Genomic DNA, 55,276 nt, shown 5'->3' with positions numbered 1-55,276 from the left:
GCGCTCCCTCGATCAGGGACTTGACCAGTCGGCCGCCGTCGCGGGTGTCGTGGAAGCGGCGTTTCCCGATGCCGTCCAGATAGACCAGGTAGGCGTCCGGCGGGCGGTCCGGGTCCGCGCCCCGGGCATAGGGCATGCCCGGGGGGAGCGCGGTGGTGGGGTTCCGCCAACCCGCGGCGTACGCCAGCACCTCGTAGCGGGCGAGCAGAGCTTCGGCGAGCAGGACCGGTCCGATCCCGGCGAGCAGCAGCAGGAGCGCGAACTCGATCACGTGAGTGGCTCCGGTGCTCTTGTCCTGTTGAGCCTCACGACCAGGCGGCGGACGCCCTCGACGGCAACGGCGAGCCCGATTCCCGCGATGGCTACGCAGCCGGCGGCATTCCACCAGCCGATTCCGGCCACCGTGGCGAGGGCACCGGCGAGGCCGGCCCCCACTCCCACCATGAGCAGCAGGTGCAGCAGCGGCCCGAGCAGCGGGAACGCGAGTACTGCGGCAAGCAGCAGCGGGGCGGCCAGGCCTGGCGTCCAGACCAGCGCGGCCTCGGCGGACGGTGCGGTGGGCAGCACCAGCTCGGCAAGGGTCCACGCGGACAGCGGCCAGAGCGCGAATACCGCGCCGTCGACCACGGCGCCGGTCAGCAGCAATCCGACCACCCTGGTGCGCGACACGCCGGACAGACGTGCCACCACGGGCAGGAGACGCCCGGCGGCCTCGGACAGCCCGGCGAACAGCAGCAGGATGGCGACGACGGGGGACACCGGTCAGCCCTGCGGTGGTAGATCGGCAGAGACCGGCTGCGTGACCGGGCCGGTTTGCTGCACGTACCGCTCGAGTTCGTCGGCGGCACGCGAATAGCCGCCTGCCTGACGCTGCGCGCCCTGCAGGGTGCTCGCGGCGGCGCGGAATCGGGGCTCGTCGAGCAGGCGCTGGGCGAGGGTGCGCACGACCTCCACGTTGACGTCCTCGGTGCGGATCGAGAGGCCGGCATCGAGCTCGACGACGCGGGAAGCCACCAACAGCTGGTCAGCGCCCTGCGGGACCACCAGCATGGGGACGCCGGCGTACAGGGCCTCGTTGACGCTGTTCACCCCGCCATGGGTGACGAACAGCGCTGCGCGGGCCAGCACCTCCGGCTGCGGCACGGAGCGGTGGGCGATCACGTTGGCCGGCAGCGGACCGAGCGCGGCGGGATCGGTGTGTCCGGTGGAGACGATCACGGTGCCGCCCAGCGGGGCGAGCGCGTCGGCGAAGCCGCGCAGCAGCCGCGGGTCGGCCTTGAACACCGTGCCCAGCGAGGCGTACAGCACCGGGTCGCGCAGCCGATCGACCGGGAACGACGAGTCGGCCGGGCGGGCACCGACGCTCGGTCCGACGAACCGGTAGGACTGGTCGAAACTGTCGGCCTCGGGGTGGAACGCCCGCGAGGTGTAGACCAGGTTGAGCGGCTGACGGATGTTCGCCAGGTCGATCAGGGGCACCGCATGCGTGTCGTACCGGCGGCGCAGCTCCCAGCGCGACTTCAGGTACCTCCCGGCATGGCGGGGCAGGGCCGCCGCCGCGGCGAGCAGCTTCCAGGAGCCGCGGGTGGGGCTGGGCACGTGCCGGTTGAACGCGAACGTGGTGAACGACGACGCTGCCGGCACGTCGAGTTCCCGGGCGGCCACCGGCCCCCACAGGCAGAGGGAGTCGTGCACGATCAGATCGGGCCGGGCGCCGCGCAGATCGGTGAGAACGGCGGGCAGCACGCGTACGGCGGTGCGCGCAAGCTGCTCCATCACCGTGACCGGCGTCGGCGGGCCGGAGAGCGGTACGTCATCCCCGGAGTAGGGGAGCACTCGCGCGCCGGTGGCCGCGATCTCCGCGGCGTAGGCGGGCATCGTGTGGTAGGTGACGGAGTGGCCACGACGAACAAGCTCGGCCACGACCGGCAGCGTCGGGTTGATGTGCCCGTGCATGGCGATGTTGAGGAATGCGACTGCGCTCATCGGCCGAGCCCGGACAGGAAAGAAGTCAGTGCCCGGCAACATGTAGCGATCATGACCCGCCTCTCTCGCCCCGACGCAGAATCGCGTTCGTTTGCGCCTCGTACGGCAGCGCTCGTTCGGGATCTTGGCCGGGGCCGATAAGCGCAGCGCAGCCACCGCATGGGCTGTGTGTTTGGACACAGTCGCATGGTGCGGTGGCCGCTGGTCACAGCGTAGACGTTGCCGGATGGCGGCACGCGTGGACCAGTCACTCACCTCGTCGCTGGCATCCTTGTCCGGCGTGTGGCGGCGAGCACAGCGGGAAGGTCCGTTGGATGACTGACCCAGGGGAGCTGGCGCGAAGCGCGCTCCAGCGGATCCACAAGGCTGCCGTGAGACATCGGGACCTTGAGCTGCACCACGCGGCCGACGAGGTCGTCCGAGCGGCCCAGGCGAGGGGCCTCGATCCGGGGCCTGTCGAGTCGTACCGCCCCTGCCCTGTGTGCGGTGCTGAGCCGGGACAGTTGTGCATCAACGTCCCTGGCCGCCCAGTGACCCCGGGCGACATGCACCCTGAGCGCACAAAAGAATGACAAGGGCCATCTTCATCACTGGAAGATGGCCCTTGACCTGGTCGGGGTGGCCGGATTCGAACCGACGACCTCTTCGTCCCGAACGAAGCGCGCTACCAAGCTGCGCCACACCCCGAGGCGTGCCGACAAATAGTAGCCCACCCGGTCCGAGGGTCAAACTCGGTACCCCTCGGCTCCCGGCGCCGGGCCGCGGCGCGGCCCGGCGACGACCTCAGCGCGGGATCAGCGTCAGGATGCTCGCCTCCGGCGGGCAGGCGAACCGGACCGGGGCGGTCGGGTGGGTGCCGAGGCCGGCCGAGACGTGCAGCCAGGAGTCGGAGCCGGGCCAGCGGTGCAGGCCCTTCGCCATCGATCGGGGCAGCCCGCAGTTGGTCACCAACGCCCCGACACCCGGTACGCAGACCTGGCCGCCGTGGGTGTGCCCGGCGAGCAGCAGCCCGAACCCGTCGGCCGCCATCTGGTCGAGCACGGGCGGCTCCGGGGAGTGGCTGAGCGCGATCGACAGGTCGGCCGACGGCGAGACCGGACCGGCGACCGAGGCGTAGTCGTCCCGCTCGATGTGCGGGTCGTCCACGCCGACCACCTCGACGAGCCGGCCGCCGGCCTTGAGCGTGGTCCGGGCGTTGTTCAGGTCCACCCAGCCGGCGCCGGTGAACACGTCGCGCAGCTCGTCGTACGGCAGCTCGACGCCCTCCGTGTACTCCCGGTCGGGCAGGAAGTAGGTGAACGGGTTCTTCCAGACCGGGCCGGTGTAGTCGTTGGAGCCGAAGACGAAGGCGCCCGGGTAGTCGAGCAGCGGCTGGAGGGCGCGCAGCACCCCGGGCACCGCGCCGGGGTGGGCCATGTTGTCGCCGGTCACCACGACCAGGTCGGGGTCCAGACCGGCCAGCGACGCCACCCAGCGCTGCTTGCGCCCCTGGTCGGGCATCATGTGCAGGTCGGAGAGGTGCAGGACGCGCAGCGGCTCCGCGTCGGCCGACAGCACCGGCACGTCGTACCGCCGCAGGGTGAACATGTTGCGCTCGACGAGCGACGCGTACGCGAGGGTGGCCGCGCCGACCGCGGCGGTCCCGGCGGCGAGCCGGAATAGTGTGCGCTTTCGCATGGCGATCAGGGTAGTTTGACCGTCCATGAGCACGTTGAAGGACCGCCTCACCGCGGACATGCGTACCGCGCTGAAGGCGCGCGACGAGCTGACCACCTCCACCCTCCGGATGGCGCTCGCGGCGGTCGGCACCGCCGAGGTCGCCGGCAAGGCCAAGCGCGAGCTGACCGACGACGAGGTGCTCGGGGTGCTGACCAAGGAGGCGAAGAAGCGCCGCGAGGCCGCGGCGGCCTTCGCCGACGCCGGGCGCGCCGAGCAGGCCGCGAAGGAGAGCGCCGAGGGCGAGGTGCTGGAGCGCTACCTGCCGAAGCAGCTCTCCGACGAGGAACTGGCCGAGGTGGTCGCGGGGGCGCTCGCCGCCGGCGGCTTCACCGGCAAGGCGCAGATGGGCCCGGCCATGAAGGCCGCCCAGGCCGCGGTGGCCGGCCGGGCCGAGGGGGGCCGGGTCGCCGGCGAGGTACGCCGGCAGCTCGCCGTCTGACCCTTCTTCCTCGAGTACGCGAAACGGGCGGGCACCCGATGGTGCCCGCCCGTTCGGCATTCCGGGGTCGTCAGCCGCCGGGGCGGCCCGGCGGCCGGCCGGGGTTGGTCGGCGGGGTGCCGGACGAGCCGGGCTTCGGCGTGTTGGCGGGGCCGGAGCTGAGCTGGATGCTGACCACGCCGCCCTTGATGGTGCGGCCGTCCGGGCTGGTGCCGGCGACGCTGCCCGCCGGGCAGGTCGACGGGATCCGGGCGCTGGAGACGACGGCGTCGAAGCCGGCGCCCTCGATCCGGTCGCGGGCGGTGGCCTCCGACTGGCACTTCACGTCCGGGATCCTCCGCTGGTCGCCGTCGCGGATCTTGCTTCCCGGCGGGGCGAAGTTGATGCGCGGCTTGCCCTGCATCGCGTCGCGCAGCGTCTCGAACACCGGTGGGTTGATGCCCGTGGGCTCGTTGTGGCCCATTTTCTGGGTGGTCTGCGGCCAGTCCGGGTCAGCCATGATGCCGGCCACCGAGTACTGCTTGGTCATCGCCACCAGCGAGGAGCTCTTCTCGGAGTCGGTGGTGCCGGACTTGCCGGCCACCGGCGCTCCGACGATGCCCTTCACGTTGCGGGCGGTGGCGCCCTTGCACTTGCCGCTGGCCGACTGGTCGCCGACCGGGCACCGGGCGGCGTCGACCGCCGCGCGCGCGACCTCGGTGCTGACCCGCTGCTCGCACCGCGGGTTGGCGATGTCGAGCTTCTTGCCGTCCGGGTCGCGGATCTCCTGTACCGGGATCGGCTCGCAGTACTTGCCGTCCGCCGCGAGGGTCGCGTACGCGTTGGCCAGCTCCAGCGGCATCGTCTGGGAGACGCCGAGGGTGAAGGCGCCCCACTGGTTGGCGCCCTTCTCCAGGTCCAGGTCTTCCTGGGCGCGGAAGTTGATGCCGAGCTTCTTGGCGACCTTGACCACGTTCTCCGCGCCGACCTGCTGCTGGAGCGGGACGAAGTAGGTGTTCACCGAGCTGCCGAACGCCGTCCACATGTTGTGGACGCCGACCATGCTGTCGCTCGCGTTGGTCGGGCAGTAGAAGTGCGTGCCCTTGCAGGCCGCGGGGCTGCTGCTGTCGATGATGTACTCGGACCGGAACTGCTTCTCGGCGTTGATGGTGTAGCTGAGCGGGATGCCCTTCTCCAGGGCCGCCACGACCGTGAACATCTTGAACGTCGAGCCGGCCTGGTACCCGGTGATGCCGTCACCACCGGTGAGCAGCGGGTTGACCGTGTTCGGGTAGTTGCCCCGCTTGTTCGGGTTCTTCTTGCGCTGCTTCGGGTCGCTGTGCGGCTTGTTCTGCGGCTTGTCGGGGTCGTCGAGCTTGAAGTTCCGGTTGACCGAGAGTGCGCGGACCCGGCCGGTGCCCGGCTCGATCACGGCGACCATCCGGGCCGCCTTGCTGTTGACGCCGAGGTTCTTGCGGACCGCCTTGTCGGCGGCGTTCTGGACCTGCGGCTCCAGGGTGGTGATGACCGTGAAGCCGCCGCTCTTCAGCCGCCGCTCGCGGTCGTACGAGGTCGAACCGAACGTCTCCTGCTGCATCCACCAGCGGTAGAAGTAGTCGCAGAAGAAGCCCCAGTCCTTCTTGTTGGTGTCGACGCAGCCGTTGGGGGCCCGCTTGCCGACGACCTTGAGCTTGACGGCCTTGGCCTGGTCGGCCTGCTCCTTGGAGATCTTGCCGATCTCGTACATGTTGTTGATGACGTAGTCGCGCCGGGCCACCGCCTGCGGGTAGCCGCTGCGGGTGGTGGGGTTGAACGCGGTCGGGGCCTTGACCAGGCCGGCGAGCATCGCCGCTTCCTCGATGGTGAGCTTGCTCGGGTGCTTGGCGAAGTAGACCTGGCTGGCGGCGAAGATGCCGTACGCGCCGTTGCCGAACGCGGCGATGTTCAGGTAGCGCTCCAGGATCTCGTCCTTGGAGAGCTCCTTGTCGATCTGGATGGCGTAGCGCATCTCGCGGAGCTTGCGGGCGCTGGTGTCCTCGGTGGCCGCGACCACGTCGGCCGGGTGGGTCGCCGAGTACGCGATGGCGAGCCGGACGTACTGCATGGTCAGCGTCGAGGCACCCTGCCGGTCGGCCGTGCCGGAGCTGTTGTTGACGAAGGCGCGGGCCACGCCGTTCAGGTCGACGCCGTTGTGCTCGTAGAAGGCGTGGTCCTCGGCGGCGATGATCGCGTCCCGCATGACCGGTGCGACGTGCTCGAGCTTCACGTCCCGGCGGTTCTCGTCGAACATCGTCGCCAGCGGTGTCTTGCCGTCGGCCGCGAGCAGGTAGCTGATCTGCGGCGGACGGGCCACCGTCAGTTCCTTGGGCAGTGCCCCGAACGTCTCGGCGCCGGCCTTCGCGGCCAGGCCGGACATCGCCACTGCGGGGAAGGCCGCCGCGGCCACCACCACGCCGGCCAACAGGCCACAGATGAGTAGCGATGCGGCGTTGGTCAGCACATTGTGGTCACGTTTCCGCATCCAGGTCACCTCGACAGGGTACGCGAACAGGCAACGAGGGGCGCGGGGCGTCTTTTCCCCATTTCCTGCGCGCGCCGACCTCGTTGTGCTAAACGCATGACCCCCGGTTCGAGGTTGCGGGGACCTGGCGCCGAGTCTCCCCCCTCGCGGGAAGGCCGCGCAGCGTTTTCGCGTACCCGAGCCGGGTAACCGGCGGTCGAGAGCCCGGGAAGCCGGGAGTGTCCGGAATGATGGATTTGGCCGACAACGTTGCGTAATCGGGCAACTACAGAGCATGATGAGGGCGGCGACAGCGCCACATGTCGTCCGTGCCGCCTTGGGGAAGGCCGGCCGGGCGACCGGGGGGAATTGCCGGCTGGTCCGCGACGGGGTCGGTAGTACTGCAAGGGGGGACGTGTACAGATGGGCATGATCACTGACTGGCCGTCGCTGGCGGCGTGTCAGAACGGGGACCCGGACGCGTTGTTCGTACAGGGCGCCGAACAGAACGTGGCCAAGCGGATCTGCCGGAGCTGCCCAGTCCGGTACGAGTGCCTGGCCGACGCGCTGGACAACCGGATCGAGTTCGGCGTGTGGGGTGGCATGACCGAACGGGAACGCCGGGCGCTGCTGCGCCGCCACCCGCAGGTCGAGAGCTGGCGCAAGATGTTCGAGGCCGCGATGAAGAAGAACGCCAAGGAGAAGGCCGGCAAGGACAAGGTCCTCGCCGCCACGGCCGGTTGAGCCGGCGCGGTCAGCTGAGGCGGCCCGGCCGGTCGACCGGCCCGGTCACTCGCGGCTGAGCGCCGCACCGATCGTCCGCAGCCCGTCGACGTCGTGCACGTCGGCGGGCTGCGCCGTCACCGACACCGCCGGGACGGTCGGGAACGCCTCGGTGAACCGCGCGGCCACCCGCTGCTCGCGTACCGCCTGCTGGGCCAGCACGGCATGGGCCCGCAGCACCTCGACGGTGCCCTCGTGGCCGCCCCGCTCGGCCAGCCGCTCGGCGGCGGCCAGGCTCTCGGCCGCACCGAGGTCCGGCACGGCCGGGCGGTGGACCCGGTTGAGCACCAGGCCGGCCAGCGGCATCTTCTCCTCCCGAAGCCGGCCCGCGAAGTAGGCGGCCTCCCGGACCGCGTCCGACTCCGGCGCCGCGACCAGCAGGAACGCCGTCTCGCGGGCCTGGAGGATGCGGTACGTCTGCTCCGCCCGCTGCCGGAAGCCGCCGAACATCGAGTCGAGCGCCGCGACGAAGCCGGAGAGATCGGTCAGCAACTGGGCGCCGAGCACCTTCTGCACGACCTTCGAGAACATCCCGAAGCCGGCGGTGACGAAGGAGAACATGCTCCGGCCGCCCGTGCGGGCCGGGGCGAGCAGCAGGCGCAGCATCCGCCCGTCCAGGAAGCGGGAGAGGCGGGCCGGCGCGTCGAGGAAGTCGAGTGCCGAGCGGGACGGCGGGGTGTCCACCACGATCAGGTCCCACTCGCCCCGGGCGTGCAACTGCCCGAGCTTCTCCATCGCCATGTACTCCTGCGTGCCGGCGAAGGTGGAACTCATGGCCGCGTAGAACGGGTTGGCGAAGATCTCCGCCGCCTTCGCCGGATCCGTGTGCTGGAGCACCACGTCGTCGAAGGTGCGTTTCATGTCGAGCATCATGGCGTGCAGCTCGCCGCCGCTGCCCTCCGCGTCGATGCCCTTGACCTGGCGCGGAGTGTTGTCCAGCTCGGTCAGCCCCAGCGACTGGGCCAGCCGGCGGGCCGGGTCGATGGTGAGCACGACCGTGCGCCGGCCGTGCTCCTCCGCGGCCCGCAGCGCGAGCGCGGCGGCGGTGGTCGTCTTACCCACCCCGCCCGCCCCGCAGCAGACGACGATCCGTACGCCCGGATCGGCGAGGATCCGGTCGACGTCCAGCGGCGGCGGCGCCACGTTGTCGGAAGGCACCAATCGAGCGTATCGGGCCCGGTCCCGCCGTGCGCCCGGGCCGCCGGGAGGTGTGAGTCAATCCGCCCGGATCATGGGCGTAGCACCTCGGCGAGGCGGTCCAGCCCGGCCCGGTCCACCCCGTCGGGCAGGAGCGGCAGCTCGACGAGGGGCAGCCCCAGGTCCACCAGATCGGTGCGCAGCGAGTCCTCCAGCTCCCGCCGGACCACCTGGTCGCGCGCCTCCGAGGCCAACCCGGTGACGATCCGCTCGTCGGCGGGCAGCCCGGCGGCGCGCAGCCCGCCGGCCAGCTCGTCCGGGGTGACCGCCCGTCCGACCGGCAGCGGCGGCCGGGTGCCGTTGACGATGACCCGCCCGACCGGGAAGCCGAGCGAGGTCAGGTCGGCGATCGCGTCGATCGTCTCCTGGACCGGCATCTCCTCGAGCAGCGTCACCACGTGCACGGCGGTGATCGGCGAGCGCAGCAGCGCCGCGACGCCCTCGCTCTGGGTCTTGATCGGACCGACCCGGGCCAGTCGCGCCGTCTCGGCGGTGACGTTCAGGAAGCGGCCGATCCGCCCGGTGGGCGGCGCGTCCAGCACCACCGCGTCGTACACCCGCCGCTGGCCGGACGTGCGGGTGGTGGCCTCCTTGACCTTGCCGGTGAGCAGCACGTCGCGCAGGCCGGGGGCGATTGTGGTGGCGAAGTCGATGGCGCCCAGCTTGCGCAGCGCCCGGCCGGCCCCGCCCAGCTTGTAGAACATGTCCAGGTACTCGAGCAGGGCCTCCTCCGCGTCCACCGCGAGGGCGCGCACCTCGCCGCCACCGGGCGCGTCGGCCAGGTGCCGCTCGGCGTACGGGAGCGGCTCGGTGTCGAAGAGCTGGGCGATGCCCTGGCGCCCCTCGACCTCGACCAGCAGCGTGCGTCGACCGCCGGTGGCGAGCGCCAGGGCCAGCGCCGCGGCCACGCTCGTCTTGCCGGTGCCGCCCTTGCCGGTCACCACGTGGAGTCGGGCCGGCCACTCCGTCACCGCCGGCTCATCCGGTCGCTTCGCTGCTCCCACCCGTCGAGCCTATCCAGGTCACGCGACCTCGCAGACCCACCAACCCGTCTTCTTGACCACGGTGAAGCGCAGGGGCAGGTCGGCGAGCTTCTCGTCGGCGGTGGTCATGGTGACCTTGGTGGTGACCGTGGCCCGGTCACCGGTCTGGTTGTCGACCCGGGGGGCACTCCACCGGAAGCGCGGGTTCTGGTAGCCGGCCGCGTACTTCTCCACCTCGGCGACCTTGGCCGCGATCTTCTCGTCGTCCCGCGCGGCGGAGCAGACCAGGGCCGCCGCCTTGCCGGCGTCGCGGTCCTTGTAGACGGCGGTGAGGAACTCCTCGACGGCTGCCTCCGGCTCCTTCGCGCCCTCACCGGCCTCCGCGGTGCGCAGCGTCAGGAACGCGGCGAAACCGCCGCCGGCGCACAGGACCATGACCACCGCCAGCGCGATCGACGCGACCAGCACGCCGCGCTTCCGGCGCGGCGCCTCGGGGCCCTGGTACGCGGGGTAGGCGGCCGGTGGCGGCGGGATCGCCGACGGGTCCTGACGCGGCACGGAGGGCGTGGCCGTGGCGGACTCGGCCGGGGCGGCCGGATCGCCGCTGGGTGGTTCGGTCATCGTTCCCCCGGGGGTGGGACTGACGTCGGCTCGACGAGGCGACGGAACGTCGGGCGTGGCGGTGGACGCCGCGTTCCGTCCGGAAGGGTAACCGTCGAGCCGGCCGTACGGCGCGTACCGGTCCCCGGGTCCGGGTCACCCCAGGCCGGCCGGTCCCGGCCCGCGATCCGCAGTCAGCCCGTCTACCTGCGATGTGTCGTATTTGTGACTTCTGGTGAATCGACACCGCGCGTCCTGTTGGCGGGACTCCAGCTCGGTCCTACGTTTTCCCGGTGCGGATCGAGGCCGGGGCGGGGGGCCGGGGCCGACAGGCGGACTCGACCAGGTACGACGGCCGGAGGCAGGGCATGCGCGACGTGGACAACACCCCTCGAATCCAGTTGCCGGCGGCGGCCCGGCGGCCCGGTGGGCCGGGCGGCGGCGAGGGTGGTGGGCTGCCGATCAACGAGCGGTCGTACCGCCGGATCACCGAGCCCGTCGACGTGGTCCGCGCCGCCGCCCAGTCCGGGGACCGGTCCCGGGACGAGGAGGGACCGGGGTACGTGGTGCACCTGCCGATCCGGGTCGCCGACCTGGCCGCCGCCACCGCCCTGGCGGGCACGATCGCGACCTCGCTGAGCTTCGTCGGCCAAGTCGACGCCGGGGAGACCACCGTCTCCACCGCCGACGACCAGAACAACCGGCACCGCGTGTTCTGCGACCTCCTGCTGCCCGACCGGTCCCGCTGCCCCCAGCCGTACGAGCACACCGGCCCGTGCGGCGACGTGCCGGTGGCTCCGGAGCAGCGTCCGGCACCCCGGCCCGCGAGCGGACCGTAGGCTGTGGCTTGAAAAGAGCCGCAGTCCACGAGAGGGAGCCCCCCAGCGATGCAGAAGTGGGAATACGCCACGGTCCCGCTGCTGGTCCACGCGACCAAGCAGATCCTCGACAACTGGGGCGAGGACGGCTGGGAACTGGTGTCCGTGGTTCCCGGCCCGAACCCGGAGCAGCTCGTCGCCTACCTGAAGCGGCCGAAGGCATGACCGGGCCCCACGCCAAGCTCGCCGAGCTCGGTCACGAGCTGCCCGAGGTCGTGCCCCCGGTGGCCAGCTACGTGCCGGCGGTGCAGTCCGGGCAGCACGTCTACGTCTCCGGCCAGCTGCCGATGGCCGAGGGCAAGCTGCTGGCCACCGGCAAGGTCGGCGCCGGGGTCTCCGCCGACCAGGCCAAGGATCTGGCCCGTCGGTGCGCGCTCAACGCGCTCGCCGCGGTCGACTCGCTGGTCGGCCTGGAGAACGTCGTCAAGGTCGTCAAGCTGACCGGCTTCGTCGCCAGCGCTCCCGGATTCACCGGCCAGCCCGCCGTCGTCAACGGCGCGTCCGACCTGTTCGGCGCGGTGTTCGGCGAGGCCGGCCGCCACGCCCGCAGCGCCGTCGGCGTTGCCGAGCTGCCGCTCGACGCCCCGGTCGAGATCGAGGTCATCGTCGAGGTCTCCTGACCGCCCGCGCCCCGCGATCCGCACGTCCCGTCCCCGCGAAAGCCGTGAACGGGCACGAAGCGGGGTCCGATAGTGCAAGATCGCGGGGCGCGGTGGCGGGGGTCGTACGATCGCAGCCATGGGCGGGCACTTCACGGCACCGGCGGCGGCTCTCGCGGACGAGCTGCCGGGGTGGGTCACGCTGCTGCGGGCCCCCAATCCGGGGCCGATGACGCTCGACGGCACCAACACCTGGGTGCTGCGGGCCGCCCCCGGCGAGCCGGCCGTCGTGGTCGACCCGGGGCCCGCCGACGAGGAGCACCTCGCGGCGATCGCCGCGCAGGGACCGGTCGGGCTGGTGCTGATCACCCACGGCCACCCGGACCACACCGAAGGCTCGGCGCGCCTGCACGACCTGCTCGACGGGGTGCCGGTCCGCGCCGCCGACCCCGCGCACACGATCGCCGCGGAGCCGGTCGGCGCCGGCGCGCCGCCCACCGTCCCCGGCATCGACCTGCGGCTCGTCCCGACGCCCGGGCACACCGGTGACTCCGTCTGCTTCCTGGTCGAGCGCGAGGGCGAGCGTCTCGTCCTCACCGGCGACACCATCCTCGGCCGCGGCACCACCGTCGTCGCCCACCCGGACGGGCACCTCGGGGACTACCTGAGCAGCCTGGAGCTGCTCTCCACGTACGCCGGGATCCCGGCCCTGCCCGGCCACGGCCCGGCGCTGGCCGACTGCGGTGCGGCGGCGGAGTTCTACCTGGCCCACCGGCGGGCCCGGCTCGACCAGGTCCGGGCCGCGCTCGACGCCGGCGCCACCACCGCCGCCGAGGTCGTCGCGATCGTCTACGCGGACGTGGACCGCTCGCTGTGGTGGGCGGCGGAATGGTCGGTCCGGGCGCAGCTCGAGTACCTGGGCCGGGAATCCGGCGACGCCGGCGCGGGGTTGGAGCAGACGTGACCTGCCCGGTGTGTGGAACCGTCGCCGTACCCGGCGCGCGGTTCTGCCACAACTGCGGCGCCGCGCTGCCGGCCGCCGCGACGCTCCCGGCCGCCGAACGCCGGGTGGTCACCGTGCTCTTCGGGGACCTGTCCGACTTCACCTCCTGGTCGGAGGACCTCGACCCGGAGCGGGTCGGCGCGGTCACCGACCGGGTGCTGGCGGCTCTCGCCGGTGCGGTCAAGACCTTCGGCGGGCACGTCGACAAGCTGACCGGCGACGGGATCATGGCGGTCTTCGGCGCGCCGGTCGCCCACGAGGACGACGCCGAGCGGGCCGTGCGGGCCGCGCTGTCCATGCAGCGGGCGGTCCGCCGGGTGCTCGACGACGAGCGCGGCGGCGGCGCGCCGCTGGGCCTGCGGGTCGGCCTGAACACCGGGGACGTGATCGCCGGCATCCAGGCCGCGATCGAGTACACGGTCATCGGCGACACGGTCAACACCGCCGCCCGGCTGGCCGACGCCGCCGCCGTCGGCGCGGTCTACGCGGGCGCCCGGACCGCCGCCGCCACCCGGCACGTCGCGTCCTGGCGGGCGCTGCGCCCGCTGCGGCTCAAGGGCAAGCGCGAGCCGGTCGAGGCGTACGAGCTGCTGGGCCTGCTGGACGCCCCGGGCACCCGGTCCGGCCTCGGCGACGAGGCGCCCTTCGTCGGCCGGGAGACCGAGATCGGCCGGGTGGCCGGCCGGCTCGCCGAGGTGATCGACCGCAGCGAGCCCCGGGTGCTGCTGATGACCGCCGAGGCGGGGATCGGCAAGTCCCGCTTCTCCGCCGAGGTGGAGCGCCTCGCCGCCGGCTACGACGTGGGCGCCGGCCGCTACGCGGCCCACGCCGGCGCACGCGTGCTCTCCGTCCGCTGCGCGGCGTTCGGCGAGCGGCGCCGGCTCGGGCCCCTCGCGGACCTGGTGCGCGCCGCGGTCGGCCTGCCCACCGACGCGGCCACCGCGCTCACCCGCCCCGCCGTCGAGGAGCGGCTGCGCCGGCTCGGCCAGCGGCTCGGCCGGGCCGGGGGCGAGCCCGCCCCGATCGCCACCGAGCAGCTGCTGGCCCTCCTCGGGTACGCGGAGCTGCCCAGCGGCGGCCCCACCGACCAGGGCGAGTGGAGTTCCGCCGCGCAGGCCGCCGACGCCGAGGCCGTCCCGAACGCGGTGGCCGATCTGCTCAGCGCCCTCGCCAAGGAGGCGCCCCTGGCGGTCATCGTCGACGACCTGCACGACGCGACCGCCGAGACCATCAAGGCGCTCGGGCTGACCCTCAACCGGCTCAGCGGGCCGGTGCTGGTGCTGCTGCTCGGCCGGCCCGAGCTGGTGCGTACCGCCGGTGCGCTGACCCGGGTGTCGGACGCCGAGGTGCACGCTCTGCCCCCGCTGCGCGGCGCGGACGCGGCCCGGCTGCTGACCAGTTACCTGGGTGGCGGCAAGCTGCCGCAGGCCGACGCCGACCGGCTGCTCGCCACCGCGCAGGGCAACCCGTTCTACCTCGCCGAGCTGGTCACCCTGCTGATGGAGCGCGGCGCGCTCACCGCGGCCACCGGCAACTCCTGGCGGCTGGCCCCGGGCTCGCTCGGCAGCCGGCTGCTCTCCCGGGACCTGGCCGCCGTGCTCGCCGCGCGTATCGACGCGCTGCCGCCGGACGCCCGGTCGGCGCTGCGGGACGCGGCGGTCGTCGGGGACACGGTGCCGGCCGGCACCCTGGAGGCGCTTCGCGAACAGCGCACCGGCCGGGACGGCCGACCGGCGGCAGTGGTCGCCGTCGAGCTGGAACGTGCCATCGAGGAGCTGCTGCAACGGCGGATGCTGCACCGCACCCGCACCGGGTACGCCTTCGCCACCCCGCTGATGCGGGAGGCCGCGTACGCCGGGGTGAGCAAGGCCGAACTGGCGGAGCGGCACGCCGCGCTCGCCCGCTGGGCCGCGGCCGACCCGCCGGCCGGTGCCCCCGCGCCCGGCGGGTTCTCCGAGGCGGCCCGGGACGACTTCGTGGCGGGGCACGTCGAGCGGGCCACCGCGCTCGCCGACGCGGTCGGCCTGCGCCCGGACGCGCCGGCCCGGACGGTGGTCCCGCTGGGGATCGCCGCGCTGGGCCGCGCCGCCCGCCGGTCGCTGCAGCTCGGGGAGCCGGCGATGGCCGTGGAGTACGCCGACCGCGCCAGCGAACTGGCCCGCGGCGCCGTGCCGGCGGCCGACCGGGTGGTCCACGCGCGGGCGCTGCTCCAGATCGGCCGGCCGGCCGACGCGCTCGCCTCCGCCGAGAAGATCGCCGCCAACGCCGGCGACGAGGCGGCGACCCGGGCCAGCGCCCTGCTCCTCGCCGGCCAGGCGCACCAGACGATGGGCGACCCGGGTCGGGCGGTGGCCTGCTGGCAGGAGGCGTTGCAGGTGGCGACCGCGCACGGGCTGCCGACGCTGCGCGCCTCGGCGATGCGCCGCCTCGGCATGGCGGACTTCATCGCCGGGCGGCTCGGCCAGGCGAGCAGCCGGCTCGCCGCGTCGTACCAGGTCAGCCTGTCGGTGCAGGACCGCCGGGGGCAGGCCTGGTCGTTGCAGAACCTGGCGTGGGTGACCACCACCCGGGGCGACTTCGCCGGCACCGACGCCGTGCTCGGGCGGGCCGCCCGGCTCTTCGCCGAGCTGAAGGACCCGTACGGGCGGGCGTGGCTGCGCGGCACCACCGCGTTCGCCCGGCTGCTCGCCGGCCGGCTGCGGGAGGCCTGCCGGATGGCGCAGGTCTTCCTGCCCTTCGGCGAGCGGGTCGGCGAGGAGTGGGCGGTGGGCACGCTGCGCGGGGTGGAGGCGTTCGCCACCGCCGAGCTGGGCGAGCTGGCCGAGGCGGACCGGTTGGCCCGGCGGGCGTACCGGGACTTCGCCGCCGTCTCCGACGAGTGGGGGCGCGGCTTCGCGCTGGTGGTGCGGGGGGTCGTCGCGCGGGGCCTCGGCGAGCCGGAGCACGCCGCCGACCTGCTCACCGACGCGCTGGCGTTCGCCGGGCGCACCTCGCACCCGCTGCTCACCGGCATGGCCGGCACGCTGCGCGGGTTCGTGGCACTGGACATGGGCGACTGCGACCTCGCCGAGCGGGACGCCCGCGCGGTGCTGACCGCCGTCGAGCCGCACAACCCGCAGGCACCCGCCCAGGTGGCGCCCCGGGTGCTGCTGGCCACCGCGCGGCTGGCCGCCGGCGATTCGGCCACCGCCGTCGGGCTGCTCGCCCCGGTCGCCACCGCCGCGCTCAACGCGCCGTCGCTGCTCTTCTCCCGCCGCCAGACGATGGCCCGGTACGCGTCCGCCCTGCTCGCGCACGGCCAGCGGGAGCAGGCGCTGGACTGGGCGCGGCGGGCCGTCACCGCCCCGGCGGAGGACGTGCGCAGCCAGGTGATCGCGGCCAGCGTTCTGGCGGAGGCGCTCGCCGCCTGCGGCCGTCCCGTCGAGGCGTTGGCCAGCGCGGAGGAGGCGGTACGCCTGGCGTACGCCACCGAGCAGCGCAGCGAACGCCGCAACGCCGAAGCCCTGCGCGCCCGCCTCGCGGCGAGCTGAGCGCCGCCGCCCGCTGGCGCGGGAGTCACAGTGTGGGGAAGGTTTGGCGGTTTCGGTGATGTGGGTGTCGGGGGTGGTCGTTAGCGTGTGGGGGCCGGACGCGGGGTGCGACCGCGCCGGCCGGGGAGGGTCCGATGAAGCTGCCGCGTTCCGCCGCCGGCTGGACGATCGCCGTCTTCGGCGTGCTCGCGCTGGTCATGGGCGCGCTCGGGCTGGTCTGGCCGGAGTCGCTGCTGCGGCTGCTCGGCTTCGAGGTGCCCGCGTCCCGCGCGGCCGGTGACTACACCGGCACCTTCCTGACGGCGTCCTCGATGGCCTCCTTCAACATGGGGGTCTACTACCTGCTCGCCACCGCGACCGAGTGGCGGGCCTTCTACCGCTTCACGGTCTGGTTCCGGCTGGTCACCTTCACCGTGTTCACCATCACGGTGCTGGCCGACGTCGCGCCGGGCCGGTTCTTCGGCGTGGCCGCCTGGGAGGGGCTGGGGGCCCTGGCGACGGCGGTCGGCCTCTGGTGGGACGCCCGCCGGGCCGGCGCCGCATCGACGGATGCCACCGCCGCTGAGCCCGCGGATCGGGTCGGGCCGCCGCCCGCGGCCGACGCGGTTCACTGAGCAGCCGGCCCCATTCGGTATTTTCGAGCTGTGACCGACACCCCGCCCGGCGCCCTGCCGATGCCCATCGTGCCCGGTCTGACTGACTTGCGGGTGTTCGCCCGGGGCGGCTACGCGACGATCTACAAGGCTACGCAGATCTCGGTCGGCCGCGAGGTGGCCCTCAAGGTGGAGAACCGCACGCTGGACAGCGAGCGGGACCAGGCGCGGTTCCTCCGGGAGGCGCGCGCGGCCGGGCGGATGTCCTCGCACCCGCACGTGGTCGACCTCTTCGACGTCGGGGTGACGATCGACCAGCACCCGTACCTGATCATGGAGCTGTGCGACGGGTCGTACGCGGAACGCATGCGGACCTCCCCGCTCGGCCCGCTGGAGGCCCGCGACCTCGGGGTGAAGATCGCCGACGCGATCGCCCACTCGCACGCGGCCGGGGTGCTGCACCGCGACGTCAAGCCGGCCAACATCCTCTACTCGCACTTCAACAGCGCGGTGCTGGCCGACTTCGGGCTCGCCGTCGTCGCCGAGATGCGGGACGCCTCGGTCGCCCTGGAGGTGCTGACCCCGGCGTACGCGCCGCCGGAGATGTTCAACCACAGCCCGCCCTCGCCGGCCGTCGACGTGTACGCGCTCTGCGCCACCCTCTACGCGGTGATGCACGGGCGGCCACCCCGCTGGCGCTCCGAGCGCAATCCGAGCCTGGTCACCGTGCTGGAGATGTTCCACCAGCCGATCCCGGGCCTGCCCGGTGTGCCGGAGGAACTGGTCGACATCCTCCGCGCCGGCATGTCCAACGATCCGGGGGCGCGGCCGTCCGCGGCCGAGCTGAAGACCCTGCTGGCCAGCCTCCCGCTCGGCTATGCGGCACCCGACCACGGCGGTCCGGTCCACGGCGGCGGCGGCACGCCGTCCGGGCCGTACGTCGTCGGCTGGTCCGCCCGACCCGCGCCCCGCCCGCCGGTGGAGGACCCGCACCCCACCGTGCCGGCGTCCGGCCGCCGTCGGCGCCGCTGGTTCCTCGGCGGTGCCGGGGTGGTCGCGCTCGCCGCCGCGGCCGGTGCCGGTGCCTGGCTTGCCGCCGGGGCGGCCGCGCCGCTCCCGTCGCCGACCGTCGACGTCGCGTCCGTGCTGCGGCCGGCCTGTTCGCAGGTGTCGGAGCTGCCCGACGGCGCCCGGTGCGGCAACGAGCTGGAGTGCTTCGGGCCGATGGAGGTGCGCGGTGCACGGGCCCGGGCGGCCCGCGTGCCGTGCGCGGGCGAGCACACGTGGGAGAGCTACGTCGAGGGCGAGCTGCCCGACACGTTGCTCGGCGCCGGCTACGACAAGGTCAGCACCGACCCCGCCGTGCGTCGCGTCTGCAACCCGACGACCTTCCGGTTGACCAGCGGCATCGCGTACACCGACGGGTGGAACCTGGAGGTGCTCCCGCCGGACGCCGCCGACCGCACCTACCGCTGCCTGGCCGGGCGCGGCCTGGACAAGCTGGCGTCACCGACCTTCACCGTCAGCTGACAGCGGCCGGCCCCGGTACCGCTCCCGCATCGCGCGCACCGCCTCCCGGCTGCCGAGGGTCTCCAGCGTGTCGGCGTCGACAGCGTGCAGTGCGTCGGCCGGCGAGGGCGATGCCGGAATGGCGGGTGGCTCACGGCGGTCCCGCGCGGCCGCCCCGGCGACTCCCGAGATCGCCGCCAGCAGGACGCAGAGCAGCGCCAGGACGACCGCGAGGAGGTCCTGGCGGCGCAGCACGAGCAGCGTCACCAGGAGCGCGACCGCCGCCACGCCGGCGACGAGCGCCACCATCCGTGCGTCGAGCCTGCGTACCGTCACCCGTCCAGGATGTCCACGAACGGCCGGCTGTCAACTCGACGGCCGGGGATCGCGGCCGTGGAGACCAAAACAGCGTCTCGCATGAACTTTTCGTTACATCGCCGCGCGGTTTGTCAGGAATGTGGCTCTTGTGGAGGCGACATTCATTGCCTGCGATCTCTAGAGTGGCGGGGGTCGAGCGATGCCTCGACACGTTTCCTGTCGTCCAAGGGAAGGCGTCCACATGCCACGACGAACCCGGTCCCTCGCCGCCGCCGGCATCGCCGGCATCCTCCTCAGCGGACTGGCGGTCGCACCCGCGACCGCCGCACCCGCACAGGCCGGTTGGGGTCGGCCCGTCACGTCCGACCGCACGAGCCCCGCCGAGGCGCGTCGGGTCGACCGCGTCCCCACGCCCAAGCTGGACTGGTACGCGTGCTACGACTACGCCGAGTGCGCCACGGTCGAGCTGCCGCTGGACTACGACCACCCGAAGGGCGCGACGACCGAGATCGCCCTGCTGCGGGTCAAGGCCCGCGACCAGAAGAACCGGATCGGCAGCCTCTTCGTCAACCCGGGCGGTCCGGGCGGCTCCGGCACCGACATCGCGCTCGCGGCCCCGTACTTCCTCGGTGACGAGGTGCTCGACCGCTTCGACGTGGTCGGTGTGGACCCGCGCGGCGTCGGCGCCAGCGAGCAGGTCCGGTGCTTCCCGTCGGTGAAGGAGCAGACCAAGGCGTACGCGGGGCTGAACGTGGCGTTCCCCTGGACGAAGGCCGAGGAGAAGGCGTACGTCAAGTCCTCTAAGGCCGTCGGGAAGGGCTGCTCCACCACCGGGAAGCCGCTCAGCGGCGCCATGTCCACCGCCGAGGTCGCCCGTGACATGGACGTGCTGCGCCGGGCGGTCGGCGACCGGAAGCTGACGTTCCTCGGGTTCAGCTACGGCAGCGTCCTCGGGCAGTACTACGCGAACATGTTCCCGGACCGGGTCCGCGCCCTGGTGATCGACGGCGTGCTCGACCCGAACGCGTGGGTGGGGCAGGGCAAGGCGCGCGACGTCACCCAGGAGGACCGGATGCGCAGCGCCCAGGGCGCGTACAAGGCGCTGCGCGAGATCCTGGACCGGTGCGAGAGGGCCGGTGAGGAGCTGTGCTCCCTGGCCGCCGGTGACCCGGTCGCCTCGTACGACCTGGTGGCCAAGCGCCTGCGCGCCAAGCCGCTCGTCATCGACGACCCCGACCTGGGCCAGTTCACGGTCACCTACGCGGACTTCGTCGGGTCCACTCTGGGCGGTCTCTACGGCCCGTTCGGGTACGAGCAGGTCGTCGGCCTCACCGCCGAACTGCTGGTGCTGACCGACCCGGCATCCTCCCCGGCCGCGAAGACCGAGGCGAAGGCCGGCGTGGTCCGGCTCGCCGCTCAGGCGCGGCAGCAGCGGAAGTTCGACTTCCCGTACAACAACGGGCTGGAGACCTTCCTCGGCGTGGACTGCACCGACGGCAACCACCCGAAGAACGCCGGCTCGTGGCCGGCGCGGGCGGCGAAGGCCGACAAGCGGGACCCGTACTTCGGCCGGCTGTGGACGTGGGGCACCTCGCCCTGCGCCCGCGACACCTGGACCGTGCGGGACGAGGACCGGTTCACCGGGCCGTTCAACCGGAAGACCAGCAAGCCGGTGCTCGTGGTCGGCAACTACTGGGACCCGGCCACCAACTACCAGGGCGCGGTCGCCTCGGCGAAGCTCCTGCCGAACAGCCGCCTGCTCAGCAGCGACAGCTGGGGCCACACCGCGTACGGGACGTCGGCCTGCGTGACCGACGCCGTCGACGCGTACCTGATCCGGGGCACGCTGCCCGCGAAGGGCACCGTGTGCGTGGGTGACATCCAGCCGTTCGTGCCGCTGCCGGACGAGCCTGCGGCGACCGAGCGGGCGAAGCCGTCGAACGCCCGCGCCGCGCAGGACGCACCGCGTCGCGGTGACCGCAAGCAGCTTCCGCCGGTGGTGGCGCCGCTGCCCGCGGTCGGCACGCTGACCGTCCGCTGACGGACCCCGGGGTACGGCGGGCGATCGGGCGCCCGCCGTACCCCGGCTCTTCCTCACGTTCGACGGCGACCGCTACCGTCGGTTTCCCACAGGCTCCGCCGCGTAGCGAGGTTGACTATGTCTCGGTTTCGTTCGGTCGCCACCACCGTCGCCGTGGCCACGACGCTGCTCCTGGCCGCAGCCGCCGGCTGCGACAGCCAGCGGGAGCCGGACCTGCCCTCGGTGCAGGAGAAGCTCCGCGAGTCCCACATCTGGGGCCAGCCCGTCCTGCGGATCGGGGTGGCGGACGACGAGCCGTTGATGGGCGAGGTACGCAACGGCGCTCACGTCGGCTTCGACGTCGAGATCGCCCGCTACATCGCCGCCTCCCTCGGGTACGAGGGGGAGCAGCGGGTCGAGTTCGTGAACGTGTCCACCGAGGACCGGATCCCCGCACTCCAGGGCGGCGTGGTCGATTTCGTGGTCTCCAGCTTCTCCATCACCGACGAGCGCAAGAAGCTGGTCAGCTTCGCCGGGCCGTACTTCGTCACCACGCAGGAGGTGCTGGTCCCCACCCGCCACAAGGACGCCATCCGCACCATCGAGGACCTGCGGAACCCGAAGTACGAAATCTGCACGAGCGGCGGTTCCACCACCGAGGCGGAGCTGGAGAAACACCAGGTCCCCACGGTCGTGGTGAAGGACGTCTGGGACTGCGTCGAGGGCATCCGCGCCGGCCGGTACGACGCCGTCAGCTCCGACGAGACGATCCTCGCCGGCTTCCTGGCCAGCCACCCGACCGAGTTCGAGATCGTCGACATGCCGTTCGGCACCAGCGAACTGCTCGGCGTCGGCGTACCGATCGGCGACCCGGCGCTGCGGGACCTGGTCGCGTACTTCCTCGACAAGAGCTACCAGCAGGGGCGCAACGGGCAGACCAGCCCGTGGCAGACCGCGTACAACCGGACGCTCGGGCCGTGGCTGCGCGCGGAGAAGCGGCAGCCGCAGCCGCTCGACGTACCGAAGCTGGTCGACTTCGACGACAAGGCGCCACAGCGGTGAGTACGGCGGCGACCACTGCCACGGGTGATCCGGACGCCGGTGGGCCCACGCCGCCCGTCCCGCGCTCACCCGCACCACCGTCTGCCTCGCCGTCACCAGTGACGCCACCTGTGCCGCCGTCGCCGTCGCAGGAGTCGCCGCTCGGTTCTCCGTCGGCGCGGGTCGAGCCGGCTCCCGTCGCGACCCGGACGGCGACCGTCGGTGGCTGGGACCAGGTCGAGCGCCGGGCGCGGGCCAGCCAGTCGTTCTGGACGGCCGTGGTCGGCGTGCCGGCGATCTTCTCGGTGCTCCGGCTCGGCGTCGAGGCCGGTGGCGAGTTGCAGACGACGCTGCTGCTGGTGGCCAACGTCGGGCCGATCAACCTACTGGCCGGCTTCCTCACCACGGCGGCCCGCCTGCTCGCCACCACGCTCGTCGCGGTCTTCGCGCTGGGCGCGGTGCTCGCCGCCAGCGTGGATGGTGCGGCGCGCCGGCCCCTCTTTGCCCGCTGGATGGAGGTCACGCCGGCCTGGTTCGTGGCGGCGAGCTTCCTGATGGCCCTGGTCACCTGGCCGCTGCTGTACCTGCCGCTGCTCGTGCCCGCGGCCTTCGCGGCGTTCCAGGTGCGGCCGGAACGGCTGCACGAGCAACCCGTGGCCCGGGTCCTCGTCATCGCAGCGGTGTTCGGCGGTTACCTTTTCCTGCTCGTGCCGACGCTGCGCGACGCCTGGCGGCAGGAAGAGTGGTTGGCGATCGTGCTGCTGGTGGTGCCGCCGCTGTTGGCGATCTTCATCGCCGGGCCGTTGCCCGGGGTGGTGATCCGGCCCCTCGCGTCGCTCACCCAGGTCGCTGTGCTGGCCATGCTGGTCTGGGTGGCGCTGCCGGTGATCAGCACACCGGTGCTGCCGCTCACCGTCACCACCGTCGGGGACTCCGCCGGGGCTTCGGAAGACATCCGAGGGCACGTGGTGACCACCGACGACGTCAACATGGTGATCCTCCAGGAGCGCGGCGGGGTTCGGTACGTGCCGGTGGGCCAGGTACGCGGGCAGGTGCTCTGCCCTTCGGAGGAGGAGCTGCCCCGGCACCGGCTGCGAATCCACGACTTCCACGTCGAGGACTCGCTGCTGGAGGGGCTGGGCCGGCGGGTCCGCCCGGTGCACCGGGTGGACGCTGCCTGCCGCTGAATCTTTGGAGTCCTGCATTCTGCACGTAGATCGTGCGGCGGGCGACGGCGTCGCCCTTGGCGTTGAGCTGGTAGCCGTCCAGCCAGACCCAGCCGTCGTACGTGATCCAGTCGAGGACTCTGATTAGGCGGAACCAGATCGGGTTCAGGAACTGGACGCTGGCCGCTCGGCCGATGTGGAGCAGGGTGCCGGCGCGCAGGTCGGTCATGGCAGCCAGCCGAGGAAACGGCGGTGGAGCAGGCCGGCCGGCGCCCAGGCCATGTCTTGGGTGGCTGCCACCAGGCACGAACCCAGGTAGAGGGCGAGGGAGACGGGGGCGTCCTCGTACTCGGCCTTGAGCTCATTGCAGCGGGTGCGGCAGGGCCAGGGGGCACCGCAGCCGCCGCACGTCCAGATCGGCAAAACCGGGCTGTGCGTGGTCATCGGCCCTCACCCGGCCAGTGCCCTCGTTTGATTGGCACGCGGTGTCTTGCCTGGAAGGGCCGGTTGCTTCCGCCTCGGCAAAACCGCTGCCACTTCTGCCACGACCACACCGGACGGTGTCGGCGGGCCATCGTCAGGGCAACCGCGAACACGTACTGGTCGTAGGTGACGTGCCTGTTCATCCCGCCCTCCTCGTGTGGGGGCATGGCGGCCGGGCCACGCACGGTCATCCGACCACCACACCCAGCAATGACCGTCTCACGCATCACAGCAATCCGCAATATGCGGATCGCCTGAGTGCGGTCTGCGTGTCTGCGAAAGGAAGTCGGGTCTTCCGCATGGCAAGATGACGACGTGCCTCAACGTCAGAGCCCGACCGTCCGGCGTCGACGATTGGCGCTCACGCTTCGGCAGCTTCGCGAGCGAGCCGGCATCACCTCGGCCGACGCGGCCCGACGCGTTGACCATGACGCAAGCTGGCTGAGCCGGATCGAGACCGCAGAGGTCCGTCCACACCCGAACGACGTACGGGCGCTCCTGACCTTGTACGGCGTCGAAGGTGACCAGGCTGAGGCCGTCATCGCGGTCGCTCGGCAGGCGAAGCAGCGCGGATGGTGGCAGCGATACAGCGACGTCCTGCCCGATTGGTTTGCCGCGTACGTGGGGATGGAGTCCGAGGCGTCCGTCATCCGCACGTACGAGTGCCAGATGGTGCCCGGCCTGTTGCAGACCGAGGAGTACGCCCGAGCCGCGTTCCAGGGTGCGCCGGTCCCGATGCGAGACGACGAGGTGGAACGGCAGGTGGCGCTACGGATGGAGCGGCAGGCCATCCTGATTGGTGACGACCCGCCAATGCTGCGTGTGGTCATCGATGAGGGAGCGGCCCGCCGAATGGTCGGCGGTCCCGAGGTGCTGCATCGGCAGCTCAATCACTTGATCGACCAGTCGAGCCGGAGCAATGTCCAGATTCAGTTGCTGCCCTACTCCGCCGGCGTCGGCTTCGACGGCAGCTTCGTGATCCTCGACTTCCCGCCCATGCCGGACCCGTATCCGGAGGCCGCCGAGGAGCGGATGGTGTACGTCGACACGTTGACGGGCGCGCTGTACCTGGACCGACCCTCCGAGATCGCGGCGTATGCCGCGGCGCACGAGCAACTTCAAGCCCTCGCACTGGCACCCAAGCCAACGCGAGATACGCTGCGTGCGATCGCTGCCGACTTGATCACGTAGGAGGGCACGGCATGGACCTGCCTCGCTCTGCCTGGCGCAAGAGCACCAGGTCCGGCTCAAGCGGCAACTGCGTCGAGGTCGCCACGCCATCCCGGGTCGTCCTGGTCCGTGACAGCAAGGACCGGCAGGGATCGTTGCTGTCCTTCACCCCAGGTGAGTGGAACGGCTTCATCGGGGCGCTCAAGGCGGGGAAGTTCGACGCCTGAGCAACGGTGAACCGATTCGGCTACCTCCTCACCGCAAGTCCCGCCTGACCCCTCCAACAGGGCCAGATGCCGCTGTTCGGTCACGCTCATCTCCACCAGCACTCGGCGGAGTGCCACGTATCAAGTGAAGCAACGTGTAACGCATCAACCGGAGTCGGACAGCCGGCTGCCGCTGTCGAGTCCCACCTGATGCTTAACGTTTCCGTCTCACCTGATGCTGGACAGGTGGCCTAGGAGACATTTGGGGGCATCGTATCGTTGATGATCGCTTGGGGCGGTCTGGGATCCTGGCCGCATGGAGGGCATGGATCCGGGCGGGCCGCTGAGTGACGCGGAGATCCGGGAGTTGACGCGGTTGCTGGCACGGTTCGCGTCGCACGATCTGGACCAGTGGGAGAACTGCGTATCGACACCTCGCATGGTCCGGTTTTCATGGCGGTGAGCCGCGAGTTGCTGCCGGGCTGGCCGGAGGATGTATTCACCACGATCTGGCCGATGCCTGCGCAGCTGGCCGAGGACCGCCCCAGGGGTTGGACGGTGTGGCGGCAGGACGACAACGGCAACCGGTACGAGGTCTCCCGACACGACACCCGGGCGGAGGCGGACTCAACGGCCGCCATGATGGAGGCCCGAGGCCACAAGCAGACCTACTGGGTCGCCCGGTCAGCCTGAGCCCCCCACGGCGGACAGTTCGATCTTGCGGGGTCGGTGGGCCTTGATCCGGGTGACGGGCTGGTCGTTGGTGCGCCGGATGGTGCGCGTCCCGTCATCGCAGTGGATGGCCAGGTCGGTGTCGGTGACGTCGATGGTGACGGTCTTGCCGGCGTGCACGCGGCCGAGGGCGATCTTCTGGCCGACGACCATGACGACTCCGCTGTTGGAGGCGCGCCGCTGCACCCGCACGGGTCCGGTGGCGGGTTGGGGTGGTGGACCGGCCGGGCGGGCGCCGCGTAGCCGGATCACCTCGTCCGGGGCGAGCGGGTTGGGGCGGGTACGGGGCCTGCCCGGGGTGTACGCGCCGCAGCCCCACCACGGCCTCGTCGCGCTTGGCGCGATTAGTCGTTGGGGAGGCAGCTGGCACTGGGCGCCGACGTGCGGCGACTGCCTGTGCGCTAGAGCGTCTTCGAAGAGAATGTCAATCCTGAGCCTGGATGTAAGGTGCCCAGAGTGACGCGAGGAAAGCCAAGGCGAGTAGACATCGAACTCATAGCTTCACGGATGTACGGAAACGCCGCAGGAAGTGCCACCTCTTGCGCGAACGCTTTTATTGCCGGCTTTTCTAGGTTTGACAACTGCTCGCGATGGGCTTTATTTACGCCGTATTCGCATACAATCTCACACCCAAGTCGGGCGAGCAGATGATCTTCTTCGGTGCTGTCATCCTGTTCGTCGGGGTCGGTGTCATAGAGAAGGCACTTCGCCGTGAACTTGCATAACAATCCACCGTCCTTTTTTGCCCAGGAGGTGCCAATTTCTAGGGTCAAGGACTCGACGCTTGCCAGTCTCAGGAGGGAAGCAGAGAAAGACTGAACGAGTACGTCCGTCAGCTCCGCAGCGGCGAGTGGCCCTCGATCTGCTTGAATCGGCGGCTCAGTCAACATTCACCTTCAAGTAGGAGAAGGATCTCTCTAGTGGTGCGCGAGGTTGTCTTGCTGGCCACCGTCTTTTCGGCTCGGCTTTCCCGACCGATTTCGTGCCACTGCACGTCCTCTAGACTGCGCCGAGCTGCCGAACCTTGAGGCACTTCGCGCACAAACTTATTTTTAATCCAAGCTTGGCGCATTTCTCTAACTGCGTCTTCTCGCGGTTTGCCGACCGGAACCAGGCGAAGTTCTAGCTCGCAATTCATTGCATGTAGATAATCTGCAAGAGTCGAGATCCTTACGTTGCCGTCGCCCCGAAGGACTTGGCTAACGGCGGATTTGCGGACGCCCAATTTGCCGGCAAGTTCCGATTGACTCATGCCCGACTTCTCGAGAGCGGAGTGCAGCACACGAAGGACCTCGTACCGGAGGCGTGCACCCGAAAGTGCTCGCGCTCCTTCTGGCTTCTTGGATAGCCGGCCGTACAGACTCATAGCTGCTGATCATCTCCCCTCACACGCATGGCTAGGCGGATATATCTAGGCGGACACTCCATCGCAAGCTTGACGTATCCATTGGTGAGTCGAACAGTTTTCAGATTGCGATGCGTGGTGTAGTAAAAAAGGAGTCGAACTTTGACGGCCTTAATCTGGTGGATATCGTTGCGCAGATGCTTGAGTTGGAGAGGTACGCTCAGAGAGCCTGTGCGGGCAAAATTCTCGAATCGCATTGCGATATCAGCGAGCTTCCCGAAATCGCCCTTGCGGTCGAGCTCTTCCATGAAGGCGTCTGCAGGAGCCGCCCCCGATGCCATCTGCGCCGCCTCGATCATGAGCTGTCCTCCGCGCTCGTACAGGATGCGTCCGCAATCCTCGCAAGTCGAGCGGTTGAGTACAGTCAAGACTGTACCTCCCTGTCGAGCGTAATACCAGACCCGCCTCATGTCAGGTGAATCCCGACACGCAGAGGGTAGCGGCGTGTCGGACGGCAAGTGAAAACCCTGTTGATCTCGCTATCGCCCACGAGCAGGCCAGGGCCGGGGTTGGGACGAAGCATTCGGGCTGCTCGATCATGTATTTTGGGGAGATTTTGGGGCAAGACATGAGGCTGCGGATCACCCGAGATGTCGGCAACCCGACAGTTGGGGCGGCGGCTAGGTTCTCATATCTCCACTATCGGAGCCGCAAGAGCGGCATGGTCGGGGAAGCGCGCGTTGATCACCTGCCGCTATCCTCCCGTCATGACGCGTAGGCGCCCGACGAGGCGTGATCAGGCTCGACAGGTCGAGGTGTTCGACCCCCTGGCGCTCGGCAACCTCCAGGAGGTATTGCGCGAGCGACTGGAGCGGGCCGAGCTTGACGACTTCCCTCCCCGTGACTTCCTGGGGGCTGGGGTTTACGCCCTCTACTACGTCGGAGATTTCGATCTCTACGCGCCTCTCAAGAACACCGAGCGCAAGGTCCCGATCTATGTCGGGAAGGCTGAGGCCGGCAACTCCAGCTATGGGGAGCCCGCGAGTCCGGACGGCTTCCAGCTCGTCAATCGAATCAAGAAGCATGCGGACTCCGTCGCCGAGGCAAGCCAAACGCTGAACGTCACCGATTTCAAGGTCCGCTACCTGCCGCTCGACGACGCGTGGATTGTGCTTGCCGAACGGGCCCTCCTCCGCGAGTACCGGCCGGTTCTCTGGAACACCGTGATGCCCGGGTTTGGCGCGAACGCCCCAGGCTCTGATCGCCAGAACGCCCGGTCTATCTGGGACACAGTCCACCCAGGCCGGCCGCGTGCGGGGCGCCTTTGCAACCGCCGGTTCACGCTGGACGAGATGCGCGAGAGAGTCCGCCTGGCAGTCGCTGCGTCGATTCTCGAAGAGGGAGACGAGCGAACTGCGGCTATCGAAGCACTGGAGGCATACCAACAACGACCGCTCTGGCGTCCAAAGAAGAAGCACGAGCGCGGACCCAGGGTGGTGGTCCAGGACCAGCCTCGGTTCCTCTCTGAGATGGCGCGGCTCGGTCTTGAGATCCCTGAGCACCGGGTGGTGGACAACGAGCTCGATCCGACGGGTGATCCGGAGGCCACTGCCGAGCGGAACACCCTGGTTGCCGAACAGTTGAGCATGGAGTTGGAGTTGGAGACCGAAGGCCAGCTCATGTGATGGTGAACGAGACGTGACTGATCTTCCTGTTGGCGTGCCCGTCTAGTGCTCCGGCTTCGCCTGATGCGGGTCGGCGCGCAAGGCCAGCACAGCCCGCGCGATGCGGCTAGCCGCTTGCTGCGTGTCCTCGTGTTCCCATACGCGGATCACCGTCCAACCCGCAGCGGCCAGCTTCTCGTCGGTCTGTGCGTCGCGGTCCCTATTGCCCTCGATCTTGCTTGACCAGAACTCGCTGTTGCGCGTGGACGGCCGGTAGTGCTGCGGGCAGCCGTGCCAGAAGCAGCCATCTACGAAGACGGCGACGCGCGGCCCGGCGAAGACTAGGTCAGCTTTTCGCCGTAGTCCGACCAACGGTTGGCGGTCTACCCGGTAGCGCAGCCCGAGGGCGTGTACGGCTGAACGAAGGGCCATTTCTGGCCGGGTATCGCGGGAGCGGTTGGCGCGCATGACGCTACGTACGGCCGGAGATGAGGCCCACGACTGCGCCGTTTTCTTCGGGCGCTGAAGCGAAGCCAATCCGACGCTCAGGGCGTGGCGCCATGCCTGCGCGAGGTTTTCCTCCCGAGTGTCGCAGTCGACCTGGCAGACGTATCGCTCGCGCGTCTTCCGTCCTTCCGGCCAGCGAAGGTACGCGTACACCCGCCGGGACTTCGGCGGTAGCCGCAAACAGATGGAGGCTAGAACGGTTCGGCCGGACGCCCCCGGCAGGTACCTGTTCCTTCGCCCACCTGCTGCCTTGTCCTGCTCCTCGGCCCGTTCGCTGGCTGACATACCCTTGACCGGCTTCCACGTGGAGTCGGTCGGCGGGGCGTCCCGCCATTGAGTGGCCATAGAAAGATTGTCGCCTATGCACGCTCGTTGGAGGCCTGCTGCAATGCCTTGGCCACCGACTCTGCCATCACCTGCCCAAGCTGCACCGGCACGGCGTTGCCAAGCTGGCGCATCTGCTCCCCGCGTGGGCCGTCAAGCCGCCAGTCGTCCCGGAAGGTCATCACCCGGGCGGTCTCCCGGACCGTCATGTACCGGATCGACCCGTCATCAAGCCGCATCACACTCTCGCCACCCGGAACGCCATGAACGCCCGCCTTAACCGTCTTCGCCGGCCGGTCCAAGTCATTGGGAGTGTGGCCCGGGTACTGGCGGGCGCCCGGCCAGCCGACATGGTGCAGCCAATCTGGGTGCTCGATGTAGTCACCTACAGGCTCCGGAAGGCGCAGGGACCGCGATGACGGCGACGCCGGCCAGATCGCGTCTCGCAAGGTCCGCCAGCGCGGCTTACCGTCAGGTAGCGGCAGCACCTCGGGCAGCAGATCCGCGCGCATGGGGACGCCGTGTTCCTCCCAGTACTCGCCACTGTCCTGGGCGTGTTTCAGCGCGAGCTCCGAGTGAGTCGGCTCAGGAAACTCCCAATCAGCCAGGCCGAGATCCTTGCGGAAGGCGACGACGAACACCCGCCACCGCACTTGCGGTACGCCGTAGTCCGCCGCGTTTACGAGCTTGTACTTGACGTCGTACCGCTCGGTCAGGTCAACGTCATGAGCCCGGAGCGCTTTGATCAAGCGCTTGTCGTGGTCGCGCCAGTCCTCACCCTCGATCCGCTGCTCGAACGGTGCGGATAGCTCGCGGATGATGTAGTCGTAGTACGGCTTGAACGATGGCCGCAACAGACCCTTGACGTTCTCCGCCACGATCGCCCGCGGTCGAGTCTCCCGCACACACCGGAACAGCTCCGGCCACAGATTGCGGGGATCATCGAAGCCCTTGTGAGCGCCCCCGAGGCTCCACGGCTGGCACGGCACACCACCGGCGACCACGTCGACCTCGCCAAGCCACCGGTCAAACTTCACCTGCCGCACATCGCCCTGCCGCAGCGGCCAACGGTCGCCTAGTGACTTTGGAAGGGGGGACCCCTCTTCGTAGTCGACAGCCCCGTTCAGCCGCAGCGTCCCGCACGCCCGCCGCTCCAACTCGACCGCCAGAAGGTGACGGAAGCCAGCCTCATGCATCGCCAAGGCCAAGCCGCCGCCACCCGTGAACAGTTCGATGCTGGTACCCACACCCGGCTCTGCCTTAGCGGAGGGCTTCTTGCGGCTCGTCATGCGGAAACTATACCGCGGACTTTGATCAAGTACTCGATCGTGTGTGCGTGTCATAGAAGAACGCCCCCAGTCATGAGTCGGGCAGTACGGGGGTGGGGGCAGTGTCAGGCAGCCGGCGTGGCAGGCGAGGATCGCGGGGTCCTGGCCGCGGCGAAGCATCTCTATGCTCTCGGCCATGCCTCTCCCGTCCGAACCTCTCGCCGGCCTGGAGCTGCGTAAGTATGAGCACCGCCTACGGCAGCTGCTCCAAGAGGTCTTGAATCTGGCCGGTCGGTACTCACGCGACAGCTCACCTGCCATGCAGGCCAGAGACATGGCGACTAAGGAGATCGCTGACTGCCTGAAGGCCCTGGTCCCCTTGGCTACCGCTTCGCTTGGTCTTGAGCATCTGGACGTGGACGTCGACGGCGGAGGCCGCCGGGGCAGTTACGGTCCCGTCCCGTGGGTGCGGATCTTCTCCAGGCACTACGCTCCAACTGCCCAGGAGGGCTTCTACCTGGTGTACCTGTTCGCCGCTGACGGCTCGCGGGTCTACCTGTCTCTGATGCAGGGAACGAGTGAGTTTCGCGCCGGGAAGCGTCGGCCGGCTAAGGACCGCGATTTGATCGCCTCACGTTCAGTCGAGGCGCGAACCTCACTGCGAAGCATGGCAGGCACGTCGTCCGACGCGGAGAACATCGACACGATTGATCTGGCCGCCGACGTGTTGTCGTCTGTCGGTTCGGAGAGTCGCAGACGAATCCACAACTATGAGGCGGGTACTGTCCTGGCTCGCTGCTACAACAGCCGCCAGTTGCCGGCAGGCGACGGCCTGTTTCAAGACGTCATCGACATGCTTCCGCTGCTTGCCTACCTCTACCGCGAACCGGTCGCCCTAGACCTCTCGCGATTGACGGAAGCGGCTGGGCGTGCTCCGCAGGACGTGGTCAACAGAGCGGGCCAAGGCGTTGCCCGCCTGCGGCAAGGCCGCCTGCTCGATCCCGTCATCCGAAAAGCGATTGAGGTCCGCGCTGAGGACCTGGCCGAAGCCGACCTGCACAAGTGGGGCTGGGAGGTCGACCGGGTCGGAGCCTACAACCGTGGCTACGACCTCGACTGCCGGAATCCAGATGGACGGACGTTGCATGTCGAGGTCAAGGGCACCCAGTCACATGGCGACGAGGTCGTGCTCACTCCTAACGAGGTTCGTCACAACCAAGGTGCAACAGGGTGTGTAGCAGAGCACGCCCTATACATCGCGTCGGAGATTCGGATCAACCATGACAACGGCGTGATGGCCTCGGATGGCGTAGGGCGGTGGCTTCGGCCCTGGGTAATCCAGTCGGACGACCTGATCCCCACCGAGTACGCCTACCGCCCCTCAGAGCCGAGCTAGCCGCAGGAGCAACCACGGCCCGGGTGGCGGACATCGACGTGGCGCTCGCCCAAACTGGGAAGAATTCATCCCGGGCGCCCGTGGGCGATCAAGCAGGAGCGGCCCGGGTCGTGGCCCGATGCAAGCCGTCGTCTCATCAGCGAGCACCTCAGCCGGCTCGGCGATCCTGACCTTACCTCGGTTCCGCAGTTGAGCGAGGACCAGCTGGAGCACCTCACTGAAGGCGACCAGTAGTAGGTGCGGTTCAAGCCTTGAGGTGGCATCCCGTCGACCACTCGGATGGGATGCCCGTCAGAGGTGGCTGCCGGCCGGGAGCACTGCTGGGCTGGCTCAGCCAGCAGCGAGACCAGCCATGTCCAGCTCGACGCTTCGCATCGGGTACTGCGTGTAGAAGCTGATCTCCGATGCGGTAATGTTCTCGGCTCGCATCCGCTCGACCACTGTCCTGCGATGGAGCGTGCGTTCTGAGCGTCGCCGAAAGGCCTCGCGTTCCGTGGCGGTCAGCCCGGCGAGGAAGGTGGTCTTGTCCAAGCTCTCGGCGGCGTAGACCGTACAAGCCTCCAGGCTGGGGCACGAGGCACAGACGGCTCTCGCGGCAGCAAGCAGGGCCGGGTCCTCAACGTCTCCGTCGAACACCGCCTGTTGGGTGCTCCCGTCTGGAAAGGCCGGCGCGGACCGGCCACAGGCGCCGCCCTGTGGGGGCACGCCCACAGCGGCGAGGAGCGGGTAGAGGAGATCCGCGGCGGGGCGCTTCGATGTGGGCATGTCACTCTCCAGAATTTCAGGACGTGGTGGCCACCGCCCACGTCGTTGAGTTCCAGGGAGGACTGCCCGGTCTCAGGTTGGCGGATCGGTCGGCTCGGGCATCGCCTTCACCGCCGCGTGGCTGCGCCTTGCGGCACCCGCTACACCATCGGAGTGGCCCCGGCAGGGCTCCATGCACGTGTTCTTCTAGTCCCGAGGGACACCCCGCGCCACTCGGGTAGTTGGTTCAACTCAGTGTGGGCGGGCCGCCGGTCGGGCGGCCCGCCCACCACGCCTTCTACTGGCCGTCGGTTGCAGGACGCTCGCGCCTCGCCATTCGGCTGGCGAGGCCGTTCCAGAACGACATCCTGCTGCGGAGGTCGTCGAGACGCTGAAGTAGCAACTCGGTCGACCAGCCCTGGAGCTCGATGAGCGGCGTGCCGTCATCGTCGGTGTGCTGCTCGAGACTCTCGACCTGTTCCTCGAGCGCCTCGAGGGACCGCTCGACGTTGCTCTTCAGCCGGGCGAGCTTCATGTCGGGGGTCTCCGACTGCGGCGGCGTCGGCATCGGCCGGCTCAGGCCAGGCCGCGGAAACGCGTCGTCACGGAGCCACCGGTCGGTGATTTCGACCTCGGGGCCGTCCGGGTCGGGCACGAGGACGTCGTTGTCGTCCAGGTGTCCGTGGACCAGTTGCCCGTTCTCGTCCACGATCCGCGGTGCGCGGCCGGCCCGGCCGTCCACGATCGCCTGGTAGAGCAGGTGCAGTCCATGGACGTCCTCGAGCATCGCCTGGAGGATGTCGTGCGGCCCCCGCTTGTCCAGGTTGGTGCCGCCACTTCCGAAAGGCTCACGCCGGAGGGCGCCCGACCGCGTGAGGTGGAACTGGGCCAGCGCCGCCAACTCGGTGCGGGTGGAGTAGTCGCCGGCGCCGGTCGCGATGCCGGCTGAGCCGGTGAGCTCGGTCAGAGCGTCGGTCAGCAGCTCTCGGGGGGAGCGGCCGGTCACCCGCCACTTGCCGGAGGCGTACAGCCGCATCCGGCAGGCTCTGCGGTAGACCGCCTGCATCGCGTCGATGCGGCGGCGGGTGGGGTCCTCGGCCGGCAGGCTGGTGGCCAGGCTCCGGATTGGGCGCAGGGCGAGTTCTGCCGCCGCCTCCGCCTTGCTGGAGGGCGAGGCCTTGGCGGCGGCCGTGACGTCCCGGATCGCTCGGGAGACGATCGGCCGGAACGCCGGGTTCAGCATGGTGGCGATGACGTAGGCGGCCTGAGCGTCGGGCTCTCCGGGGAAGCCCCGGCGGATGGCGACCTCGGGCTCCATCAAACCGCCGATGTAGTCGTGTTCCACGTCGGTGATGGCGCCCTGGTGGCGCAAAGCCCGGACCACGGACTCGGCCATGGCCTCGTTCTTCCCTGTGGTGGGCCAGGGGCGGGGCCCGTCGACGTGCAGCATGCCCAGGTAGCCACCGATGGCCTGCGCGTAGTCGTACGCGGATGCCTCGGTCGGCACGAACCGCAAGATCACACGCGCCCGCACGATCAGGGCGTTCCGACGCCCACGCCGCTTCTCCGCCGCCCGCGCCGTCAGGCCTGGCTCATCCGGATCCTCGCCGAGGATCGCATTGACCGTCCTGCGGAAGTTGTCCCGGTCAGCTGGCAGGTCATACATGACCGTCCGGGCGTCGGTGATGCCGAGTACCTGGTGTGCGTTGGTGACCCGGCTGGAGCCCTCGGCGGTCGCGAGCAGGCAGGCCGGGGGTTGGCCGTCCTCGTGGTGGATCTCGTTGTAGACGACGTCCACCGGCATCATGATGCCGCGCTCGGCGATCGAGGCGGCCAGCTTGTTCTCGCCCAGGATGAAGGTTCGGGCCCGCTCGGCCTCAGCCAGCACGTGCGACACGTCACGGGCCTCGGTGCGCAGCGTTGAGGTCACACCCTCGTCCGACACGGGACCCCGCAGCGGCCCACGCGCTCCGGCCGACCCCGAGGCGGGATACACCCGCTCGGCAAAGGCCCGGTGGTTGGTCACCATCGGCGTCACCGCGGGCGTCCACAGGTCCACCTCGATGAACTCGAACTTCCCCCCGACCACCGGCATCGTGCGCTTGGAGTTGAGCGCGGCCCGAAGGTTGGTGGGATCAGTCACCGCGTCGGCCAACGCCCAGGCGAACTCTTCGGGCAGGCCGTCGTTCACCGCCGCGTCGTAGGCACGCCGCACGGCCGCCATCTTCGGCAGCGCGGGCATCAGCTCGGCGTTCCACCGGCTCCAGGCCACAGCGACGGACTCGGTCTCCTCGGAGCCAAAGTCGTCCTGGGCCTCCAGCGCGTGGTCCGTCAACAGCGCCTCGTCATCGAAGACGGGCGCGGACCGGTCGTTGTCGATCATGTGTTTCTCCATGTGGTCGTGGCGGTAGACCGCCGTCGGTTCGGAGCGGGCGCTCCGAGCTCGGGCGGCGGACCCACGTGCCACGCCACCGACGTAACGGACCCCGCTCGGGCGGGTGTGCGTCACGACGTGCCGGTATGAGAAGACGACCACAAGGGGAATCGGTCACGGAGAAGGTGCTCCATGCCGCGTGCCCGCCGCCCATGGTATGGGCGTTGGTCGACCGTGGTACCGGCCTCGCACAACCATTGGAGCACACCGGTCCCACAAAACCCGCAAGTCTCACCCGTACCGCGAAGCCGGACGCCCTTCACCGCTACACCCCACCGCCCGGTCCCAGTCTCAGTTCCGGTTTCGTTCGTGGGGGTACAGCACCGGTCGCCGCAATTCGTTCGCTATCAGCGCCGCTGGTCAAGGATGTACGCGGCCTCGGGCACACTCGGGTCAGCAGACTTGGAAAGCGCGCCTGGGCGCTGCTCACGCCAGTTGCGGTCTCTTTCATCAACGTACGAGGCCGTCCATCGGAGGCCGGATCAGGTTCCCGCCCTGTTCATGGCCCCAGCCGGTTGAGGCTGAACGTCGTGTCGCAGACCTCGAAAGCGTGTGAGCTTTGGGGTGAGACAGCGCGACGAGGCAGCGAGACGACCACCAGCGGCCGCCAATAGACGACACAAGACAGCAGAGGCGGCCTCGCTATGCCGTGCAGGAGGGCATCGATCGACAACGAACGGTGCCCCGTATCGGCGTCGACGAAGAGATCAAGCTCCGCCCGCTAAATGACCGTGCGGAGCTGGACCCAGAGACCCGGCTGGAGGGCTCTCTCAGTACGACTTGTCCTGGCCGAGGACGTGTTGGGCGACGAAGTTGAGGATCATCTCCCGGCTGACCGGCGCGATCCGCCCCGCCCGTACCGCCCCGAGCAGCGTCGCCACTCCGTACTCCGTGGTCATGCCGGCGCCGCCGTGCACCTGCACAGCCGTGTCGACGGCCAGAGCCGCCGCCTCCCCGGCCGCGTACTTCGCCATGTTGCCGGCCACGCCGGCCTCCAGGTCGCGCCCGGCGTCGTACAGCACCGCCGCCTTCTGAATCATCAGCCGGGCCAGCTCCACCTGCACCGCCGCGTGCGCCAACGGATGCGACACCCCCTGGTGGGAGCCGATCGTCCGCCCGCCCCACACCGCCCGGGTGGCCGTGTACTCCGAAGCACGCTCGATGGCGTACCGGCCGGTGCCGGCGCCCATCGCGGCGACCGTGATCCGCTCCGGGTTGAGACCGGAGAACAACGCCGGCAGGCCGGCCTCCACCGACTCGCCGACCAGCGCGTCGCCGGGCAGGCGGACGTCGTCGAGGTAGAGCAGGAACTGGTTCTCCGGGGACAGGATCTCCATGTCCAGCTTGGACCCGGTCAGCCCGGGAGCGTCGGTCGGCACGATGAACAGCGCCGGCTTGAGCTTCCCGCTCACGGCGTCCTCGGTACGGGCCACCACGAGGACGTGCCCCGCGTCGTCGACCCCGGAGATGTAGCACTTGCGGCCGGACAACACCCAGTCGTCGCCGTCGCGGCGGGCGACCGTGCCGAGGCGGTGGAAGTTCGAGCCAGCCTCCGGCTCGGTGATCGCGAAGACGATCTTCTGGGTGCCGTCCGCGAGGCCGGGCAGGTGGCGCTTGCGCTGCTCCTCGGTGCCGTGCCGGTTGATGACCGTGGCGGCGATGGCGGGGGAGACCACGAGCAGCAGCAGCGGGCAGCCGGCCGCGGCAAGCTCCTCGCAGACGATGGCCAGCTCGGTGATGCCGCCGCCCCCGCCGCCGTACTCGGTGGGGATGTTCACGCCCAGGTAGCCCAGCCGGCCGGCCTCGTTCCACAGCTCGGTGGTGTGCTCGCCGGCCTTGGCCTTCTCGACGAAGTACCGGTGTCCGTACCGCTTGCCCAGCGCCCGCACGGCGTCGCGGAGCTGGTCCTGCTCGGGGGTGAGGTCGAAGTTCATGACTGAGCCTCCTCAAGGGGGTTGACCACGGCGAGCACGGCGCCGGTGTCGACCTGACCGCCGGCGGGGACCGGCAGCTCGGCGACCACGCCGTCGGTCGGGGCGAGCACGGGGTGTTCCAGCTTCATCGCTTCCAGGGTCAGCAGCAGGTCACCGGCGGCGACCCGCTGGCCGACCTCGACGTGCACGCGGGTCACCGCGCCGGGCAGCGGCGCGAGCAGCGACCCGGCGGCCAGCTCCGCGGTGGGCAGGGGGAAGCGCGGCAGCTCGGCCAGGCTCGCCGCCCCGTCCGGGCCGTCCACGAAGACCTCCGACCCCTCCCGGTGTACGCGGTACGCGCGCCGAACCCCGTCGACGTCGAGCACGACGCGCTCCGGGGCGGCCTCGACCAGCGAGACGGCGGTGTCGGTCGCCGGGTTCGTGGACCAGTCGGCGAGCGCGCCCGTGCGGTCCAGCCGGTAGCGGACCTCGATTTCGCCGCCGTCCGGGCCGGTGAAGCGGGTGACCTGCGGGAAGGCGGGCACGTTGCGCCAGCCCGAGGGCAGCCCGGCCAGCACCGAGGCTGAAGCCCGGCGGCCGGCGGCTGAGGCGAGGGCCGCCGCCAAGGCGACCAGGGGAAGCTGGTCGGCCGGCAGCAGCGGCGCGAAGACCTCGGGGTGCCGGTCCAGGAAGCCGGTGTCGATGTCGACGGCGGCGAACTCCGGGCTGCGCAGGACGCGGACCAGCAGGTCGCGGTTGGTCGCCACGCCGTGCAGCTCGGCCCGAGCGAGGGCGCCGGCCAGGGCGCGGGCCGCCTCGGCGCGGGTGGGTGCCCAGGCGATTACCTTGGCGAGCATCGAGTCGTAGTGGACGCCCACCACCGAGCCGTCGACCACGCCGGAGTCGAGTCGCAAGCCCGGCCCAGCCAGCGGCCCGAACTCGGCCGCCACCCCGGGCAGAGAGAACCGGTGCAGGGTTCCGGTCGCCGGCCGGTAGCCCTGCGCCGGATCCTCGGCGCAGAGGCGTACCTCGATCGCATGGCCGTCGGGCGGCGGGGTCGCCGCCACCGGGAGCGGCTCGCCCTCGGCGACGAGTAGTTGCAGCCGAACCAGGTCCAGGCCGGTGGTGAGTTCGGTGACCGGGTGCTCGACCTGGAGGCGGGTGTTCATCTCCAGGAAGTGGATGTCGCCGTCGGGCGCGAGTAGGAATTCGACCGTGCCGGCGCCGACGTAGTCGACCGCGCGCCCGGCGGCCACCGCCGCCTCGTGCAGCCGCTCCCGCACCTGTGGCGGGAGGACGCCCGGTGCCTCCTCGACGATCTTCTGGTGGCGGCGCTGGATCGAGCACTCGCGGACGCCGAGGGCGACCACCGTCCCGTACCCGTCGCCGAAGATCTGCACCTCGACGTGGCGGCCGCGTTCGACGTACCGCTCGATGAAGACCGTGCCGTCGCCGAACGCCGCGGCCGCCTCGCGGCGCGCGCTGGCGACGGCCTCGGCGAGTCCGGCGGCGTCGCGGACCACGCGCATGCCGCGCCCGCCGCCCCCGGCGGACGCCTTCACCAGCACCGGGAAGTCGGTGACCTGGTCGGCGTCGGTCCAGGTGGGCAGCATCGGTACGCCCGCCTCGGCGAGCAGCGCCTTCGCGGCCATCTTGTCGCCCATCGCGGCGATCGCCTTGGCGGGCGGCCCGACCCAGGTCAGGCCGGCGTCGGTGACGGCCGTGGCGAACTCGGCGTTCTCGGCGAGGAAGCCGTAGCCCGGGTGGACGGCGTGCGCGCCGGCCTTGCGGGCCGCGTCGAGGATGAGGTCGATCCGGAGGTACGTCTCGGCGGGCGTGTTCCCGGGCAGGCGGACGGCCTGGTCGGCCTCGGCGACGAAGGGCGCGTCGGCGTCGGCGTCGGAGTGCACGGCGACCGTCTGCACGCCGAGGGACCGGCAGGTGGCGAAGATCCGGCGGGCGATCTCGCCCCGGTTGGCTACGAGCAGCTTCTGGATCATCGTGTCCTCACATGCGGAAGACGCCGAAGCCGTCGGCGCCCTTCACCGGTCCGTTGTGGATCGCCGACAGGCAGAGCCCGAGGACGGTACGGGTGTCCCGGGGGTCGATCACGCCGTCGTCGTAGAGCCGGCCGGAGAGGAAGAGCGCCCCGGACTGGGACTCGATCTGCTGCTCGACCATCATCCGCATCGCGGCGTCGGACTCCTCGTCGTACGCGCGGCCCTTCGCGGCGGCGGCCTGCCGCGCCACGATGGACAGCACCCCGGCGAGCTGCGCCGGGCCCATCACCGCCGACTTGGCGTTCGGCCAGGTGAACAGGAACCGCGGCTCGTACGCCCGCCCGCACATGCCGTAGTTGCCGGCGCCGTAGGAGGCGCCGAGGTTGACCGTCAGGTGCGGCACCGTCGAGTTCGACACCGCGTTGATCATCAGAGCGCCGTGCTTGATGATGCCGCGCTGCTCGTACTCGGTGCCGACCATGTAGCCGGTGGTGTTCTGGAGGAAGATCAGCGGGGTGTCGGACGCGTTTGCGAGCTGGATGAACTGCGCCGCCTTCTGCGCCTCCTCGCTGAACAGCACGCCCCGGGCGTTGGCGAGCACGCCGACCGGGCACCCGTGCAGCTCGCCCCACCCGGTGACCAGCGCGGTGCCGTAGCTGGGCTTGAACTCGTCGAACTCGCTGCCGTCCAGCACCCGGGCGAGGACCTCGCGCGGGTCGAACGGCACCTTGAGGTCGGCGCTGGCGATGCCGAGCAGGTCCTCCGGGTCGTACTTCGGTGGCTGGGGGACCGGGTTGCGCGGCGGCGGGCCCGCCTTGCGCCAGTTGAGCCGGCGTACGCACTGCCGGGCCAGCCGGATGCCGTCCCGCTCGTCCTCGGCGAGGTAGTCGGCCAGGCCGGACGTGCTGGCGTGCATCGCCCCGCCGCCCAGCGACTCGTCGTCGGCGTCCTCGCCGGTGGCCATCTTCACCAGCGGCGGCCCGGCCAGGTAGACCTGCGACCGCTCCCGGATCATGATCACGTGGTCGGACATGCCCGGCACGTACGCGCCCCCGGCGGTGGCGTTGCCGAAGACCACGCTGACCGTGGGGATCTTCGCGGCGGAGAGCCGGGTCAGGTCACGGAACACCCGTCCGCCGGGGATGAAGATCTCCGCCTGGGTGGGCAGGTCCGCGCCGGCCGACTCGACCAGGTTGACCATCGGCAGGCGGTTGGCGAGGGCGATCTCGCCGGCCCGCCGGGTCTTCGCGAGCGACCACGGGTTGACGGCGCCGCCGCGTACCGTCGGGTCGTTGGCGATGATCAGGCACTCGACGCCCTCGACCACGCCGATGCCGGTCACTACGCTGGCGCCGACCGGGAAGTCGGTGCCGTACGCGGCCACCGGCGACAGTTCCAGGAACGGGCTGTCCGGGTCGAGCAGCAGCTCGATCCGCTCCCGGGGAAGCAGCTTGCCGCGCTTGTGGTGGCGGGCCACGTACTTCTCGCCGCCGCCGGCTCGGGCCTGGTCGAGCGCGGCGTCCAGCTCGGCGAGGCGTTCCAGCAGGGCCTCGCGGTTGGCCCGGAACGCGGGGGAAGCGGGGTCTATCGCGGTGTCGAGTGTGGTCACAGGCCCATGCCCTTCGCGATGATCTCGTTCATGATCTCGGTGGTGCCGCCGCCGATGCCGAGGATGCGCTGGTCGCGGTAGTGCCGCTCCACCTCGGCGTCGCGCAGGTAGCCGAAGCCGCCGTGCAGTTGCAGCGCGGCGTCGACCACCTCGGCGCAGGCGGCGACCGCGACGTTCTTGGCCATCGCCACCTCGCTGATCACCGGCTCCCCGGCGGCGACCCGGGCCGCGACCGTGTGCACGTAGGCGCGGGCCGCCTCGGCGCGGGTGTGCATCTCGGCCAGGCGGTGCCGGACGAGCTGGCGACTCGCGAGGGGGCGGCCGAACGTCTCCCGGTCCCGGCACCAGCGGGTCGCCAGCTCGACGCAGCGCTGCGCGGTCGCGTACGCCTGGGTGGCCAGGGAGATCCGCTCGGCGGCGAAGTTCCGCATGATGGCGAGGAAGCCGGTGTTCTCGGCGCCGACCAGGTTCGTGGCGGGCACCCGCACGTCGGCGAAGGACAGCTCAGCGGTGTCCGAGCAGTGCCAGCCCAGCTTCTCCAGCCGCCGCCCGACGGTGAAGCCGGGCGTACCCTTGTCGATCACCAGCAGCGAGATGCCGCCCGCGCCCGGCCCGCCGGTGCGGACCGCGGTGGTCACGAAATCGGCCCGGTGGCCGCTGGTGATGTAGGTCTTCGTGCCGTTCACCACGTAGTGGTCGCCGTCGCGGCGGGCGGTGGTGCGCAGGCCGGCTACGTCCGAGCCGCCGTCCGGCTCGGTGACGGCGAGCGCGCCGATCGTCGTGCCGGCGAGGGTCGGGCGGACGTACCGGTCGATGAGGTCGGCGTCGCCGGCCGGCCGTTCCTGACCGGCGGCGGTCCGGGCACCGAGAGGGCCGGCGGTTGCCTGACCGGCGGCGGCGACGATGTGCGGCAGCGCGATGCCGTGCGTGAACAGCGCCGCGATCAGCCCCGACGACCCGCCGGAACGGATGATCTCCTCGGTGACGGTGATGGAGTCGAGCAGGTCGCCGCCGCTGCCGCCGACCTCCTCGGGGAAGCCGATGCCGAGCAGGCCGATCTTCGCGGCGGTGGCGTGCAGATCCCGGGGGACCTCGCCGGCCCGCTCCCAGTCGTCGAGGTGCGGCAGCACCTCCCTCGTCACGAACGCCCGGGTCAGCTCGCGGAGCTGCCGGCGCTCCGAGGTGTCCACGATGGTCACGAGGTCACCTCCCGGCCTGCTCGGCGGTCGTGGCCGGTCCGGCGGTCCCGGCCGGCTCGGCGGTCGTGGCCGGTGCGGCCGCCGACGTGGCGGGCTGCGGGCCCGACGGCAGGTCGGCCGGGAGGTCGACCACGCGGGAGCGGAGCAGCTCGCCCAGCGCCTTGGCCTGCGGGTCGAAGCGGGTGGAGGCGGCCACCCCCTGCCCGAGCAGTCCCCGGATCACGAAGTTGACCGCCCGCAGGTTCGGCAGCTCGTACCGCTCGACGGTCAGCGGGGCGGTCTCCGGCAGCAGCTCGGCGAGGCGCGCGACGGTCAGCCAGTCGCGCAGCCACGCCCAGGTGGCGTCGGTACGCGCCCAGACACCCAGGTTGGCGTCGCCGCCCTTGTCACCCGAGCGGGCCCCCACCAGCTCACCGAGCGGGCCGCGCCGGGTGGGGTGCAAGGAAGGGCCCCTTGTTAACGCCTGGCGTTGTATAAGGGTCCCTTCCAAACCGGTAACCAGCGGCGGGGGGATCGGCACCCGAGTGCCGTCGGGTAGCACCGCGACGTGGGCCACCGCGTCCTGCGGGACCGTGTCGGCGGTGAAGACCCCGTACGGCGTCGCGTCGCCGGGCAGCGTGGTCAGCGTGCAGCCCGGGTACGAGGCCAGGGCCAGCTCCACCGCGGCCGCCGAGAAGGCCCGCCCGGCCCGTGCCTTGTCACCGTCCCGCAGGTGTACGTGCAGCAGCGCGCTCGCCGCCTCGGTGTCGCCCGCATCCGGGTGGTCGGTGCGGGCGAGGACGAACTCCAGCCCCTCCTTGCCGACCGCCTCCTCGATCTGGCCCCGGACCAGGGCGGCCTTGGCGGGGATGTCCAGCCCGCAGAGCACGAACGTCATCGAGTTGCGGAAGCCGCCGAGGTTGTTGACGCCGACCTTGAGCGTGTCCGGGGGTGGTGTGCCGCGAACGCCGGAGACGCGTACCCGGTCGGTCCCCTCCTGGGTCAGGGTCACCGTGTCCAGGCGGGTCACCACGTCCGGCCCCAGGTACGCCGGCCCGCCCACCTCGTACAGCAGTTGGGCGGTGACGGTCTCGACGGTGACCGCGCCCCCGATGCCGGGGTGCTTGGTGATGACCGACGAACCGTCCGGGTGCAGCTCGGCGACGGGGAAGCCGGGCCGGTGCCCGCCGTCGGGCAGCTCGGTGAAGAAGCTGAAGTTCCCGCCGGTCACCTGCGCGCCGCATTCGAGGAGGTGCCCGGCGACGGTCGCGCCGGCGAGCGCGTCCAGGTCGCCCCGCCCCCAGCCGAACCGCGCAACGGCCGGACCGACCACCAGGGACGCGTCGGTGACCCGCCCGGTGACCACGACGTCCGCCCCGCCGTCGAGGGCGGCGGCGATGCCGAACGCCCCGAGGTACGCGTTCGCGGTCAGCGCGTCCGGTCGCTGGAGGGCGTCGCCCTCGACGTACCCGACCTTGACGTCGAGCCCGAGCCGCTCGGCGAGTGACCGGACGGCGGCGGCCAGACCGGCGGGGTTCAGCCCGCCGGCGTTGGTGACGATCCGGACGTCCCGGTCCAGCGCCGTGCCGAGCGTGCCCTCCAACTGGCGGAGGAAGGTCTTCGCGTAGCCGAGGTCGGGGTCGCGCATCCGGTCCCGACCGAGGATGAGCATGGTCAGCTCGGCCAGGTAGTCACCGGTGAGCACGTCCAGCTCGCCGCCGTCGAGCATCTCCCGCCACGCCGAGAATCGGTCGCCGTAGAAGCCGGAGGCGTTGCCGATGCGTAGCACGTCGGTCACGCCGGCACCCCCGTGCCGGCCGATGCGCCGCCGGACAGCGGCTCGCGGCCGGCGCCGGGCGGGCCGGCGAAGGCCTGCGCCACGTCGAGCCACGCGTCGGCCACCGGCCCGGTCGCCGTGAGGGCGAGGTCGGTGCGGTGCCGGCGCTGGGTGACCAGCAGGCAGAAGTCCAGCGCCGGCCCGGTGACCCGGTCGGCCGCGTCCTCCGGGCCGTACGACCAGGTCGCGCCGTCGGGCGCCGCCAGCTCGACCCGCACCGGCACCGTCGGCACCTCCCGGCCGTGGGCGGCGAAGGAGTGCCGCAGCGTACGGAAGCCGAGGTACGCGACGTGCCGCAGTCGCGCCGTGGCGGGCCGGGTGACGCCGAGCGCGTCGGCGACGTCCTCGCCGTGCGCCCAGGTCTCCATGATGCGGGCGGTGACCATCGACGCGGGCGACATCCCGGTGCCGTACCAGGGCAGCTTCTCGCCGGGCGGTGCGGCCGCGAGCGCTGCGGCGAGCGCCGTCCGGCCGGCCCGCCAGCGGGGCAGCAGCTCGTCCGGCGCCGCGAGGAACTCCTCCGCACCGGCGTCGACCAGCCGGGCCGGGTCCGGTGCGGTGGTCACCGAGGCGAAGAACGCGTCGGCGTCCGTCGCGGCGAGCAGGGCGACGTGATCCGTCCAGGCCAGGTGCGCGATCTGGTGGCCGATCGTCCAGCCCGGCGCGGGGGTGGGGCGGGCCCAGTCGGCGGCGGACAGCGGGGCGACGAGGGAGTCCAGGTGCTCTGACTCGGCGGCCAGATCCGTGAGCAGGTCCGAGAGGTCGACCATGGTGCCCTCCGGGGGGTGCGGCGGTGGTCGGTGCGGCGGTGGGGCGGGTCCGTGCGTCGGGTTGCGTCGCGTCGGCTGGCGGGGTGGCCGTGCCGTGCGCTGCGGTGGTGGGGTGGTCGGTGGATGCGGTCAGGGGGTGAGCAGGTGGGTGAGCTGTCGTTTCCAGGTGGCGAGCAGCGCGGTCCGGCGGGCGGAGTCGTCGTTGAGCAGGTTCGCCACGCCCAGGCCGCGGAGCAGGTCGAGGGTGGCCTGCACCGCCTCCCGGACGCCGGGGCGGCGCTCGTCGACGTCGAGCAGCGCGACGGTCAGGCGGTGCATCTCCCGGCCGACCTTGGCTTCCAGCGGCACCAGCGCCTCGCGCAGCTCACGATCGGTGCGGGCGGCGACCCACAGCTCCAGGGCAGCGACGAAGAGCGGCCCGGTGAAGGCGACGGCGAGCAGGTCGACCACCCGGTCGAGTCGCTGCGGGCCGGCCGGCAGGGCCTCCGCCTCGACGCGCAGCTCCTCCGCCCGCCGCTCCGCGAGGTGCGCGACCGCGGCGGTGACCAGGGCGGCCTTGGTCGGGTAGTGATGCAGCTGGGCGCCTCGGGAGACGCCGGCCCGGGTCGCCACGACGGTCGTGGTGGTGCCGGACCAGCCGTGCTCGACCAGGCACTCCACGGTCGCCTCCAGCAACCGGGCCTGGGTCGCGCGGCTGCGTTCCTGCTGAGGGACGCGGGTCGATGTGGGCACAGGGACAGCCTGCCGCCGCCGAAACAAACAGTCAAGCCTGACTTTTTTCGGTTAACACTGGTAGGTCGGAAGGTTGCGGCCCCTTCCGGGGACTTGCAGGTCTACCGGGGAGGGCGGCGGCCGTCGCGCGGGGCGAAGACGGTCAGGGCCTCGGTGTCGCTGTGCCGGGAGCGCACGTACTCGTCGGCGAAGGCGGCGGCGTCGGGGTAGGCGGAGTCGGCGGCGACGCGGGCACAGGCGGCGTCCACGTCGAACAGGGTGCGCCGGAGCTGCACGCCCGGACCGAGCAGGGCCCAGAAGGCACCGGGACCGCCGTACGGCATGCCGACACTGCCCGGATTGACGACGAGCCGGCGGTCGACCAGCCGGGTGAACGGCATGTGGGTGTGCCCGCAGACCACCGTGCCGACCTCGGCCGGCACCCCGGCGAACACCTCCGCCCAGCGCTCCAGCCGGGAGTCGACCAGGACGACCTCCTCGTCGTCCCGGGGAGTGGCGTGGCAGAAGAGCACCGGGCCGAGCCCGGCGATCTCCAGGGTGACGGTCAGCGGCAGCGCCGCCAGGCGGGCCACCTGGTCGTCCCGGAGCTGGCTGGCCGCCCAGTTGGAGACGTCGATCGGTGACGGCCGGCCGGCCCGGGCCTCGACCAGTTCGCGGTCGGCGTTGCCGCGTACCCAGCACACCCGGTCACCGAGCCCGGCGAGCCGGTCGAGCACCTCGACCGGCTGCGGACCGGCGGCGATGTCGCCGGTGAGCACGATCAGGTCGGCGCCAGCCACGTCCGGCTCGGCCAGGACGGCGTCCAGCGCCGGCAGCACACCGTGGATGTCGGAGAGAACGGCAACCCGGTCAAGCATCACCCCACCGTGCCCGACGCCCGGTCACGACGTCGAGCCCGTTCTGCTCCCGGCAGACCCCCACGTGCGCGAACGGCCCGGACCGACTGGTCCGGGCCGTTCTCGGGTGAACTTGAATCAGACGCGGGCGCGGCGGGCCAGGCGCTCCGGGTCGAGGATGATGATGCTCTTGCCGTCCAGGCGCAGCCAGCCGCGCGAGGCGAAGTCGGCGAGCGCCTTGTTGACCGTCTCGCGGGAGGCGCCGACGAGCTGGGCGATCTCCTCCTGGGTCAGGTCGTGGGTCACCCGCAGCACGCCGCCGTCGCGGGTGCCGAACCGGCCGGCCATCTGGAGCAGGTTCTTCGCGACCCGGCCGGGGACGTCGGTGAAGATCAGGTCGGCCAGCGAGTCGTTCGTCCGGCGCAGGCGGCGGGCGAGCACCCGCAGCAACTGCTCGGCGATCTCCGGCCGGTTGTTGAGCCAGGGGCGCAGCGCCTGCTTGCGCAGCCGCACCAGGCGGGTGTCGGTCACCGCGGTGGCGGTGGCCGTCCGCGGGCCGGGGTCGAAGAGCGACAGCTCGCCGACCATGTCCGACGGTCCCATGACCGCGATCAGATTCTGCCGGCCGTCCGCCGCCCGGCGGCCGACCTTGATCTTGCCGGACAGCAGGATGTACAGACTGTCGCCGGGCTCGCCCTCGTTGAAGACGACCTCGCCCTTGCGGACCTCGAGCGTCTCCATCTCCTTGGCGAGCGCCTCGGCAGCCTCCGGGTCGACGCCCTGGAAGATCCCGCTGCGGGCCAGTACCTCGTCCATCGCGCACCTCCGCCTGCGCGTGCCGTCCGTCGGCCGGGTCCGCCGTCCGCTTCTCCCTCGCGCGTCGCCAGTCTAGGCGCACGTGAGCGGTTATCCGAGGCGCACCCCTGGAATCTTGATCGTTGGACGTAACGTGCCCGTCGTGATCACCCGCTAGGATCCCGCGCCCGCCCGGGTGGCCCGCGTCGGGTCGCGGCGCAGGTCGTAGGGTCGCCACGTGCTGAACGAGCCGTCGCTGACCACCCGTCGCGAGGACGGGCGGGACGTCCCGCTGCTGGTCTGGCGGGTCGACCGTCCGCTACTCAGCGTAAGCTCCGCGCCGCTCGGCGGTGGCCTGGGCGTACGGGAATGGGTCGTGAACGCCACCGTGCCCATGTCGTACGACCGGGAGGACCCGGCCGACCACCTCGCCGAGCTGGCCGACCAGCTCGGCCTCGACGGGCCCGGGGTGGGCCTGCTGACCGGCGTGGACGTCGCGGAGGTGGTGGCCCGGGCCGACACCGGCGTGCGGGTCTGGGCGACGGTCGGGCTCGGCATGCCGGTCTGGGCGGCGGCGGCCGCGCCGCCGGAGGTCGAATCGACAGCGAGCGAGCCGGCAGTGCTCGCCCAGCGGGTCGGGACGGTCAACATCGTGGCGTACGTGCCGGCCCGGCTCGGGCACGCCGCCCTGGTCAACGCGGTGGCGACGGCCACCGAGGCGAAGGCGCAGGCGCTCGCGGAGCTGGGCGTTCCCGGCACCGGCACCCCCACCGACGCGGTCACGATCCTCTGCCCGGTCGACGGGCCGGAGGCGGCGTACGGCGGCCCCCGCTCCACCTGGGGGGCGCCCCTGGCCCGGGCGGTGCACGCCGCCGTCACCGCCGGCGGCGCCGGCACCGTGGTGCCCTGGTCAGACCGCGTCACGGGCTGAACATCTGCCCGATCGGGTCATGGCGGCGCGTCCACCGCCCGGTAGGGTCGCGAGCGATGTACGCTGCCGCCCCCCTGAACCGCCGTCCGCGCCGCCGCCTCCTGCCGGTGGTCGGCGCGCTGCTCGCCGCCCTGCTCGCGGCGGGCTGCGGCGAGGCCGACCCGGAGGGCGGCGCCGCCTGGCAACCCGGTTCCGGAGATGGCGCCACCGGCACCCCGGTCGCCTCCGGCGAGGCGCCGCAGCCGGCCGAGTCGGCCATCTCTCTCTCCGCCACCGGCGACATCATCATGGCCAACGCGCCGAACCGGCTGCCGGCGAACAACGGCAAGGGCTTCTTCGACGACGTCGAGAAGGCGCTCGCCGCCGACCTGGTGATGGGCAACCTGGAGGAGCCGCTCACCGGCGACACCGGCACCGGCAAGTGCGGGGCGAACTCCACCAGCTGCTACCAGTTCCGGGCCCCGCCGGAGTACGCGGCGTACCTGCGCGACGCCGGGTTCGAGCTGCTCAACCAGGCCAACAACCACGGGTACGACTACGGGTCGAAGGGCTACGAGAACACCCAGGCCGCGCTCGAGAAGCACAAGCTCGCGCACACCGGCGCGCCCGACCAGATCGCGGTGGTCGACGTGAAGGGCGTCAAGGTGGCGGTCGCGGGCTTCTCCTCGTACCCGTGGTCCAACCCGCTGACCGACATCCCGGCGGCGAAGAAGGTCGTCACCAAGGCGGCCGGGATGGCGGACCTGGTGGTCGTGCAGGTGCACATGGGCGCCGAGGGGGCCGACAAGACGCGGGTGAAGCCGGGCACCGAGATGTACCTCGGCGAGAACCGGGGCGATCCCGTGCGGTTCTCGAAGGCGATGATCGACGCCGGGGCGGACCTCATCGTCGGGCACGGCCCGCACGTCCTGCGCGGCATGGAGTTCTACAAGGGCCGGCTGATCGCGTACAGCCTGGGGAACTTCGCCGGCGGCGGCAACTCGCTCAACAACAGCGGCCGGCTGGGCTGGGGCGGGGTGCTGAAGGTCTCGCTCAAGCCGGACGGCACCTGGGCCGGCGGATCGTTCGCCGCGACGTACATGAACTCGGCGGGTCTCCCGAGGATGGACCCGGACGAGCGCGGTCTGGGCCTGGTGCGGGAGCTCAGCCGGAAGGACTTCCCGGGGACCGGGGCGGTCCTCGACGGCTCGGGGAAGATCAGCGCGCCCGCGGAGGGCTGACCCGGGCGCGGCCGCAGGGCGTGGCCCGGCAGTCTGTCGGGCCGGCGACGTAGGCTTTCCCGCGTGACGACCAGCTTCACCGAGACCGACCTCGGGCGGACGCGCCGCGCCCGGCGGATCGGGCGGGTGCTGACCGAGACCCACCCCGACGCGCACTGTGAGCTCAACCACTCCAACGCGCTGGAGCTGGCCGTCGCGACGATCCTCTCCGCGCAGTGCACGGACAAGAAGGTCAACGAGGTCACCCCGAAGCTGTTCGCCCGCTACCCGCGCGCGGCCGACTACGCCGGCGCCGACCGGGCGGAGCTGGAGGAGCTGATCCGGCCCACCGGCTTCTACCGCAACAAGACCGACTCCCTGATCAAGCTGGGTCAGGCGCTGCTCGAGCGGTACGACGGCCGGGTGCCGGGCAAGCTGGCCGACCTGGTGACCCTGCCCGGGATCGGCCGCAAGACGGCCAACGTCATCCTCGGCAACGCGTTCGGTGTGCCGGGGATCACCGTCGACACGCACTTCCAGCGGCTGGTGCAGCGATGGCGGCTGACCACCGAGACCGACCCGGTCAAGATCGAGCACGCGGTCGGCGCGCTGTTCCCGAAGCGGGACTGGACCATGCTGTCGCACCGCGTGATCTTTCACGGGCGGCGGGTCTGCCACGCGCGGAAGCCCGCCTGCGGGGCGTGCACCCTCGCCAAGCTCTGCCCGTCGTACGGCACCGGCCCGACCGATCCGGCGGCGGCCGCGAAACTGCTCAAGGGGCCTCGCGCCCGGGACCTGGCGGCGGCCGCCGGGGTGGACCCGGAGCTGGTTCCCGTCCAGGCCGTCGCCGCGGAGGCGCCGTGAGGACGCGGCTCGCCGCCCTGCTGGTCCCCGTGCTGCTGGTGCTCGCCGGCTGCACCGCCACCGGTGAGGACGCCGCCCGCACGCGTGACGGTGCGGCGCAGAGCCGGCCGTCCCCGTTCGAGGACTGCTCCGGCCTGACCACCGCGCCGGCGCCGTCCGGCACCGCGAGCTCCGTCCCGGCCGACGGGGGTACGCCGCTGCCGGAGCTCACGCTGACCTGCTTCACCGGTGGCGCGCCGGTGGCGTTGCGGGACGTCCGAGGGCCCGCCGTGATCAACCTCTGGGCCTCCTGGTGCGCGCCCTGCCGGAAGGAACTGCCCGCGTTCCAACGCCTCAGCGAGCGGACCGACGGACGGTTGACGGTGCTCGGGGTGAACACGCGGGACACGCGCGGCGGCGCGCAGTCCATCGGCGAGGACTTCGGGGTCCGCTTCCCGACCCTGGTCGACCAGGGTGAGGCGCTGCAACGGGCGCTGGGCCGCAACGCGATCCCGCTGACCGTCCTCGTCGACGGCGACGGCCGGATCCGGCACGTCGACACCAGCGGGGCGCTCGACGACGCCCGCCTCGCCGACCTGGTCCGCCAACACCTGGGCGTGGCGGTGGCGGCGTGAACGCATCACGGTCGGGGTGCGGTGCGGCGCCCGCCGCACCGGCGCGTGAGGCGGTGCCGGAGTGACCCGTCAGCCACCGCCCTGGCTCGACCCGCTGCTGACGCGGCTCGGCAGCGCGCGCACCGAGGACTTCACCCGGCTCGCCACCCCTGAGCGCGGCGGGCGGGAGAGCGCCGTGCTGGTGCTGCTCGGCGAGGCCGCCGGCGCCGGCCCGGACGTGCTGATCCTCCAGCGGGCCGCCACCCTGCGCAACCACGCCGGCCAGCCGGCCTTCCCGGGCGGCGCGGCCGATCCGGAGGACGCGGACGCGTCGGCGACGGCACTCCGCGAGGCCAACGAGGAGGTCGGCCTCGACCCGACCAGCGTCACCGTGCTCGCCGAGCTGCCGAAGCTCTGGATCCCGGTGAGCGACTTCCTGGTGACGCCGGTGCTCGCCTGGTGGCACGCCCCGCACCCGGTGCACTCCCGGGAACCGGCCGAGGTCGCCCACGTGGCCCGGCTCCCGGTCGCCGAGCTGGTGGACCCGGAGAACCGGATGCGGGTACGCCACCCGAGCGGCTGGATCGGCCCGGCCTTCTCGGTGCGCGGCATGCTGGTCTGGGGCTTCACCGCCGGCGTGCTCTCGACGCTGCTGGAGATGGGCGGCTGGGCCCGGCCGTGGCAGCCGGGACGCGTGGTGGACCTCCCGCCGATCGGGGCCAGCCCGGCGCCGTCGGCCGGCACCGACGAGGTGGACGAGACCGCCCTACGCTGACTCCACGGTCACCTTCCGCTAGCGATGGTCATCCCGCGGGCCGAGTGCCCGTACGCTTGACGCGTGTCCGCCGTGGATCTCGTACTGCTGCTGCTCATGCTCGTGTTCGCGATCAGCGGATATCGTCAGGGCTTCGTCATCGGGGTGCTGTCGTTCTCCGGCTTCTTCCTGGGTGCACTGGTCGGGCTCCAGATCGGGCCGTTGCTCGCACAGCAGTTCGTCGACAGCGGCACCCGGGTGCTGATCTCCCTGGTCGCGGTGTTCGGGCTGGCGGTGGTGGGTCAGGCCCTCGCCGGCTGGCTCGGTTCCCACCTGCGCCGCACGATCACCAGCGACGTCGGGCGGCAGGCCGACGACATCGGCGGGGCGTTCGTCTCGCTGTTCGCCGTCCTCCTCGTCGCCTGGCTGGTCGCGGTGCCGCTGGGCTCGTCGTCGCTGCCCTGGCTGGCCGCCTCGATCCGCAACAGCGCGCTGCTCACGGTCGTGGACCGGGTCCTGCCCGACCGGGCACAGGAACTCTCCACCGCGCTGCGGGACACGGTCGACACCAACGGCTTCCCCGACGTCTTCGGCGACCTGGCGCCGACCCGCGCCCGGCAGGTCGCCCCGCCCGACCCGGCGCTCGCCGGTTCCCAGGTGGTGGCCAACAGCCAGCGGTCGGTGGTCAAGATCCTCGGCTCCGCGCCGAGCTGCTCCCGCCGGATCGAGGGCTCCGGTTTCGTGTACGCCGACGACCGGGTGATGACCAACGCGCACGTGGTGGCGGGCACCCGCTCCACCGTCGTGGAGCTCAACGGCGACCGGTACGACGCCCGGGTGGTCGTGTACGACCCGGACCGGGACCTGGCCGTGCTGTACGCCCCCGGGCTGCCCGGCCCGTCCATGCGCTTCGCCGCCGGCAACGCGGGCAGCGGTGCGGACGCGATCGTGCTGGGCTTCCCGCTCGACGGCCCGTACAACGCCCAGTCCGCCCGGATCCGGGACGTCGACGACATCACCGGTCCGGACATCTACTCCGCCGGGAACGTGACCCGGGAGATCTACACGATCCGGGCACTGGTGCAGAGCGGCAACTCGGGCGGGCCGCTGGTCTCCTCGAACGGCCTGGTGCTCGGGGTGATCTTCGCGGCGGCGGCCGACGACCCGAACACCGGCTTCGCGGTGACCGCGGCCGAGGCCCGCCCGGTCGCCCTGGCCGGCGCCGAGCGCACCCGTGGCGTCGGCACCGGCGAGTGCACCTGAGGCGTAGCCCCCGGGTCGCCCGGTCAGCGTGCCGGCGGCTCCGGAGCGGCGGCCGGCGGGACCGCCCGCCAGACGGTGAAGGCGGCGGCGGTGGCGGTCACCACGGCGGCGCCCAGCAGCCAGCCGGCCACCACGTCGCTGGCCCAGTGCACCCCCAGCGCCACCCGGCTGAACCCGGTCACCCCGGCGAGCACCAGCGCGCCGGCGCACACCGCGTACCGCCCGCCGGGGCGGCCCGCCGCCGGCAGGAAGACCACCAGCAGCACCCCGGCGGCCAGCGCGGCGTTCAGGGCGTGCCCGGACGGGAACGCCAGCCCGACCGCCTGCGCCAACGGTTCCGGAAGGTCCGGCCGCGGCCGCCCGACGAGCAGCTTGAGCAGCGGGCCCAGCACCCCGCCGACCGTCATGGTGGTGGCGACCCAGAGCGCCAACTGCCGGGCGCCGATCCGCAGCAGCCAGAGCACCAGCACCAGCGCGCCCACCCGCAGCGGCATCGGGCCGAAGACGTCCGTCCAGACGCTCATCGTCCCGGCCCAGGCAGGATGGTCGAGGCCGTAGCCGACGAGCGCCTCGGTCACCGCCCCGTCCAGCCGGCGCAGCGGTGCCCAGGACGACAGCACCAGCAGGGCGAGCAGCGTGAACGGCACCAGCACCAGGAACGCGGCCGTCAGGGCGAGGGTCAGTCGCAGGCCCCGGGCGTGGTCGGGGTGCAGCCGCCGCTCACGCCACGACAAGCGCGACGGCGGGTGGAGGGTACGGGGACCGAGCGAGGTCATGACGTCCGTTCTACCCGGAAAGTGACCCGGCAGACCGGTGCGGGCAGATCCGTGGACGGTCAGCGACCCCACTGGCGGAGCCGGCGCACCATCAGCGCCGTCCCGGTGAGCAGCGCGACGGCGATCGCCAGCCCGGTCCAGAGTCGCTCCGGCGTGGAGTCGTGGTGGGAGCCGGCCGGTTGGGCCGACCACCGGGTCTGCTGCCGGGGCGCGTCGAAGCCCATCTGGTCGCCGCCCGCCGCCGCGTCGGCCGTCCCGGGTGCCGGACCGAAGCCGACCACGCCGGGCGACGACTGGTCGTCCAGCGGGTTGCGCCCGACCGACGGCACGTCGGCGGTCAGCGCGGCGACCGGATCGACCAGCCCGTACCCGAAACGGTCGTCCCGCCCGGTCGGCCCGATGTCGCGGGCGGTGGCCAGCAGCCGGTTGACCACGTCACCGGCGGACATCTGCGGATAGCGGGCCCGGACCAGCGCGGCGGTGGCCGCCACCAGGGGCGCGGCGAAGCTGGTGCCCTGCACCCGCCAGTAGCCGCCCGGAGAACGGGCGCCGACCAGGCCGGTGGCGGGCGCGGTGAGCACCGTCTGGCGGCCGGTGATCGCTCCGGACCAGAGGTTCTCGCTGTCCTCCTCCAGCCCGGACACCGCGAGCACGCCCGGCTCGCGGGCCGGGTACCACACCTTGCTGTTCGTCGACGTCGCCACGTTGCCGGTGCAGGCGACGACCACCACGTCCCGGGCGAAGGCGTAGTCCAGCGCGGCGGCCAGGGCCGGGCTCTCGCTGCTGCCGCCGAGCGACAGGTTGATCACCCGGGCGCCGTTGTCGACGGCCCAGCGCACACCCTTGGCGACGACCATGGCGTCGTCGTAGCGGTTCTTGGCGTCGAGAACCCGCACCGGCAGGATCCGCGCCCCGGGTGCCAGGCCCACCACGCCTCGGCTGTCGTCGTTGCGGCCGGCGATGAGACCGGCCACGGTGGTGCCGTGGCCCACCGGGTCCGGGCCGCCGGTGCCCTGCGGGCCGACCAGGTCGAGGCCCGGCAGGACCTGACCGGCCAGGTCCGGGTGCGAAGCGTCCACTCCGGAGTCGATCACCGCCACGATCACGCCGGATCCGGTGGAGGTGCGCCAGGCGGTGCTGGCCCGCAACGCGTCGATCTGCCACTGCTCGTCGCGGACCTGGTCGGGGCGCCCCTTCGCGTCCGGGGTGCGGCCGACCGGCGGGGCGGTGAGCGGGCCGGCGGCGGCACCGGCCGCTGTCGAGCGTCCGGTGACCTGCGCGACCGGGGCGGCGACCTGCTCCGCGGCGGCCGGGCCGGGGGCGGCGACCGCCGGTGCGGCCGGCAGGACGACGGACACGGCAGCGGCCGCCACACCGAGCAACGCCCGGCGGGCAGCCCGTCGGGCGGCACCGCTCCGCACCCTGGTCACATCCTCGGCCATTCACCTCGACGCAAACACGACGATGGGAGATTACCGGTTCCCACCCGCCCTCAGGGGCGTTCCGGGGACACCGGTCACGGCGGCGGCAGATGGGCGAGCTGGACCAGGCGTACGCCCTCGCGCCGGGTGACCAGCCGCCCGCGACCCGGGGGCAGCGGTCCGGGCCGCACCGGACCGACGAGCGCGCCCTCGTCCGGGCTGCCCGCCATCACCAACCCGGCCGTGGACAGCTCGCGCAGCCGTTGCGCCACCGGCTCGTACTGGGCCCGCCCGGCGCCGCCCGTCCGGCGGGCGAGCACCAGGTGCAGGCCGACGTCCCGCGCGTGCGGCAGGTGCTCCTCCAACGCCCGCAGCGGGTTCGCCGGGCCGCTGGCGACCAGGTCGTAGTCGTCGACCAGCACGAACAGCTCGGGACCGGACCACCAGGACCGCTCCCGCAACTGGGCCGGCGTGACCTCCGGCCCCGGCGCCCGGGCCTGGAGGTAGCCCGCGGCCGACTCCAGCAGCTCGGTGGTGTGGGCGGCGGCCGTGCCGTAGCCGATGACGTGCACCGCCTCGGTGAGGTCGAACAGGCTGCGCCGGTAGTCGACCAGGATCACCCGGGCCTGCTCCGGGGTGAAGCGGGTCATGATCGAGGTGGCCAGCGCGCGGAGGAACGAGGACTTGCC

Annotated in this window: 54 protein-coding genes, 1 tRNA gene and 1 pseudogene (2 of these 56 only partly in view); 24 read left to right on the top strand and 32 right to left on the bottom strand. The window is 71.6% G+C overall.

What is annotated here, in order from left to right:
- The 3 genes in view from ACTMS0_RS23020 to ACTMS0_RS23010 are tightly spaced (at most 3 nt apart) and all read right to left on the bottom strand, a layout consistent with a single transcriptional unit that may run on beyond the window.
- Window positions 1–271, bottom strand: the beginning of a protein-coding gene (locus ACTMS0_RS23020; protein ID WP_441157327.1) for a hypothetical protein. Its footprint begins 674 nt before the window's first position; the window shows 271 of its 945 coding nt (coding positions 1–271); the start codon lies at window positions 269–271; the stop codon falls past the left edge of the window.
- Window positions 268–759, bottom strand: a complete 492-nt coding sequence (locus tag ACTMS0_RS23015) for a hypothetical protein (protein ID WP_441157326.1) — start codon at window positions 757–759, stop codon at window positions 268–270. The genes ACTMS0_RS23020 and ACTMS0_RS23015 overlap by 4 nt, the downstream gene beginning before the upstream one ends.
- A gap of 3 nt (window positions 760–762) precedes the next feature.
- Complete coding sequence (locus ACTMS0_RS23010; protein ID WP_441157325.1) at window positions 763–1,986, bottom strand: macrolide family glycosyltransferase; 1,224 nt, start codon at window positions 1,984–1,986, stop codon at window positions 763–765.
- Here ACTMS0_RS23010 and ACTMS0_RS23005 point away from each other — a divergent pair.
- Window positions 1,971–2,558, top strand: a complete 588-nt coding sequence (locus tag ACTMS0_RS23005; RefSeq protein ID WP_441157324.1) for a zinc finger domain-containing protein — start codon at window positions 1,971–1,973, stop codon at window positions 2,556–2,558. The two genes, ACTMS0_RS23010 and ACTMS0_RS23005, sit on opposite strands and share 16 nt — an antisense overlap.
- Window positions 2,559–2,596: 38 nt before the next feature.
- Here the strand turns inward: ACTMS0_RS23005 and ACTMS0_RS23000 are convergent.
- Together ACTMS0_RS23000 and ACTMS0_RS22995 are read right to left on the bottom strand one after the other, a co-directional pair.
- Window positions 2,597–2,673 (bottom strand) — tRNA-Pro (locus ACTMS0_RS23000).
- 96 nt (window positions 2,674–2,769) lie between these two features.
- A complete protein-coding gene (locus tag ACTMS0_RS22995; RefSeq protein WP_441157323.1) occupies window positions 2,770–3,663 on the bottom strand; it encodes a metallophosphoesterase in 894 nt (297 codons plus the stop codon).
- Between the two features lie 25 nt (window positions 3,664–3,688).
- On the opposite strand from ACTMS0_RS22995, the gene ACTMS0_RS22990 reads away from it, so the two are divergent.
- A complete protein-coding gene (locus ACTMS0_RS22990; protein ID WP_441157322.1) occupies window positions 3,689–4,144 on the top strand; it encodes a GatB/YqeY domain-containing protein in 456 nt (151 codons plus the stop codon).
- Between the two features lie 70 nt (window positions 4,145–4,214).
- Here the strand turns inward: ACTMS0_RS22990 and ACTMS0_RS22985 are convergent, their stop codons facing one another.
- Complete coding sequence (locus ACTMS0_RS22985) at window positions 4,215–6,644, bottom strand: penicillin-binding protein (protein ID WP_441157321.1); 2,430 nt, start codon at window positions 6,642–6,644, stop codon at window positions 4,215–4,217.
- 402 nt (window positions 6,645–7,046) lie between these two features.
- Between ACTMS0_RS22985 and ACTMS0_RS22980 the strand changes: the two genes are divergently transcribed.
- Window positions 7,047–7,367: a WhiB family transcriptional regulator gene (locus tag ACTMS0_RS22980; RefSeq protein WP_441157320.1), complete on the top strand. Its 321-nt coding sequence runs from the start codon at window positions 7,047–7,049 to the stop codon at window positions 7,365–7,367.
- Between the two features lie 45 nt (window positions 7,368–7,412).
- Here ACTMS0_RS22980 and ACTMS0_RS22975 read toward each other — a convergent pair whose 3' ends face one another.
- The 3 genes from ACTMS0_RS22975 to ACTMS0_RS22965 form a co-directional block, all read right to left on the bottom strand.
- Window positions 7,413–8,567: an ArsA family ATPase gene (locus ACTMS0_RS22975; protein WP_441157319.1), complete on the bottom strand. Its 1,155-nt coding sequence runs from the start codon at window positions 8,565–8,567 to the stop codon at window positions 7,413–7,415.
- 68 nt (window positions 8,568–8,635) lie between these two features.
- A complete protein-coding gene (locus ACTMS0_RS22970; RefSeq protein WP_441157318.1) occupies window positions 8,636–9,607 on the bottom strand; it encodes an ArsA-related P-loop ATPase in 972 nt (323 codons plus the stop codon).
- Between the two features lie 18 nt (window positions 9,608–9,625).
- Complete coding sequence (locus tag ACTMS0_RS22965; protein ID WP_441157317.1) at window positions 9,626–10,207, bottom strand: Rv0361 family membrane protein; 582 nt, start codon at window positions 10,205–10,207, stop codon at window positions 9,626–9,628.
- Window positions 10,208–10,554: 347 nt separating this feature from the next.
- Here ACTMS0_RS22965 and ACTMS0_RS22960 point away from each other — a divergent pair, with 347 nt between their 5' ends.
- From ACTMS0_RS22960 to ACTMS0_RS22930, 7 genes are all read left to right on the top strand, one after another.
- Window positions 10,555–11,025 (top strand): hypothetical protein, encoded by a 471-nt coding sequence (locus ACTMS0_RS22960; protein WP_441157316.1) that lies wholly within the window; start codon window positions 10,555–10,557, stop codon window positions 11,023–11,025.
- A gap of 48 nt (window positions 11,026–11,073) precedes the next feature.
- Window positions 11,074–11,229: a DUF4177 domain-containing protein gene (locus ACTMS0_RS22955; protein ID WP_013736319.1), complete on the top strand. Its 156-nt coding sequence runs from the start codon at window positions 11,074–11,076 to the stop codon at window positions 11,227–11,229.
- A complete protein-coding gene (locus ACTMS0_RS22950) occupies window positions 11,226–11,684 on the top strand; it encodes a RidA family protein (RefSeq protein WP_441157315.1) in 459 nt (152 codons plus the stop codon). The genes ACTMS0_RS22955 and ACTMS0_RS22950 overlap by 4 nt, the downstream gene beginning before the upstream one ends.
- 118 nt (window positions 11,685–11,802) lie before the next feature.
- Window positions 11,803–12,627: an MBL fold metallo-hydrolase gene (locus ACTMS0_RS22945; RefSeq protein ID WP_441157314.1), complete on the top strand. Its 825-nt coding sequence runs from the start codon at window positions 11,803–11,805 to the stop codon at window positions 12,625–12,627.
- Window positions 12,624–16,196: an adenylate/guanylate cyclase domain-containing protein gene (locus ACTMS0_RS22940; protein WP_441157313.1), complete on the top strand. Its 3,573-nt coding sequence runs from the start codon at window positions 12,624–12,626 to the stop codon at window positions 16,194–16,196. Before ACTMS0_RS22945 ends, ACTMS0_RS22940 begins: the two co-directional genes overlap by 4 nt.
- A gap of 134 nt (window positions 16,197–16,330) precedes the next feature.
- A complete protein-coding gene (locus tag ACTMS0_RS22935; protein WP_441157312.1) occupies window positions 16,331–16,810 on the top strand; it encodes a hypothetical protein in 480 nt (159 codons plus the stop codon).
- Window positions 16,811–16,870: 60 nt separating this feature from the next.
- Window positions 16,871–18,319: a serine/threonine-protein kinase gene (locus tag ACTMS0_RS22930; RefSeq protein WP_441157383.1), complete on the top strand. Its 1,449-nt coding sequence runs from the start codon at window positions 16,871–16,873 to the stop codon at window positions 18,317–18,319.
- Here ACTMS0_RS22930 and ACTMS0_RS22925 read toward each other — a convergent pair.
- Window positions 18,296–18,634 (bottom strand): hypothetical protein, encoded by a 339-nt coding sequence (locus tag ACTMS0_RS22925; RefSeq protein ID WP_441157311.1) that lies wholly within the window; start codon window positions 18,632–18,634, stop codon window positions 18,296–18,298. The two genes, ACTMS0_RS22930 and ACTMS0_RS22925, sit on opposite strands and share 24 nt — an antisense overlap.
- A gap of 223 nt (window positions 18,635–18,857) precedes the next feature.
- Between ACTMS0_RS22925 and ACTMS0_RS22920 the strand changes: the two genes are divergently transcribed.
- From ACTMS0_RS22920 to ACTMS0_RS22910, 3 genes are all read left to right on the top strand, one after another.
- The gene (locus ACTMS0_RS22920; RefSeq protein ID WP_441157310.1) at window positions 18,858–20,657 is read left to right on the top strand and encodes an alpha/beta hydrolase; all 1,800 of its coding nucleotides are present in this window, start codon (window positions 18,858–18,860) and stop codon (window positions 20,655–20,657) included.
- Window positions 20,658–20,774: 117 nt separating this feature from the next.
- Window positions 20,775–21,698, top strand: coding sequence for a transporter substrate-binding domain-containing protein (locus ACTMS0_RS22915; protein WP_441157309.1), 924 nt, complete (start codon window positions 20,775–20,777; stop codon window positions 21,696–21,698).
- 98 nt (window positions 21,699–21,796) lie between these two features.
- Window positions 21,797–22,864, top strand: coding sequence for a hypothetical protein (locus ACTMS0_RS22910; protein WP_441157308.1), 1,068 nt, complete (start codon window positions 21,797–21,799; stop codon window positions 22,862–22,864).
- Here the strand turns inward: ACTMS0_RS22910 and ACTMS0_RS22905 are convergent.
- Window positions 22,824–23,072, bottom strand: a pseudogene (locus ACTMS0_RS22905) (hypothetical protein); the annotation flags it as partial. The gene ACTMS0_RS22910 and the pseudogene ACTMS0_RS22905 sit on opposite strands and share 41 nt — an antisense overlap.
- Entirely contained in the window at window positions 23,069–23,287 is a 219-nt protein-coding gene (locus ACTMS0_RS22900; protein WP_441157307.1) for a hypothetical protein, read from the bottom strand. The pseudogene ACTMS0_RS22905 and the gene ACTMS0_RS22900, both read right to left, overlap by 4 nt.
- Window positions 23,288–23,641: 354 nt before the next feature.
- On the opposite strand from ACTMS0_RS22900, the gene ACTMS0_RS22895 reads away from it, so the two are divergent.
- The 3 genes from ACTMS0_RS22895 to ACTMS0_RS22885 all read left to right on the top strand — a co-directional run bounded on the left by ACTMS0_RS22895 (window position 23,642) and on the right by ACTMS0_RS22885 (window position 25,395).
- A complete protein-coding gene (locus ACTMS0_RS22895; protein WP_441157306.1) occupies window positions 23,642–24,517 on the top strand; it encodes a helix-turn-helix domain-containing protein in 876 nt (291 codons plus the stop codon).
- 11 nt (window positions 24,518–24,528) lie between these two features.
- Window positions 24,529–24,723, top strand: coding sequence for a DUF397 domain-containing protein (locus ACTMS0_RS22890; protein WP_441157305.1), 195 nt, complete (start codon window positions 24,529–24,531; stop codon window positions 24,721–24,723).
- Between the two features lie 495 nt (window positions 24,724–25,218).
- Window positions 25,219–25,395, top strand: coding sequence for a hypothetical protein (locus ACTMS0_RS22885; RefSeq protein ID WP_441157304.1), 177 nt, complete (start codon window positions 25,219–25,221; stop codon window positions 25,393–25,395).
- Here the strand turns inward: ACTMS0_RS22885 and ACTMS0_RS22880 are convergent.
- The 4 genes from ACTMS0_RS22880 to ACTMS0_RS22865 all read right to left on the bottom strand — a co-directional run bounded on the left by ACTMS0_RS22880 (window position 25,387) and on the right by ACTMS0_RS22865 (window position 27,138).
- The gene (locus tag ACTMS0_RS22880; protein WP_441157303.1) at window positions 25,387–25,587 is read right to left on the bottom strand and encodes a hypothetical protein; all 201 of its coding nucleotides are present in this window, start codon (window positions 25,585–25,587) and stop codon (window positions 25,387–25,389) included. The genes ACTMS0_RS22885 and ACTMS0_RS22880 overlap by 9 nt on opposite strands.
- 248 nt (window positions 25,588–25,835) lie before the next feature.
- Complete coding sequence (locus ACTMS0_RS22875; RefSeq protein WP_441157302.1) at window positions 25,836–26,321, bottom strand: hypothetical protein; 486 nt, start codon at window positions 26,319–26,321, stop codon at window positions 25,836–25,838.
- Entirely contained in the window at window positions 26,318–26,800 is a 483-nt protein-coding gene (locus ACTMS0_RS22870; protein ID WP_441157301.1) for a helix-turn-helix domain-containing protein, read from the bottom strand. Before ACTMS0_RS22870 ends, ACTMS0_RS22875 begins: the two co-directional genes overlap by 4 nt.
- On the bottom strand, window positions 26,797–27,138 hold the full coding sequence (locus tag ACTMS0_RS22865) for a hypothetical protein (RefSeq protein WP_441157300.1): 342 nt from the start codon (window positions 27,136–27,138) through the stop codon (window positions 26,797–26,799). The genes ACTMS0_RS22870 and ACTMS0_RS22865 overlap by 4 nt, the downstream gene beginning before the upstream one ends.
- A gap of 408 nt (window positions 27,139–27,546) precedes the next feature.
- Between ACTMS0_RS22865 and ACTMS0_RS22860 the strand changes: the two genes are divergently transcribed.
- Window positions 27,547–28,464 carry an Eco29kI family restriction endonuclease gene (locus ACTMS0_RS22860; RefSeq protein WP_441157299.1) on the top strand — a complete coding sequence of 306 codons (918 nt, stop codon included), beginning with the start codon at window positions 27,547–27,549 and terminating at the stop codon, window positions 28,462–28,464.
- A 42-nt stretch (window positions 28,465–28,506) separates the two neighbouring features.
- Here ACTMS0_RS22860 and ACTMS0_RS22855 read toward each other — a convergent pair whose 3' ends face one another.
- Together ACTMS0_RS22855 and ACTMS0_RS22850 are read right to left on the bottom strand one after the other, a co-directional pair.
- The gene (locus tag ACTMS0_RS22855) at window positions 28,507–29,103 is read right to left on the bottom strand and encodes a very short patch repair endonuclease (RefSeq protein WP_441157298.1); all 597 of its coding nucleotides are present in this window, start codon (window positions 29,101–29,103) and stop codon (window positions 28,507–28,509) included.
- Window positions 29,104–29,309: 206 nt separating this feature from the next.
- The gene (locus ACTMS0_RS22850; protein ID WP_441157297.1) at window positions 29,310–30,563 is read right to left on the bottom strand and encodes a DNA cytosine methyltransferase; all 1,254 of its coding nucleotides are present in this window, start codon (window positions 30,561–30,563) and stop codon (window positions 29,310–29,312) included.
- 313 nt (window positions 30,564–30,876) lie between these two features.
- Between ACTMS0_RS22850 and ACTMS0_RS22845 the strand changes: the two genes are divergently transcribed.
- A complete protein-coding gene (locus ACTMS0_RS22845) occupies window positions 30,877–31,938 on the top strand; it encodes an MrcB family domain-containing protein (protein ID WP_441157296.1) in 1,062 nt (353 codons plus the stop codon).
- A gap of 330 nt (window positions 31,939–32,268) precedes the next feature.
- Here ACTMS0_RS22845 and ACTMS0_RS22840 read toward each other — a convergent pair whose 3' ends face one another.
- The 11 genes from ACTMS0_RS22840 to ACTMS0_RS22790 form a co-directional block, all read right to left on the bottom strand.
- Window positions 32,269–32,703: a WhiB family transcriptional regulator gene (locus ACTMS0_RS22840; RefSeq protein WP_441157295.1), complete on the bottom strand. Its 435-nt coding sequence runs from the start codon at window positions 32,701–32,703 to the stop codon at window positions 32,269–32,271.
- A 277-nt stretch (window positions 32,704–32,980) separates the two neighbouring features.
- On the bottom strand, window positions 32,981–35,065 hold the full coding sequence (locus ACTMS0_RS22835; protein ID WP_441157294.1) for a hypothetical protein: 2,085 nt from the start codon (window positions 35,063–35,065) through the stop codon (window positions 32,981–32,983).
- An 821-nt stretch (window positions 35,066–35,886) separates the two neighbouring features.
- Complete coding sequence (locus ACTMS0_RS22830) at window positions 35,887–37,050, bottom strand: acyl-CoA dehydrogenase family protein (RefSeq protein ID WP_441157293.1); 1,164 nt, start codon at window positions 37,048–37,050, stop codon at window positions 35,887–35,889.
- Window positions 37,047–39,029 carry an ATP-binding protein gene (locus ACTMS0_RS22825; protein WP_441157292.1) on the bottom strand — a complete coding sequence of 661 codons (1,983 nt, stop codon included), beginning with the start codon at window positions 39,027–39,029 and terminating at the stop codon, window positions 37,047–37,049. Before ACTMS0_RS22825 ends, ACTMS0_RS22830 begins: the two co-directional genes overlap by 4 nt.
- Before the next feature lie 7 nt (window positions 39,030–39,036).
- Window positions 39,037–40,638, bottom strand: coding sequence for an acyl-CoA carboxylase subunit beta (locus ACTMS0_RS22820; protein WP_441157291.1), 1,602 nt, complete (start codon window positions 40,636–40,638; stop codon window positions 39,037–39,039).
- Window positions 40,635–41,837 (bottom strand): acyl-CoA dehydrogenase family protein, encoded by a 1,203-nt coding sequence (locus ACTMS0_RS22815; RefSeq protein WP_441157290.1) that lies wholly within the window; start codon window positions 41,835–41,837, stop codon window positions 40,635–40,637. The genes ACTMS0_RS22820 and ACTMS0_RS22815 overlap by 4 nt, the downstream gene beginning before the upstream one ends.
- 4 nt (window positions 41,838–41,841) lie before the next feature.
- Window positions 41,842–43,614, bottom strand: a complete 1,773-nt coding sequence (locus ACTMS0_RS22810) for an acyclic terpene utilization AtuA family protein (protein ID WP_441157289.1) — start codon at window positions 43,612–43,614, stop codon at window positions 41,842–41,844.
- Entirely contained in the window at window positions 43,611–44,423 is an 813-nt protein-coding gene (locus ACTMS0_RS22805; RefSeq protein ID WP_441157288.1) for a TIGR03084 family metal-binding protein, read from the bottom strand. Before ACTMS0_RS22805 ends, ACTMS0_RS22810 begins: the two co-directional genes overlap by 4 nt.
- A gap of 129 nt (window positions 44,424–44,552) precedes the next feature.
- The gene (locus ACTMS0_RS22800; protein WP_441157287.1) at window positions 44,553–45,155 is read right to left on the bottom strand and encodes a TetR/AcrR family transcriptional regulator; all 603 of its coding nucleotides are present in this window, start codon (window positions 45,153–45,155) and stop codon (window positions 44,553–44,555) included.
- Window positions 45,156–45,256: 101 nt separating this feature from the next.
- Window positions 45,257–46,012, bottom strand: coding sequence for a metallophosphoesterase family protein (locus ACTMS0_RS22795; RefSeq protein ID WP_441157286.1), 756 nt, complete (start codon window positions 46,010–46,012; stop codon window positions 45,257–45,259).
- 117 nt (window positions 46,013–46,129) lie between these two features.
- Entirely contained in the window at window positions 46,130–46,807 is a 678-nt protein-coding gene (locus ACTMS0_RS22790; RefSeq protein ID WP_088981720.1) for a Crp/Fnr family transcriptional regulator, read from the bottom strand.
- A gap of 217 nt (window positions 46,808–47,024) precedes the next feature.
- Here ACTMS0_RS22790 and ACTMS0_RS22785 point away from each other — a divergent pair, with 217 nt between their 5' ends.
- The 6 genes from ACTMS0_RS22785 (at window position 47,025) to ACTMS0_RS22760 (ending at window position 52,390) form a co-directional block, all read left to right on the top strand.
- On the top strand, window positions 47,025–47,717 hold the full coding sequence (locus ACTMS0_RS22785) for an adenosylcobinamide amidohydrolase (RefSeq protein WP_441157285.1): 693 nt from the start codon (window positions 47,025–47,027) through the stop codon (window positions 47,715–47,717).
- Window positions 47,718–47,773: 56 nt separating this feature from the next.
- Window positions 47,774–48,937 carry a CapA family protein gene (locus tag ACTMS0_RS22780; protein ID WP_441157284.1) on the top strand — a complete coding sequence of 388 codons (1,164 nt, stop codon included), beginning with the start codon at window positions 47,774–47,776 and terminating at the stop codon, window positions 48,935–48,937.
- Window positions 48,938–49,000: 63 nt separating this feature from the next.
- Window positions 49,001–49,780: an endonuclease III gene (gene nth, locus ACTMS0_RS22775; RefSeq protein ID WP_441157283.1), complete on the top strand. Its 780-nt coding sequence runs from the start codon at window positions 49,001–49,003 to the stop codon at window positions 49,778–49,780.
- A complete protein-coding gene (locus tag ACTMS0_RS22770; protein ID WP_441157282.1) occupies window positions 49,777–50,394 on the top strand; it encodes a TlpA family protein disulfide reductase in 618 nt (205 codons plus the stop codon). Before nth ends, ACTMS0_RS22770 begins: the two co-directional genes overlap by 4 nt.
- A 61-nt stretch (window positions 50,395–50,455) precedes the next feature.
- Complete coding sequence (locus tag ACTMS0_RS22765; RefSeq protein WP_441157281.1) at window positions 50,456–51,148, top strand: NUDIX hydrolase; 693 nt, start codon at window positions 50,456–50,458, stop codon at window positions 51,146–51,148.
- Window positions 51,149–51,211: 63 nt separating this feature from the next.
- The gene (locus ACTMS0_RS22760; RefSeq protein WP_441157280.1) at window positions 51,212–52,390 is read left to right on the top strand and encodes a MarP family serine protease; all 1,179 of its coding nucleotides are present in this window, start codon (window positions 51,212–51,214) and stop codon (window positions 52,388–52,390) included.
- A 23-nt stretch (window positions 52,391–52,413) separates the two neighbouring features.
- Here the strand turns inward: ACTMS0_RS22760 and ACTMS0_RS22755 are convergent, their stop codons facing one another.
- From ACTMS0_RS22755 to eccCa, 3 genes are all read right to left on the bottom strand, one after another.
- The gene (locus tag ACTMS0_RS22755) at window positions 52,414–53,166 is read right to left on the bottom strand and encodes a phosphatase PAP2 family protein (protein WP_441157279.1); all 753 of its coding nucleotides are present in this window, start codon (window positions 53,164–53,166) and stop codon (window positions 52,414–52,416) included.
- Window positions 53,167–53,225: 59 nt separating this feature from the next.
- Window positions 53,226–54,608 carry a type VII secretion-associated serine protease mycosin gene (gene mycP, locus ACTMS0_RS22750; protein WP_441157278.1) on the bottom strand — a complete coding sequence of 461 codons (1,383 nt, stop codon included), beginning with the start codon at window positions 54,606–54,608 and terminating at the stop codon, window positions 53,226–53,228.
- Between the two features lie 74 nt (window positions 54,609–54,682).
- A protein-coding gene (gene eccCa, locus ACTMS0_RS22745; protein ID WP_441157277.1) for a type VII secretion protein EccCa crosses the window boundary here: on the bottom strand, window positions 54,683–55,276 show its 3' end. 3,363 nt of this gene lie beyond the right edge of the window; 594 of the gene's 3,957 nt are visible here — the last part of the coding sequence; the start codon falls outside the window, past its right edge; its stop codon occupies window positions 54,683–54,685.

Origin of the sequence: Micromonospora sp. H33, assembly GCF_052068455.1 — a bacterium.
Taxonomy (GTDB): domain Bacteria; phylum Actinomycetota; class Actinomycetes; order Mycobacteriales; family Micromonosporaceae; genus Micromonospora.
This window is presented reverse-complemented; position numbering and strand designations above follow the sequence as displayed.

Excerpts from the sequence above, each read along its gene's own strand:
- ACTMS0_RS23005 (WP_441157324.1), top strand. The coding sequence starts at position 1,971 with ATGCGACTGCGCTCATCGGCCGAGCCCGGACAGGAAAGAAGTCAGTGC.
- ACTMS0_RS23010 (WP_441157325.1), bottom strand. The coding sequence starts at position 1,986 with ATGAGCGCAGTCGCATTCCTCAACATCGCCATGCACGGGCACATCAAC.
- ACTMS0_RS22995 (WP_441157323.1), bottom strand. The coding sequence starts at position 3,663 with ATGCGAAAGCGCACACTATTCCGGCTCGCCGCCGGGACCGCCGCGGTC.
- ACTMS0_RS22990 (WP_441157322.1), top strand. The coding sequence starts at position 3,689 with ATGAGCACGTTGAAGGACCGCCTCACCGCGGACATGCGTACCGCGCTG.
- ACTMS0_RS22985 (WP_441157321.1), bottom strand. The coding sequence starts at position 6,644 with ATGCGGAAACGTGACCACAATGTGCTGACCAACGCCGCATCGCTACTC.
- ACTMS0_RS22980 (WP_441157320.1), top strand. The coding sequence starts at position 7,047 with ATGGGCATGATCACTGACTGGCCGTCGCTGGCGGCGTGTCAGAACGGG.
- ACTMS0_RS22965 (WP_441157317.1), bottom strand. The coding sequence starts at position 10,207 with ATGACCGAACCACCCAGCGGCGATCCGGCCGCCCCGGCCGAGTCCGCC.
- ACTMS0_RS22960 (WP_441157316.1), top strand. The coding sequence starts at position 10,555 with ATGCGCGACGTGGACAACACCCCTCGAATCCAGTTGCCGGCGGCGGCC.
- ACTMS0_RS22955 (WP_013736319.1), top strand. The coding sequence starts at position 11,074 with ATGCAGAAGTGGGAATACGCCACGGTCCCGCTGCTGGTCCACGCGACC.
- ACTMS0_RS22950 (WP_441157315.1), top strand. The coding sequence starts at position 11,226 with ATGACCGGGCCCCACGCCAAGCTCGCCGAGCTCGGTCACGAGCTGCCC.
- ACTMS0_RS22945 (WP_441157314.1), top strand. The coding sequence starts at position 11,803 with ATGGGCGGGCACTTCACGGCACCGGCGGCGGCTCTCGCGGACGAGCTG.
- ACTMS0_RS22935 (WP_441157312.1), top strand. The coding sequence starts at position 16,331 with ATGAAGCTGCCGCGTTCCGCCGCCGGCTGGACGATCGCCGTCTTCGGC.
- ACTMS0_RS22930 (WP_441157383.1), top strand. The coding sequence starts at position 16,871 with ATGCCCATCGTGCCCGGTCTGACTGACTTGCGGGTGTTCGCCCGGGGC.
- ACTMS0_RS22920 (WP_441157310.1), top strand. The coding sequence starts at position 18,858 with ATGCCACGACGAACCCGGTCCCTCGCCGCCGCCGGCATCGCCGGCATC.
- ACTMS0_RS22915 (WP_441157309.1), top strand. The coding sequence starts at position 20,775 with ATGTCTCGGTTTCGTTCGGTCGCCACCACCGTCGCCGTGGCCACGACG.
- ACTMS0_RS22900 (WP_441157307.1), bottom strand. The coding sequence starts at position 23,287 with ATGACCACGCACAGCCCGGTTTTGCCGATCTGGACGTGCGGCGGCTGC.
- ACTMS0_RS22890 (WP_441157305.1), top strand. The coding sequence starts at position 24,529 with ATGGACCTGCCTCGCTCTGCCTGGCGCAAGAGCACCAGGTCCGGCTCA.
- ACTMS0_RS22885 (WP_441157304.1), top strand. The coding sequence starts at position 25,219 with ATGCCTGCGCAGCTGGCCGAGGACCGCCCCAGGGGTTGGACGGTGTGG.
- ACTMS0_RS22880 (WP_441157303.1), bottom strand. The coding sequence starts at position 25,587 with ATGGTCGTCGGCCAGAAGATCGCCCTCGGCCGCGTGCACGCCGGCAAG.
- ACTMS0_RS22870 (WP_441157301.1), bottom strand. The coding sequence starts at position 26,800 with ATGAGTCTGTACGGCCGGCTATCCAAGAAGCCAGAAGGAGCGCGAGCA.
- ACTMS0_RS22865 (WP_441157300.1), bottom strand. The coding sequence starts at position 27,138 with ATGATCGAGGCGGCGCAGATGGCATCGGGGGCGGCTCCTGCAGACGCC.
- ACTMS0_RS22860 (WP_441157299.1), top strand. The coding sequence starts at position 27,547 with ATGACGCGTAGGCGCCCGACGAGGCGTGATCAGGCTCGACAGGTCGAG.
- ACTMS0_RS22850 (WP_441157297.1), bottom strand. The coding sequence starts at position 30,563 with ATGACGAGCCGCAAGAAGCCCTCCGCTAAGGCAGAGCCGGGTGTGGGT.
- ACTMS0_RS22845 (WP_441157296.1), top strand. The coding sequence starts at position 30,877 with ATGGCGACTAAGGAGATCGCTGACTGCCTGAAGGCCCTGGTCCCCTTG.
- ACTMS0_RS22840 (WP_441157295.1), bottom strand. The coding sequence starts at position 32,703 with ATGCCCACATCGAAGCGCCCCGCCGCGGATCTCCTCTACCCGCTCCTC.
- ACTMS0_RS22835 (WP_441157294.1), bottom strand. The coding sequence starts at position 35,065 with ATGATCGACAACGACCGGTCCGCGCCCGTCTTCGATGACGAGGCGCTG.
- ACTMS0_RS22830 (WP_441157293.1), bottom strand. The coding sequence starts at position 37,050 with ATGAACTTCGACCTCACCCCCGAGCAGGACCAGCTCCGCGACGCCGTG.
- ACTMS0_RS22825 (WP_441157292.1), bottom strand. The coding sequence starts at position 39,029 with ATGATCCAGAAGCTGCTCGTAGCCAACCGGGGCGAGATCGCCCGCCGG.
- ACTMS0_RS22805 (WP_441157288.1), bottom strand. The coding sequence starts at position 44,423 with ATGGTCGACCTCTCGGACCTGCTCACGGATCTGGCCGCCGAGTCAGAG.
- ACTMS0_RS22795 (WP_441157286.1), bottom strand. The coding sequence starts at position 46,012 with ATGCTTGACCGGGTTGCCGTTCTCTCCGACATCCACGGTGTGCTGCCG.
- ACTMS0_RS22790 (WP_088981720.1), bottom strand. The coding sequence starts at position 46,807 with ATGGACGAGGTACTGGCCCGCAGCGGGATCTTCCAGGGCGTCGACCCG.
- ACTMS0_RS22780 (WP_441157284.1), top strand. The coding sequence starts at position 47,774 with ATGTACGCTGCCGCCCCCCTGAACCGCCGTCCGCGCCGCCGCCTCCTG.
- ACTMS0_RS22755 (WP_441157279.1), bottom strand. The coding sequence starts at position 53,166 with ATGACCTCGCTCGGTCCCCGTACCCTCCACCCGCCGTCGCGCTTGTCG.
- mycP (WP_441157278.1), bottom strand. The coding sequence starts at position 54,608 with ATGGCCGAGGATGTGACCAGGGTGCGGAGCGGTGCCGCCCGACGGGCT.